Origin of the sequence: Psychrobacter sp. FME13, from assembly GCF_014861395.1 — a bacterium.
In the GTDB taxonomy this organism is placed as follows: Bacteria; Pseudomonadota; Gammaproteobacteria; order Pseudomonadales; family Moraxellaceae; genus Psychrobacter.
In genome coordinates this window covers 1-55,558 of record NZ_RRYV01000002.1, presented here as the reverse complement: position 1 = coordinate 55,558, position 55,558 = coordinate 1, and the positions used below count along the sequence as shown (strand labels likewise).

74 protein-coding genes and 1 pseudogene (1 of these 75 cut by a window edge) are annotated in these 55,558 nt (G+C 45.8%); 19 read left to right on the top strand and 56 right to left on the bottom strand.

Going from position 1 to position 55,558, the window contains the following annotated elements:
* From EI164_RS00860 to EI164_RS00585, 56 genes and pseudogenes are all read right to left on the bottom strand, one after another.
* Nucleotides 1–3,787, bottom strand: the 5' portion of a protein-coding gene (locus EI164_RS00860; RefSeq protein ID WP_192518111.1) for a hypothetical protein. The gene continues 479 nt to the left of window position 1, outside the view; only the first 3,787 of its 4,266 coding nucleotides appear in the window; it begins with the start codon at nt 3,785–3,787; its stop codon lies beyond the left edge, outside the window.
* 139 nt (nt 3,788–3,926) lie between these two features.
* The gene (locus EI164_RS00855; RefSeq protein ID WP_192518110.1) at nt 3,927–4,547 is read right to left on the bottom strand and encodes a hypothetical protein; all 621 of its coding nucleotides are present in this window, start codon (nt 4,545–4,547) and stop codon (nt 3,927–3,929) included.
* Nucleotides 4,537–6,165 (bottom strand): hypothetical protein, encoded by a 1,629-nt coding sequence (locus tag EI164_RS00850; RefSeq protein ID WP_192518109.1) that lies wholly within the window; start codon nt 6,163–6,165, stop codon nt 4,537–4,539. The genes EI164_RS00855 and EI164_RS00850 overlap by 11 nt, the downstream gene beginning before the upstream one ends.
* A gap of 35 nt (nt 6,166–6,200) precedes the next feature.
* Complete coding sequence (locus tag EI164_RS00845; protein WP_192518108.1) at nt 6,201–6,854, bottom strand: phage baseplate assembly protein; 654 nt, start codon at nt 6,852–6,854, stop codon at nt 6,201–6,203.
* The gene (locus EI164_RS00840; RefSeq protein WP_192518107.1) at nt 6,851–7,738 is read right to left on the bottom strand and encodes a hypothetical protein; all 888 of its coding nucleotides are present in this window, start codon (nt 7,736–7,738) and stop codon (nt 6,851–6,853) included. The genes EI164_RS00845 and EI164_RS00840 overlap by 4 nt, the downstream gene beginning before the upstream one ends.
* Entirely contained in the window at nt 7,738–8,142 is a 405-nt protein-coding gene (locus tag EI164_RS00835; protein ID WP_192518106.1) for a hypothetical protein, read from the bottom strand. Before EI164_RS00835 ends, EI164_RS00840 begins: the two co-directional genes overlap by 1 nt.
* Before the next feature lies 1 nt (nt 8,143).
* On the bottom strand, nt 8,144–9,475 hold the full coding sequence (locus EI164_RS00830; protein ID WP_192518105.1) for a hypothetical protein: 1,332 nt from the start codon (nt 9,473–9,475) through the stop codon (nt 8,144–8,146).
* Nucleotides 9,476–9,484: 9 nt separating this feature from the next.
* Nucleotides 9,485–9,754 (bottom strand): hypothetical protein, encoded by a 270-nt coding sequence (locus EI164_RS00825; RefSeq protein ID WP_192518104.1) that lies wholly within the window; start codon nt 9,752–9,754, stop codon nt 9,485–9,487.
* Nucleotides 9,739–10,245, bottom strand: coding sequence for a hypothetical protein (locus EI164_RS00820; protein ID WP_192518103.1), 507 nt, complete (start codon nt 10,243–10,245; stop codon nt 9,739–9,741). The genes EI164_RS00825 and EI164_RS00820 overlap by 16 nt, the downstream gene beginning before the upstream one ends.
* Before the next feature lie 35 nt (nt 10,246–10,280).
* Nucleotides 10,281–10,907 (bottom strand): hypothetical protein, encoded by a 627-nt coding sequence (locus tag EI164_RS00815; RefSeq protein ID WP_192518102.1) that lies wholly within the window; start codon nt 10,905–10,907, stop codon nt 10,281–10,283.
* 79 nt (nt 10,908–10,986) lie between these two features.
* A complete protein-coding gene (locus EI164_RS00810) occupies nt 10,987–11,616 on the bottom strand; it encodes a hypothetical protein (RefSeq protein WP_192518101.1) in 630 nt (209 codons plus the stop codon).
* A gap of 1 nt (nt 11,617) precedes the next feature.
* Nucleotides 11,618–13,081, bottom strand: coding sequence for a hypothetical protein (locus EI164_RS00805; protein ID WP_192518100.1), 1,464 nt, complete (start codon nt 13,079–13,081; stop codon nt 11,618–11,620).
* Complete coding sequence (locus EI164_RS00800; RefSeq protein WP_192518099.1) at nt 13,065–13,394, bottom strand: hypothetical protein; 330 nt, start codon at nt 13,392–13,394, stop codon at nt 13,065–13,067. The genes EI164_RS00805 and EI164_RS00800 overlap by 17 nt, the downstream gene beginning before the upstream one ends.
* Nucleotides 13,391–13,807, bottom strand: a complete 417-nt coding sequence (locus EI164_RS00795; protein WP_192518098.1) for a hypothetical protein — start codon at nt 13,805–13,807, stop codon at nt 13,391–13,393. The genes EI164_RS00800 and EI164_RS00795 overlap by 4 nt, the downstream gene beginning before the upstream one ends.
* 32 nt (nt 13,808–13,839) lie before the next feature.
* The gene (locus EI164_RS00790; protein ID WP_192518097.1) at nt 13,840–14,385 is read right to left on the bottom strand and encodes a hypothetical protein; all 546 of its coding nucleotides are present in this window, start codon (nt 14,383–14,385) and stop codon (nt 13,840–13,842) included.
* Nucleotides 14,386–14,525: 140 nt separating this feature from the next.
* On the bottom strand, nt 14,526–14,762 hold the full coding sequence (locus EI164_RS00785; protein WP_192518096.1) for a hypothetical protein: 237 nt from the start codon (nt 14,760–14,762) through the stop codon (nt 14,526–14,528).
* 9 nt (nt 14,763–14,771) lie between these two features.
* Nucleotides 14,772–15,686, bottom strand: a complete 915-nt coding sequence (locus EI164_RS00780; protein WP_192518095.1) for a hypothetical protein — start codon at nt 15,684–15,686, stop codon at nt 14,772–14,774.
* A gap of 85 nt (nt 15,687–15,771) precedes the next feature.
* Entirely contained in the window at nt 15,772–17,148 is a 1,377-nt protein-coding gene (locus EI164_RS00775; protein WP_192518094.1) for a hypothetical protein, read from the bottom strand.
* A 92-nt stretch (nt 17,149–17,240) separates the two neighbouring features.
* Nucleotides 17,241–17,942: a hypothetical protein gene (locus tag EI164_RS00770; protein WP_192518093.1), complete on the bottom strand. Its 702-nt coding sequence runs from the start codon at nt 17,940–17,942 to the stop codon at nt 17,241–17,243.
* 2 nt (nt 17,943–17,944) lie between these two features.
* On the bottom strand, nt 17,945–18,328 hold the full coding sequence (locus EI164_RS00765; RefSeq protein WP_192518092.1) for a hypothetical protein: 384 nt from the start codon (nt 18,326–18,328) through the stop codon (nt 17,945–17,947).
* Nucleotides 18,329–18,407: 79 nt separating this feature from the next.
* The gene (locus EI164_RS16870; protein ID WP_225739048.1) at nt 18,408–19,601 is read right to left on the bottom strand and encodes a hypothetical protein; all 1,194 of its coding nucleotides are present in this window, start codon (nt 19,599–19,601) and stop codon (nt 18,408–18,410) included.
* 73 nt (nt 19,602–19,674) lie between these two features.
* Nucleotides 19,675–20,517: a hypothetical protein gene (locus EI164_RS00755; RefSeq protein ID WP_192518091.1), complete on the bottom strand. Its 843-nt coding sequence runs from the start codon at nt 20,515–20,517 to the stop codon at nt 19,675–19,677.
* A gap of 114 nt (nt 20,518–20,631) precedes the next feature.
* Nucleotides 20,632–22,449: a hypothetical protein gene (locus tag EI164_RS00750; RefSeq protein ID WP_192518090.1), complete on the bottom strand. Its 1,818-nt coding sequence runs from the start codon at nt 22,447–22,449 to the stop codon at nt 20,632–20,634.
* Nucleotides 22,450–22,615: 166 nt separating this feature from the next.
* Nucleotides 22,616–22,936, bottom strand: coding sequence for a hypothetical protein (locus EI164_RS00745; RefSeq protein ID WP_192518089.1), 321 nt, complete (start codon nt 22,934–22,936; stop codon nt 22,616–22,618).
* 57 nt (nt 22,937–22,993) lie between these two features.
* The gene (locus EI164_RS00740; RefSeq protein ID WP_192518088.1) at nt 22,994–23,476 is read right to left on the bottom strand and encodes a hypothetical protein; all 483 of its coding nucleotides are present in this window, start codon (nt 23,474–23,476) and stop codon (nt 22,994–22,996) included.
* Nucleotides 23,403–23,729: a hypothetical protein gene (locus EI164_RS00735; protein WP_192518087.1), complete on the bottom strand. Its 327-nt coding sequence runs from the start codon at nt 23,727–23,729 to the stop codon at nt 23,403–23,405. The genes EI164_RS00740 and EI164_RS00735 overlap by 74 nt, the downstream gene beginning before the upstream one ends.
* A 21-nt stretch (nt 23,730–23,750) precedes the next feature.
* Nucleotides 23,751–24,110 carry a hypothetical protein gene (locus EI164_RS00730; protein ID WP_192518086.1) on the bottom strand — a complete coding sequence of 120 codons (360 nt, stop codon included), beginning with the start codon at nt 24,108–24,110 and terminating at the stop codon, nt 23,751–23,753.
* Between the two features lie 54 nt (nt 24,111–24,164).
* Nucleotides 24,165–24,731 carry a hypothetical protein gene (locus EI164_RS00725; protein ID WP_192518085.1) on the bottom strand — a complete coding sequence of 189 codons (567 nt, stop codon included), beginning with the start codon at nt 24,729–24,731 and terminating at the stop codon, nt 24,165–24,167.
* Nucleotides 24,728–25,918: a hypothetical protein gene (locus EI164_RS00720; RefSeq protein WP_192518084.1), complete on the bottom strand. Its 1,191-nt coding sequence runs from the start codon at nt 25,916–25,918 to the stop codon at nt 24,728–24,730. Before EI164_RS00720 ends, EI164_RS00725 begins: the two co-directional genes overlap by 4 nt.
* Nucleotides 25,911–26,216 (bottom strand): hypothetical protein, encoded by a 306-nt coding sequence (locus EI164_RS00715; protein WP_192518083.1) that lies wholly within the window; start codon nt 26,214–26,216, stop codon nt 25,911–25,913. The genes EI164_RS00720 and EI164_RS00715 overlap by 8 nt, the downstream gene beginning before the upstream one ends.
* Before the next feature lies 1 nt (nt 26,217).
* Complete coding sequence (locus EI164_RS00710; RefSeq protein WP_192518082.1) at nt 26,218–28,548, bottom strand: hypothetical protein; 2,331 nt, start codon at nt 28,546–28,548, stop codon at nt 26,218–26,220.
* Between the two features lie 280 nt (nt 28,549–28,828).
* A pseudogene (locus EI164_RS00705) lies at nt 28,829–28,900 on the bottom strand.
* Nucleotides 28,901–29,016: 116 nt separating this feature from the next.
* Nucleotides 29,017–30,567: a hypothetical protein gene (locus EI164_RS00700; protein ID WP_192518081.1), complete on the bottom strand. Its 1,551-nt coding sequence runs from the start codon at nt 30,565–30,567 to the stop codon at nt 29,017–29,019.
* 9 nt (nt 30,568–30,576) lie between these two features.
* Complete coding sequence (locus EI164_RS00695; RefSeq protein ID WP_225739047.1) at nt 30,577–31,122, bottom strand: hypothetical protein; 546 nt, start codon at nt 31,120–31,122, stop codon at nt 30,577–30,579.
* A gap of 2 nt (nt 31,123–31,124) precedes the next feature.
* Nucleotides 31,125–32,015: a hypothetical protein gene (locus tag EI164_RS00690; RefSeq protein ID WP_192518080.1), complete on the bottom strand. Its 891-nt coding sequence runs from the start codon at nt 32,013–32,015 to the stop codon at nt 31,125–31,127.
* Between the two features lie 8 nt (nt 32,016–32,023).
* A complete protein-coding gene (locus EI164_RS00685) occupies nt 32,024–32,950 on the bottom strand; it encodes a hypothetical protein (RefSeq protein ID WP_192518079.1) in 927 nt (308 codons plus the stop codon).
* Between the two features lie 147 nt (nt 32,951–33,097).
* Nucleotides 33,098–34,240 carry a restriction endonuclease gene (locus tag EI164_RS00680; RefSeq protein WP_192518078.1) on the bottom strand — a complete coding sequence of 381 codons (1,143 nt, stop codon included), beginning with the start codon at nt 34,238–34,240 and terminating at the stop codon, nt 33,098–33,100.
* Nucleotides 34,241–34,314: 74 nt separating this feature from the next.
* Nucleotides 34,315–34,620, bottom strand: a complete 306-nt coding sequence (locus EI164_RS00675) for a hypothetical protein (RefSeq protein ID WP_192518077.1) — start codon at nt 34,618–34,620, stop codon at nt 34,315–34,317.
* A gap of 1 nt (nt 34,621) precedes the next feature.
* On the bottom strand, nt 34,622–37,117 hold the full coding sequence (locus EI164_RS00670; protein WP_225739046.1) for a phage tail tip lysozyme: 2,496 nt from the start codon (nt 37,115–37,117) through the stop codon (nt 34,622–34,624).
* A gap of 72 nt (nt 37,118–37,189) precedes the next feature.
* The gene (locus EI164_RS00665) at nt 37,190–38,098 is read right to left on the bottom strand and encodes a hypothetical protein (protein ID WP_192518076.1); all 909 of its coding nucleotides are present in this window, start codon (nt 38,096–38,098) and stop codon (nt 37,190–37,192) included.
* Nucleotides 38,040–38,762 (bottom strand): helix-turn-helix transcriptional regulator, encoded by a 723-nt coding sequence (locus EI164_RS00660; protein ID WP_192518075.1) that lies wholly within the window; start codon nt 38,760–38,762, stop codon nt 38,040–38,042. The genes EI164_RS00665 and EI164_RS00660 overlap by 59 nt, the downstream gene beginning before the upstream one ends.
* A 127-nt stretch (nt 38,763–38,889) precedes the next feature.
* Entirely contained in the window at nt 38,890–39,120 is a 231-nt protein-coding gene (locus EI164_RS00655; protein WP_192518074.1) for a hypothetical protein, read from the bottom strand.
* The gene (locus tag EI164_RS00650; protein ID WP_192518073.1) at nt 39,117–40,466 is read right to left on the bottom strand and encodes a BRO family protein; all 1,350 of its coding nucleotides are present in this window, start codon (nt 40,464–40,466) and stop codon (nt 39,117–39,119) included. The genes EI164_RS00655 and EI164_RS00650 overlap by 4 nt, the downstream gene beginning before the upstream one ends.
* Nucleotides 40,463–40,939: a DUF1064 domain-containing protein gene (locus tag EI164_RS00645; RefSeq protein WP_192518072.1), complete on the bottom strand. Its 477-nt coding sequence runs from the start codon at nt 40,937–40,939 to the stop codon at nt 40,463–40,465. The genes EI164_RS00650 and EI164_RS00645 overlap by 4 nt, the downstream gene beginning before the upstream one ends.
* Before the next feature lie 14 nt (nt 40,940–40,953).
* The gene (locus tag EI164_RS00640) at nt 40,954–41,259 is read right to left on the bottom strand and encodes a hypothetical protein (protein WP_192518071.1); all 306 of its coding nucleotides are present in this window, start codon (nt 41,257–41,259) and stop codon (nt 40,954–40,956) included.
* Nucleotides 41,256–41,519, bottom strand: coding sequence for a hypothetical protein (locus EI164_RS00635; protein WP_192518070.1), 264 nt, complete (start codon nt 41,517–41,519; stop codon nt 41,256–41,258). The genes EI164_RS00640 and EI164_RS00635 overlap by 4 nt, the downstream gene beginning before the upstream one ends.
* Before the next feature lie 2 nt (nt 41,520–41,521).
* Nucleotides 41,522–41,908 (bottom strand): hypothetical protein, encoded by a 387-nt coding sequence (locus tag EI164_RS00630; protein WP_192518069.1) that lies wholly within the window; start codon nt 41,906–41,908, stop codon nt 41,522–41,524.
* Nucleotides 41,905–42,339, bottom strand: coding sequence for a class I SAM-dependent methyltransferase (locus EI164_RS00625; protein WP_192518124.1), 435 nt, complete (start codon nt 42,337–42,339; stop codon nt 41,905–41,907). Before EI164_RS00625 ends, EI164_RS00630 begins: the two co-directional genes overlap by 4 nt.
* 32 nt (nt 42,340–42,371) lie before the next feature.
* A complete protein-coding gene (locus tag EI164_RS00620) occupies nt 42,372–42,980 on the bottom strand; it encodes a replication protein P (RefSeq protein ID WP_192518068.1) in 609 nt (202 codons plus the stop codon).
* A complete protein-coding gene (locus tag EI164_RS00615; protein WP_192518067.1) occupies nt 42,934–43,857 on the bottom strand; it encodes a hypothetical protein in 924 nt (307 codons plus the stop codon). The genes EI164_RS00620 and EI164_RS00615 overlap by 47 nt, the downstream gene beginning before the upstream one ends.
* Nucleotides 43,854–44,348, bottom strand: a complete 495-nt coding sequence (locus EI164_RS00610) for an HNH endonuclease (RefSeq protein WP_192518066.1) — start codon at nt 44,346–44,348, stop codon at nt 43,854–43,856. The genes EI164_RS00615 and EI164_RS00610 overlap by 4 nt, the downstream gene beginning before the upstream one ends.
* Nucleotides 44,345–45,094 (bottom strand): Rha family transcriptional regulator, encoded by a 750-nt coding sequence (locus EI164_RS00605; RefSeq protein WP_192518065.1) that lies wholly within the window; start codon nt 45,092–45,094, stop codon nt 44,345–44,347. The genes EI164_RS00610 and EI164_RS00605 overlap by 4 nt, the downstream gene beginning before the upstream one ends.
* Nucleotides 45,095–45,239: 145 nt before the next feature.
* Nucleotides 45,240–45,734 (bottom strand): Rha family transcriptional regulator, encoded by a 495-nt coding sequence (locus EI164_RS00600; RefSeq protein WP_192518064.1) that lies wholly within the window; start codon nt 45,732–45,734, stop codon nt 45,240–45,242.
* A gap of 31 nt (nt 45,735–45,765) precedes the next feature.
* Entirely contained in the window at nt 45,766–45,948 is a 183-nt protein-coding gene (locus EI164_RS00595) for a hypothetical protein (protein ID WP_192518063.1), read from the bottom strand.
* A 29-nt stretch (nt 45,949–45,977) separates the two neighbouring features.
* A complete protein-coding gene (locus EI164_RS00590) occupies nt 45,978–46,178 on the bottom strand; it encodes a hypothetical protein (RefSeq protein ID WP_192518062.1) in 201 nt (66 codons plus the stop codon).
* A gap of 2 nt (nt 46,179–46,180) precedes the next feature.
* Nucleotides 46,181–46,381, bottom strand: a complete 201-nt coding sequence (locus tag EI164_RS00585; RefSeq protein WP_192518061.1) for a hypothetical protein — start codon at nt 46,379–46,381, stop codon at nt 46,181–46,183.
* A gap of 102 nt (nt 46,382–46,483) precedes the next feature.
* On the opposite strand from EI164_RS00585, the gene EI164_RS00580 reads away from it, so the two are divergent.
* From EI164_RS00580 to EI164_RS00490, 19 genes are all read left to right on the top strand, one after another.
* Nucleotides 46,484–47,164 carry a LexA family protein gene (locus tag EI164_RS00580; protein WP_192518060.1) on the top strand — a complete coding sequence of 227 codons (681 nt, stop codon included), beginning with the start codon at nt 46,484–46,486 and terminating at the stop codon, nt 47,162–47,164.
* A 233-nt stretch (nt 47,165–47,397) separates the two neighbouring features.
* On the top strand, nt 47,398–47,556 hold the full coding sequence (locus tag EI164_RS00575; RefSeq protein ID WP_192518059.1) for a hypothetical protein: 159 nt from the start codon (nt 47,398–47,400) through the stop codon (nt 47,554–47,556).
* Between the two features lie 302 nt (nt 47,557–47,858).
* Nucleotides 47,859–48,155, top strand: coding sequence for a hypothetical protein (locus EI164_RS00570; protein WP_192518058.1), 297 nt, complete (start codon nt 47,859–47,861; stop codon nt 48,153–48,155).
* Nucleotides 48,152–48,418: a hypothetical protein gene (locus EI164_RS00565; RefSeq protein WP_192518057.1), complete on the top strand. Its 267-nt coding sequence runs from the start codon at nt 48,152–48,154 to the stop codon at nt 48,416–48,418. Before EI164_RS00570 ends, EI164_RS00565 begins: the two co-directional genes overlap by 4 nt.
* The gene (locus tag EI164_RS00560) at nt 48,415–48,666 is read left to right on the top strand and encodes a hypothetical protein (protein WP_192518056.1); all 252 of its coding nucleotides are present in this window, start codon (nt 48,415–48,417) and stop codon (nt 48,664–48,666) included. Before EI164_RS00565 ends, EI164_RS00560 begins: the two co-directional genes overlap by 4 nt.
* The gene (locus EI164_RS00555) at nt 48,656–49,267 is read left to right on the top strand and encodes an HNH endonuclease signature motif containing protein (RefSeq protein ID WP_225739045.1); all 612 of its coding nucleotides are present in this window, start codon (nt 48,656–48,658) and stop codon (nt 49,265–49,267) included. The genes EI164_RS00560 and EI164_RS00555 overlap by 11 nt, the downstream gene beginning before the upstream one ends.
* The gene (locus EI164_RS00550; protein WP_192518055.1) at nt 49,264–49,434 is read left to right on the top strand and encodes a hypothetical protein; all 171 of its coding nucleotides are present in this window, start codon (nt 49,264–49,266) and stop codon (nt 49,432–49,434) included. The genes EI164_RS00555 and EI164_RS00550 overlap by 4 nt, the downstream gene beginning before the upstream one ends.
* On the top strand, nt 49,434–50,093 hold the full coding sequence (locus EI164_RS00545; protein ID WP_192518054.1) for an ATP-binding protein: 660 nt from the start codon (nt 49,434–49,436) through the stop codon (nt 50,091–50,093). Before EI164_RS00550 ends, EI164_RS00545 begins: the two co-directional genes overlap by 1 nt.
* A gap of 21 nt (nt 50,094–50,114) precedes the next feature.
* The gene (locus EI164_RS00540; protein WP_192518053.1) at nt 50,115–50,888 is read left to right on the top strand and encodes a hypothetical protein; all 774 of its coding nucleotides are present in this window, start codon (nt 50,115–50,117) and stop codon (nt 50,886–50,888) included.
* A gap of 9 nt (nt 50,889–50,897) precedes the next feature.
* Nucleotides 50,898–51,386, top strand: coding sequence for a hypothetical protein (locus EI164_RS00535; protein ID WP_192518052.1), 489 nt, complete (start codon nt 50,898–50,900; stop codon nt 51,384–51,386).
* A 303-nt stretch (nt 51,387–51,689) separates the two neighbouring features.
* Entirely contained in the window at nt 51,690–52,199 is a 510-nt protein-coding gene (locus tag EI164_RS00530) for a hypothetical protein (RefSeq protein ID WP_192518051.1), read from the top strand.
* Nucleotides 52,192–52,590, top strand: coding sequence for a hypothetical protein (locus tag EI164_RS00525; protein WP_192518050.1), 399 nt, complete (start codon nt 52,192–52,194; stop codon nt 52,588–52,590). The genes EI164_RS00530 and EI164_RS00525 overlap by 8 nt, the downstream gene beginning before the upstream one ends.
* 9 nt (nt 52,591–52,599) lie before the next feature.
* On the top strand, nt 52,600–53,013 hold the full coding sequence (locus EI164_RS00520) for a hypothetical protein (protein WP_192518049.1): 414 nt from the start codon (nt 52,600–52,602) through the stop codon (nt 53,011–53,013).
* Nucleotides 53,010–53,984: an exonuclease domain-containing protein gene (locus EI164_RS00515; protein ID WP_192518048.1), complete on the top strand. Its 975-nt coding sequence runs from the start codon at nt 53,010–53,012 to the stop codon at nt 53,982–53,984. Before EI164_RS00520 ends, EI164_RS00515 begins: the two co-directional genes overlap by 4 nt.
* Nucleotides 53,971–54,222 carry a hypothetical protein gene (locus tag EI164_RS00510; protein WP_192518047.1) on the top strand — a complete coding sequence of 84 codons (252 nt, stop codon included), beginning with the start codon at nt 53,971–53,973 and terminating at the stop codon, nt 54,220–54,222. The genes EI164_RS00515 and EI164_RS00510 overlap by 14 nt, the downstream gene beginning before the upstream one ends.
* Nucleotides 54,215–54,631, top strand: a complete 417-nt coding sequence (locus EI164_RS00505) for a hypothetical protein (protein WP_192518046.1) — start codon at nt 54,215–54,217, stop codon at nt 54,629–54,631. The genes EI164_RS00510 and EI164_RS00505 overlap by 8 nt, the downstream gene beginning before the upstream one ends.
* The gene (locus tag EI164_RS00500; protein WP_192518045.1) at nt 54,624–54,899 is read left to right on the top strand and encodes a hypothetical protein; all 276 of its coding nucleotides are present in this window, start codon (nt 54,624–54,626) and stop codon (nt 54,897–54,899) included. Before EI164_RS00505 ends, EI164_RS00500 begins: the two co-directional genes overlap by 8 nt.
* Nucleotides 54,892–55,035, top strand: coding sequence for a hypothetical protein (locus tag EI164_RS00495; protein WP_192518127.1), 144 nt, complete (start codon nt 54,892–54,894; stop codon nt 55,033–55,035). Before EI164_RS00500 ends, EI164_RS00495 begins: the two co-directional genes overlap by 8 nt.
* A gap of 11 nt (nt 55,036–55,046) precedes the next feature.
* Nucleotides 55,047–55,265, top strand: coding sequence for a hypothetical protein (locus EI164_RS00490; protein WP_192518044.1), 219 nt, complete (start codon nt 55,047–55,049; stop codon nt 55,263–55,265).
* Nucleotides 55,266–55,558: the final 293 nt, after the last annotated feature.

Genomic DNA, 55,558 nt, shown 5'->3' with positions numbered 1-55,558 from the left:
AACCAAGCGATTCTGCCATTTTGTTAAGCTGATCCAAACGGTTTTCTGTTAGCGGCTCTCTGGCCTCCCATTGGTCGGCGTTATTCATAGCATCTTCGTCATCATTAGCGTAAGCAGCATAAGGGTTGCTGGATGAGTAATTCTTGTCGCTTGTGGTAGCTTGGTTGTCAGTCACTACCGCTTCTTCTACTACCGTCTCATTAAACATATCAAGCGTCCCTATAGTGTCGGTATTATCATTAACTTGGTTGTTGGCGTGTGCGATAACATCAGCGAGTGATAGCGGCTCAGGCTCACCGAACATATCTAGTGTTTGACGGCTTACGCTGTCCTGCTCGATATAGCTTGCCATTGCATTGAAATAATCGGTCATCTTCTTAGCACTGCGAGCATTAGCGGCTAGGAATACCGCAAGTTCAGCGGTGGCATCGTCCACTTGCTCAAATAACCCTTGTTGCAGCACGTATTCTTTAATATCTTGATTGCTAAGCTTGGCGTTCATAATCATGTTGGTGGCATCAACAATGGCGTTTTTAACCTCGTCGCTTAGCGACTGCTCGACACTATCAACCACTTTTTCAGCCAAGTCCTGCGCGTCACTACGGTTGACCGCTTGTGCTGCTACAAACTTAGGCGCGGCCATTGTTAGGGCGTTTAGGGTGTTTTGTAGCTCAGGCTTTGTTTGATCTGCCATCATCTCAAGCAAGCGGTCATCGTCATAGGCTTTACTGAACAATGCGCCTTTAATGCGAGCGACTAGCGCTTGAGTTGGATTGCCGTTACTGTCGGTATATTGCGCCGCTTCTGTCGCGCCTAGGCTGGCTAGAAACGATTTTACGAATGGGCGGTTACTGGCGGCTAAGATGTCGCCTGACTCGCTAGGATCGAATAGCTCTAACATGCCAGCATTAACACGCTTAGCATCTGATTTGGCGCGTTCTGAGGCGGTAAAGCTTAGTTTGTCGTCTTGGTTCGCTTCTACTGCAAACTCACTACGGTTCACTTGCGTGGTACGCATACGCACAAGGATAGGCTGCTTATAGCTCTCTACTTGCTTAGCGGTCATACCGAACATATCAGCGTTCTCAGCAAGCCATTCTCTGTACTCGCTAGCATCGCCATTGGCGTAGGCCATCTTGATCGCAATAGTGCGACCGTTGCCGCTTTCTACCACTAGGTCATCACCCACGATAGGCGCGCCGGTATCAACACGGCCAGTACGACCTAAGCTCTCAGGATCAAGTTCTCTTGAGGTTTTTTGTACCCAAGCAATAGAGGATTCACGCGCACGGTCACGCGGCTGTAGCTCTTGTGGGTATTTAGGGTTTTTGCTGCCGTTCGCGGTATGCGAGGCGATCAAGAATTTAGCATCAACTAAAGCAAAGACGCTTTCAATTTTGGTGCCTTTAGGGGTTTTGGCCTTATTGGATTTGCCTTTGGTGATTTTTTTGTTGTTGGGGTTGGTTGGGGTGTGATCTGGATCGGTGTCGGTTTTCAAAACATCCGCGCCATTAGTTAGGGACAAAACTGACATATCCGCGCCTAAGCCTTCTAAGTAGTTAGAGATAAAGCCTTTAATCTCGGTTAAGCTGCCGGATAATTTGCTATCGTTATTTATTGATTTTATTGATGCCTCGTACTGGTTATCATCGGTTTTAGTAACTGATATATAGCTCAGCTCGCTAAACGAATCAGCAACATAGGTACTAGTATTTTCATTAGGATTAGTATCAGCTAATTCGTTATCAGTGTTGTGATTTGCGGTATCTTCGATAGATGTCTCGTTTAAAATAAACATATTCAGCACCCCATCGACTGTTGCAAGGTCTGCCTTATCGAACATAGTTTGATCTTGGTTGACATCCTCACTATTTGGTGCTTTAATATTAAGTGTGCTTGAAGCAACCCCTGAATAGTTATCAGGGATCGCTGTTTCAAGCACATTGTCAAACTGGTTGACATCACTGTCATCCGCTTGGTAAGATTCATCTAAGAAGTCTTGGTATTGGCTAGATCCGGTGAACCCATCAAATGTATTTTTGGTGATAGTATCCCCTAGAGCTGCTAAGGCTTCTTTTTTGTCTATACCTATGTCATATAAAACCTCGCCTTCGTTATTCTTCTCCAGTACGACTCTTGCTGCTTTTAGATTGCCACCTACTACCACTGCAACATTCAATACATAATACCCTTCGATATTAGAGCCTTTTTCTTTGTTCAAAGCAGTGTAATGCCCATATTTGCCCTGTTTAATCATTTCAGGAATAGCGGCCACCAGCTTTAGTTTTTCACGAAACGTATGATTTGCTTTAGCAATATGTTTACCACCGCGCCGTCTCAACAAAACATCACTGTCAATGGCAGGACAGAAAACAACCTTATCTTTTAAATTGTTGTCAAAATATGCCATCGCATTGTTTTTTGCTGTTTTAAAATCAACATCCTCACTTACGTCAATCTCTTTACCTGTGATAGTGATAGGTGCTGCGACATCGGTGTCATCTTGCGTAGTGCTGTCTTGGCCAGCTGGCTCTGCTACAGTTTCGTCAACTACCGACGTTTCTATAACAGGTTCGACGACCGGCTCAACCACAAGCTCAACTTTAGGCGCTTTCATAGCCGCATCAATCTGGCTATTTAGGCTGGCAATATCTTGATCCAACTGCTCGATAGTGGCAGTCTTATTTTCAATCGTCATTTTTGCTTCTGCTAGCTCATTATCTAGCTTTAAGCGCTTGGCTTGTGTACGCTTAAATGGCATAGAGTTTTTGGCAGCTACGCGCATGATTCGACTAGCCAGCGCAGGCAACTGGACGTTATCACCTTGTTTTGGTGATAATGCGGCGGTCACATCACGCTTGTTTAACATCCATTTCCAGCTAATCATGATATCGCTTGGCATTAACTTGGATGGCGTACTGTCTGGATTGTGGAACCAGATAGACAATTTTTGACCGTCTGATAGATCAAACACAAAGGCAATATTAGTCACGCCCTGGCGCTTAAATGGCTTGGTTTCAGTGACATTAGTAACTGATACCGTATCGTTACCGGCACGGCTCATCGCGTTATATAAGCGATCTTTCAATAGCCCTAAACGGTTTTTGGTGTCCATCAAGGCATCAAAGCTCTGCTCAGGTTCAGCGCCCAGCAAGTCGAGTACGTCTGCAAGCTCAAATTCGTTTACTAAGTCGCTGCGAGTATCGGCACGAGTCATGTCTAGCATGAGTGTGCTATCACGCCCGTCATGGCTTAATAGCTCTGCTCCTTCGCCCCACTCCACACTGTCAAAGGTAACGCGATCAGCTTCATAAGCAAGCTCTGAGGCGGTAATGATCGGTAGGTAGTTTTTATCCTGCGAAGGGTTGTCCATAAGCTTGTTGATGGCGTCAACTGAAAACGTGCCAGCGTTCGATTGATTGATACTGTCAAACTGAACCAATCCCTCACCAATCACTTTTAGGTTAGCTGCGCCTAGGCTGTCAAGCTGGGTGCGCGCTACCACGGTAGCGTGATCGGCATCCATAGCGCCGCCAACCGCAATACTATCGACATACAAGCCCTGTTTATCAAAGGCGTTTAATACGTGCCAGCTATCATCAGCACTACCGACTGCACTATCAAAACTATAGCCGTCACTGCCCGTACTATCCGCTAGAATGGCTGGCAAGTCTCGCTTGTTGCCAGTGATTAAACCTGTTTCGTAGCGGCTATACTGGCTAGTAGGCTGACCATTGATAGTTGTTTTATGGTGAGTATGCGCTTTATTGAGTGTGATATATGCCATTGCAGGACGCCTATGTTTGTTAGGGATAATAAGATAGGTTTATTGTGACAAGGTTTGGCGGCTATGCAGCGGGGGTGTTCCGCTGAATGTTAGGCAAAGAAAAACCCACTTCAAAGAGTGGGTTATTAGCTAAGAGATATCATCGCTCAAACATAAGTGGCCTGAGCTTCTGAAAGGTTACTGGCACTTTGACAATCTCACTACGCCCCGTACTACTAATCTCAGGACGGGCGCTTTTGGCACCAACGAGCCACGATCTATTGATAACTGGCTCGCTATTGGGTTTCTTATGATTGATAAGCCCAACGCTTAATTTAAAAGCGTACTTTTTCGACTCATTCATCGTGCCATCGTCATTAAACGCTAGTTTGTGACAGGCGCGGTATGAATTAGAGATATCAGCATTAAGGGTTTCAATAAAGGTCATGTCCATATCGTCCGATGACTTTTGCGTCAAATAGCTGGCTTGATATGCGCCTGCATAGAATGACTCACTCTCAGCACTGCCTAGCGACATATCCGCCTCAGTTGCTAGGTAGCATAATGTTTTATCTCTAAACCAAGGAATGTTAGGGCCATTGCCGAATATGTCTTCAATCTTGACCACATACATACACTGCAATAACGCTTCATGTACCCGTAATTTACCATAGAGTAACTGTAAAGACTGCATGTACTGCGAATTGGTTGCCGTACCTACTTTTACGCGCCCAACATCATTTTTGCTAGCGATTAGCCCTTGCACTAGATCAGTCCTCATAGTCATCCTCCATATCGTCTAGGCCATCTGGCAAGTCGTCGTCTTCAGGATTATTGCTCATATCGGCATTACTAGGAGGTTGCGGCATCCCTGCTGGCAAGCCCTCTTCGCCCATTGGTGGCGCGGTAATGGCAATAGCGACCTTCTCTGCAAAAGATAAGTCGTAGTCCAAGCGGTCTTCAAGCATGAGTTGTGTCGCCTCTTTGCCAAGTCCCAAGTCCTTTATCATCTGTACTGCCTGCATCTCGATAGTCAGTGTGTTGGCTTTGTTTTGCTTATTGCTTAGTGCTTGCGCGGTAGCGGCTCCAGCATCTGAGAAGAAGTCAAACTGCCACGGGTACTCTTTAGCATCAAAATATTCCCCGTACTTGATACCCCAATGAATGCTCATTAAGTGATTAAAGGCATCAATTAACGAGGTGCGAATAAGGTTAGATCGACGCATAATTTGTGCGGACGTTTGAAAAGACGCGCCATCACCCAGTCCGCCTGCCAGCATATCCGCCCAACCGACTAAGGATAAATCAATCCCCAGACCACCTGCCACGCGGCGAAGGTTGAGCATGAGCGTTTCAGGGTTTAGTGGCATATTGCGCTGTGATAAATCCCCTACTGATTGCAATATCTGCTTATCACCCCATTGCGGCAACACATGATATTTGGTGCCGTGTAATGCCTCACCGCCTTTAAACGCCTCTTGTATCTGATCGCGGTAGTTGGTCAGCATATCGGTGATGGATTTCTTATACTTTGTCTGTTGTCTGGGCGGCATCCCCTCCATGTTGACGGTTAAAAAGGCTTGCTTGACACTATCGGCTATTTGCTGATTGTTCAGTCCTGCAAGGCTAATAACAACATCCTTCCACGGCTTCTCTACTGGATAGAGGAATGAGCCACCGATTTCCGCTGGCAAGATGGGATTGTCACAGCGCTCATCATAGATCAGCGTTTTTCTGTCTTGCCATACCTGCATGGTCATCTGCGGTATCACCTCGATGCGCTGCATCTTGACGCGCAATAGCTGTCTAGGAGTAAGCTTGGCAATAGAGCGCTCGTAGTCCTCTTCCTCTAACCCATGAAAGCCGACTGTCTCGCCTGCCTGCTCAAACGGCATAATAAGCGATGGCGCGGTATGGCGATTGTTCATAAGTCCTACCACGCCCTTACGCTTGTCAGTATAGATACGTGCGTAACTGTCCCCATAGGCGATGGCTTGACGCGCTAAGGTGAAGGCGTAACGGTTAATAATGGGCGCAATATGCAATGCCTCACGCTCCACCCTATCGCGCAACTCTTTTGCTCGTCGACCTTTACCACGCACGCGCTCATGCGGGGTAATAAATATCATGTCACCCGTGGTTTCATGCCCGCCGAGTGCTGCCGTAACATGCAAGCTTAATGCCTCTGCTATTTGTGGGTCCTTTTGCATCAGCTCCCACGTTGAGTAGATATCTTGACGGGTTCGCGGCGCGTTTTCAGGGCTGTTAAAGGTGCCAAGCTCCATCTGATTAAGCGCTTCATACTGGCGATTGACATCGCCAATGCCCGCTGGCGTGGCAGACCGTTTCATCTCACGATTGCTAATCAGCATGTTTGCCATGGTATTAAGTAGTTTCATGTTTTACGCCTATTAATGCTGTGTTCTAGCAAATGTTATTGTGGGCCGCTGGTTGAGCCGCCGCCAGTATCAACGCCGCCATGTTTATGAGATTTAAGCGATATGCCGCCCGCCTTGATATCGCCTGTGGCAGACACACTGCCATTGATTGTCTGGTTGCCGTAAGAGGTGCTATTGCCGTTGACGGTATGGCTGCCAGTGATTGACTGATTGCCTTGCATTGAGTAGTTGCCCACTTGTCCGATGTTGCCTTTAACGCTCGTTTCTGCGGTGACGTTAAAGTTACTGGCATTAAGATTGACGGTGGTTGCATCAATAGTGATGGTTTTGGCTTTAATATGTACCAAGTCTTTAGCGTCCAAGGTTATTCTGGTGCGTGCTAGTAGCTCGATATTTTCTTGACGTATGCGGCGAACATCCACCACCGCTCGCCCTTGCCCGTGACGACGGTAAAAAGCAATCACTGGCATTGAGGTGTCGCCTTGCTCAAAGAACACCCACACATCAGCACCAGCTATCAGCTCGCGCTCTGTGTCCATGTCATCATCGCCTATCGGGTAGGCAATCATGGCGGTGATGCCTTCTTCTACGCCATCCGTAAGCCCTGCGATAGAAACTTTAGCCGTGCGATTGGTGTTGTCGTAGCTGATAAGTTTGGCGGGGTGTATGTATGGTGATACAAGACTCATGATCTATCCTCCACGCCAGCAAGCCACGCTTTTGTTGCCATAACAGCGGGACCGCCTAACGCTCCTGACTCGAATCGGTGCGCGGCGGTTAAGGCTACCAATGTTTTGTTGTCAACCGTTATAAGCTTGCCTGCGTCCAAGCGCTCGTCGAGCTGGCGAGTAATAGTGGCTTTGGTGATAAGTATGCGCCGCAAGTTCTGTAGCTCGCGGTTGTCTGCTCGTGGGTAGTATTCTATTGAGCGCTCAGTCCGTGCTGACCCTAATATATCTGAGCCATTGTCATCGATAGACAGATAATTGACGTTGCCGTGCCGGATAGCATTGGGATTGTTGATCCATTGCACGGCGCTTTTATCAAACAAGGTCGCCGCGCCTATCATTAGCTCGTTTAGGCGAATGACTGACAAACCGTTATTAGTATGACAAATAACCGCCGACTCTTTTTGCAGTGCTTTAGCAATGGCCACGGTTGGCATCTGACCTTTCAGGCAAATAAAGCTGGCAAGTTTGATGTCTTTTTTAATGCGGACTTTAGCGCCCAATGCGCGGTACACCTCGTTAAAGCTGGTATTATCTAGGCTGACTGCCTTTTTGGTGACGCCTAGCAGTGGCTCGCATCCTGATAAGACAGCAATGATATGCAGCGCGGCAATGCGCTTGCCAGCCTTGATAGATTGCTCATTGATAACTTGTGATTTAACGATGGTCAGCGACACGTCTTTAGGGGTGGTCAGCGTCTTATCAATTAATAATAGCTTATGCAATCGATCATCCGCTTTGACGACAAGCTCAATGGTGACAGGTACGGGCACAAGATCAGTGCGATAGATTGCGCTAATTAGATTGGTGCCGATTTGACTGCCATCTTCGAGCTGAATATTCATTAGATTGGCGCACCCACATCGTCAATGACAACGCTTATTAGCCCTATTGATTCAAAAAACTTAAACGGGTCAATATCAATCCCTATATAAATATTATCAGGCGTAACCGTTACGCCTTTTTGATACTTGACTACTTTATCCATCGCTTGCTGTGCCAATACTAAATCAGCACCTTTAGTTTTTAGAGGGGTGTCTGCAAGCGGTGCATCAGCAAGTGATAACACAATAGGTTTAATGACTGCTGAACATACAGCATAGAGATTGCCGTCTGCGTCTTGATAGTTTGCTTGTGTAAATGTATTAACATCAGCAAGGCTCTCCCCTGCTATGAGTGCAAGTTGATTAGCTTGTGGCATAAGTAGCTCGGGCACTACTAAAGTAATTCTGTGTGTGTATTGGCTCATACTAATACCCTCCTGTTACGGTAACTGTCCAACCACGACTACGCAATGTATCAATCGCCGCTTGCCCTGTAGCAGACGGGGCACTACCGCCGGACTGGTCAAATGCTCGTGTACCTGACGCAATACCTGACGCAACCAGTGATGCTAATATACCGTCAATGCTAGATTGAGACAGGTTTGTGTCAGTGAAGGTGTAAGTAAAATTACCACCCTTTATATTGTCAAACATATTTTCTGGGAAATCCACTAGGGAGGTGTTGTTATACCAAGCACCATAGAAATTAGTGCCACTACTTGTGTCAATCAAGGGAAATGATGTTAAGTTGTTGTTATACCAAGCAGTAGCGAAATTAGTACCACTACTTGTGTCAATCAAGGGAAATGATGTTAAGTTGTTTCCATGCCAAGCACGATAGAAATTAGTGCCACTACTTGTGTCAATCAAGGGAAATGATGTTAAGTTGTTGTTATACCAAGCAGTAGCGAAATTAGTACCACTACTTGTGTCAATCAAGGGAAATGATGTTAAGTTGTTTCCATGCCAAGCATAAGAGAAATTAGTACCACTACTTGTGTCAATCAAGGGAAATGATGTTAAGTTGTTGTTATACCAAGCAGTAGCGAAATTAGTACCACTACTTGTGTCAATCAAGGGAAATGATGTTAAGTTGTTTCCATGCCAAGCATAAGAGAAATTAGTACCACTACTTGTGTCAATCAAGGGAAATGATGTTAAGTTGTTGTTATACCAAGCAGTAGCGAAATCAGTAATCCCTACAAAGCTCTTAACAGCACCTTTACTCAATAAATAAGAATCTACCTTGCTCTCATCATCAGCAGACAACTCCCCTTCTCTTAATATTAGACCTACAATATTGTTTGATGAGAAATAACTACCGCCTAAAGTAAAGTTTCCAGCTGGTATATCGACACCATAAGTTGCTGTACCTGTTGTTGACGCTATCGTCATCGTACCCACCAAGCGGGTTGGTAGATTGATAACAATCGCATCGTCCACTTTATCCAGTGACAGTCTGGCAAGGTTGTCTTTGTAAACAGGTCTAGCAGCACTTACCGTCTGAGTAGCGTGATTGTTGTTGCCTGATTTATCTAACATCAATGCCACAGGGTCGCCATCTTTAGTGACTGGCACTGTACCTGCTACGCCTTGGAATAGCGTTGACTTGTCAGATGGGTCGTACCATGCGCCTTGCTGCCCGTCTGCAAATAGGTATAAAAGATTGTCATTTTTTAGCACTAGGCTACCAAAATGTTGCGACGATCTTAGAGATATGCCGCTTCTTAAATCCAAACTGCCAAAATGCTGAGCCATAACCAACCCCTATCTAATAACAACAACCGATTGATCGGCGTCAGCATTAAGCGCATTAAGGCGCAACCATACTGGCGCGTCTCTATGAAAATTAGCGTGCTCAGCAAGGGTGATACGCATGAAAACATCTGTGTCGCTAGCAGGTTCTGCGCCGCCCACCACCAAGTCAAAAAATGTCTTATTGTAGGCATCTCTATCGTTGACCGACTGCACCTCACACTGACTGGGCGCTAACTGCACCCATTCACGAGTTACTAAAACCTCTATAGTTTCTGCCATGTTGTACTCCAAAATTTATCTTTAAAAAACTCGTCTAAGGCGTTATTTTCGGGAACCTCAACACTAAACGGCTGACACTGGAATGCCTCACGCTTCATCAACTCAAGCGAATCTTTGTAATATTGCAGCGCCTCGCTTGATAACATGCCAGCGGGTTGTACGCCTAAATTCTGTGCTCCCTCCATGCGGCGGGCTTGCACAAGGTCGCAATGAGCGCGAACCACTGGCTCAATAATCAGCCAGTCATCCACACCTAAAACGGTACTTGCGTCAATCACCAGTAGCGGCTTAACACACGAGGCGTCGTCTTTTGGACAATGCTGCAACTCACCTGACCAGCCAGCATACTTCTTAGTATTCACGATCATGATCTTAACGACATCGGTAAGCATGACCGAAGAGCCAGTCGTTACTAGCTCTTCGTAAAGCTCCTCGGCGGCATCTTGCAGCGATCCGATAACATGATGGGCGTCTGTGCTAGTGGTGCTCATAACTTAGCCTTGGCTGTATTAATTAAGATTAGGGGTTAACCGAAGATAGTCACGCCGTCTAAACCACCCTGCGGTACTAAACTGCTAAGGCTGCCGAGCGCATTGGTCAAGGTGTCAGCGAATACATCCGCGCCGCTACCGGTTGCGCCAATCTTACCGCTTTGGCCAAAATAGTTATAACGGCATGACGCTTGCACTTGTAAGATTTGACTACGGCTGGCCGCATCGATTTCACCGCCGCCATCGGTAAAGGTGATTGCACAATCAATCAGTTCATACTCACGGCTGCCTTTGATGTTATCGCCGTCACCGACAAAACCGTCATAGATGCGAACGAGTGGCAAAATACCGCCATGTTTAACCGCGATGTCTTCTGCAAACTTTGAGATCGCGCCGGACTCTGTTTCAATTAGCGTCCACTGACCTTCAAAGTTGGTTTTAACCGTACCTGCTACGTGTGCTTGTAGACCGCGCGCATAGTCAACATCAGCGCTATCATTGTGACTGACGATAGGACGCTGAAAGTTTTGAGTAAGCAAGTATAGGTTGTTGTAGCCCTCTGGCACTAAAACGGCGTTACACGCCAGCATAGCCGCGCCTAGTGATTTTGCGGTTTCGTACTGTTTGCGGTACGCCTGAGCGCTAGGAGTTTTGGTTTTCATGATCGGCCCTATAAGATGATAAGTAATAGGGCTATTTTGACGTGCTTTGGGCGGGCGGGTTTAGGGGTGTTCCATAGGTTTAGTAAGGCGAAAAGTTAGCGACTTGAAATATCTCACCTGCCAGCGCAACCTGAACGCCCATGTCTTCAGTATCGATACTAACAGCCACCTCTGGCACAATCTGCCACGGCACCAAGCGAGATAGCGTGGGTGCAAGCTCTGATAGCTCAGTGATGTCAGTATCAGAGTCAATCTTGATGCGAATGCGGCTGGTCAAAAATTTTCGCACCCCTTGCGACTCACTTAAATACAAAGGATAGCTACCTGCCTGCGCTATCGAGTGCCAAAGCCTAACTATTTTATTCTGATTTGGGTACAGCATATCAAGCATGAATTGCAAAAAAGCCAGTCCGCGCTCGCTTGCCATCGACCCCCAGTTGGCATAAATAGTGCTCATAAGTTTATCGGACAAGCCCCCGTCATTGCGACGTAGCACTGCCAAGCCGTTAAGCTTGGTAAAACGCTCAACCACAGTGGCGCTACCAAGCCACGGCACACCATAACTATAGATATCATTGAGTTGGTTTACTTGATACTCTTGAACCACAGCAGTAAAAACACCTGCCATTGCCCGCTCAAGCTCGCCCGCCTTATGAGTAAAGGCAAGTGGCGCTAAAAAGTCACTAGCGCTAAGGGTTGTATTGTCCATATCACATCGTCCATATAGCATTACCGCTATCAGCAGTACGGGTTAAGTTGATGGTGATGCTATCGGTATCTAAAAATGCCCATTCATGCGGCTTTACGGGCTGGCTTGCCACATCCTCACCACTGACCGTAAAATCACTAATGCGATCTTGAAAGGCGCTTATCGTTGAGCGTATGCGCGTAGCAATCTCCTGCAAGTTAAAGCCATCTGCATTATGGTGAATAGCAGCCAATGAGCCTTTGCCATACTCCGCCAATAATAGCTCTTTGATCTGCGTGCGTACTGAGTCAATATCATGTACAGCGGCAAGCCTACCTGTAATGCTAATTTGATAAGGACGTTCCACCACCGCCTTCACCCTGACGCGACCATCAAGCAAGCTGTCAGCACGCGCCACTAATTGCTTGATGTCGGTGATAAGCTGCTCACGCTCACCCGCATTGCCAGACTTAGCAACGACCGTTAGGTTTAAGTGGTTAATGTTACTCACATTCACGCCATAGTAGCGCTCATGGATGGTTTCATTCCATATCGCCATATAGTCAAAACGGTTCATAAAATGCTGCATCACCAAAAAGGTAAAGTTACCCATAAAGACCGCGTTTCGGTCATACATAGATGGGAAGCTGGCAAGCAATCTTAGCTGATTAATAGTCAAAGGGTTAGCCCCTGCCCGCACCATGTCACCCGCTTTAAAATATAGGTTTAACTGGCTCTCGTCACTGACATTGATCTCACTAAGCGCGGCTTGTCTTAAACTGCTAGGATCAACCTCTCCGTAGCACTGAGTAATTGCAATTTGGTACACCTCGCCTGCCTGCACCGTCTTGCCAGCTCTATCGCTTGCACCAAATATCACATTAATATTGGTTAGGTTGTCACTTTGCAGCGTGTAGGCTGGCATGTTGATGCCTGCGTTCATAAAGTTTGGCGTGTGCTGATAAACCTCGCCTGTGGTGGTATTAACGACACTAATACCTGCAAAGTAAGCGTCATCTGTGGTAGATAAGGCGGCGGTATAGAATGGCTCGTTAAGCGGTACGGTCATATCAACACGATTAATAACGCTTTGCTCAGCCAATACCACCTTAGCCTCACCGCTTGCCACAGTAACCGCTGCTAGCAGTCGCCACTGCCTACCCGTACCATCTTCAATCAGTCGCCCTTGCGATAAGGTAAGTGTGACCGCTGAGCTATTCTCAACGGTGATTTTGTGCTGGCAAGGCGTGGCTACCGGCAGTATGCCTTTATTGATGGCGTCAGCGATGATGGTACGGTTTTTTGACTTGATAAACGGCTCGATAGCGTTAACATCATTGTCACGCTTTAAAAAGACGACCGCCTCAACGATTGAGGTTAGCATGGCGCGGACGGTAGGATCACCTGCTCGCCAGCGCTCGGCTATCTCTGGATAGTCGTTAATATGACTGTTAATACTGGCTAATATATTACTTCGCTCGGACATCGTAATAATCCTGATCTGAATTTTCGGTTTTGGCTTCACCTAAATCTATCGCAATGTTGCCAATAAATAGGTACACGTAGAGCTTGTCAAAGCCACGGGTCTCGGTACTAATACTAAGCTGGCTGTCATCAAGTTGATTGAGTAGCGGTATATCAAGACGTAGCTTTTTAAGGAGCTTGTCTGCATTGTCGCTAGACAGCTCACGTAGCAGCATATTGCGCAAATCAGCACCATAGCTTTGACCAAAATAGCCGTTTGGCGGCGTGTCCAGCCAATGATTGACCATCGCTTTGATTTTATCTGCATCAATCATGAGTAAGCGCCTCTTGCTTGGCTTGGCTGCGGCATTAGCTTGTCATCAGCGGCTACCTCAACAGAACCGATAAAGCGGCTATGTTTAACGCACACCAGTAGCACGTATAGCCATATCATAGGAGCGCCTATACCAAACATAATAACCAAAAGCCCGATACCGCCCGCGCCCCACGCTTCACTTGCCAGCATTAGCCCATAAAAGCGCCATAGCATAAAACTAAGAATGGCGACAAAGGGCGTGGCAATAATAATGGACGATTTTAATAACTTGGTTATCGCCATTAGGAATATCTCAGGCGTGACCAAAGCGTTAAGCTCGATGACCCGTGTCCGGCAAGCAAAGTATAGATAGATAAGCGACACCCAAACGGTGCCAGATAAAAACGCATCGACAATATAACTGTTTTGCATAACAATCCTTACAACCCTTGGCTTATGGCAGCTTACGGCTGGCTCGTCAAATTATTGAGTTGTTGCTCAAGCCCTTCTTTCTCCTTGGTCTTGGACTCAATGGTTTTATCAAGGTCAGCCGCGTCATTCACCAGCTCGTTAAGCTGTTGGGTTTTATTTTTAGGTGCGGCGCCAGTGCGCGGCTTACGGATTTTTTGTTTGGCACGTTTTTTATCGAAAGCGGCTTGACCTGTGCGTAGCATATTACCAAGCGCTTTGACCGAAGCGTCAAAAGCAGGTCGGTAGCTGTTATCGTAGTCGCCCGATAGCGGCTGCGCCTTGCCGTTGATATCAATACGGAAGATGTCAAAGCGCTCGATATCCTTGTTTTTGTCGTCTTTTGCGGTCACGACACGCAAAAACAGCTTAATGGTCTGACCGTTCTCAAGTACCATATTAACGGGACGCGCACTAGCACCCGATACGCGCGCGGTTTTACCTACCTCAACAATAGGGATGGCTTGCTTGGTGGATTTTTTAAGTTGATTAACGAAGTCTTTGACCAGTTGTGTTTTTTCGGTGATATCGGATAATTTCATTTTATAATAGCCTTAGATAAGTAGTTTCTAATCTATCCATTGTATCGCTGTCCGTGCTGGCTTGTTTGGTGTGTTCCATTGCGGTAAATGGCAAAAAACCCAGCCATTGCTGACTGGGTTTTGTGACTTAATGGCTTGGACTACTGTTTTGACCTACTGCCTATTGAGTAGCAACTAACAATCAGCATCACAACAATTCCCATCGAGACGCACTGCTTTAGCACGATACTAGAAACCGTATCCCCTAAGAAATCAGTGTTAATCAGAAGTAGTGCCATAATGATAAGCTGAGATATTAAAAAATTGAGCTTTAGTGAGCCAAGCTCGCTGCTAATATCAAAGCCATTTTTCTTTAAAGAAGCAATTAATTGGTTCATGGTCAATCCTTAGTTCTTACCAAAATTAGCCTTCGTGCTACGCGCATAACCTGCATTTTTAAGTGCCTTTAGGCGGTTTGGGTTGCCTTTATAAATATTGGCTCGCATACCCTTACCAAACGAGCGCATCTGCTTACGAATGGCTGAAGCCGTGCCAGCCTTACGACGTGCTTTTTTAAGTCCTGCGCGTTGTCCTGCGTTCAGTTTAACTTTACCGCTAATACGTTTATTGATCGTAACTTTTTCACCATTACGAATGGCTTTAACGGCTTTATAGATAAGCGTCTTGCCATTGACCTTTTTGACCGTTTTCTTGCCAGCACGCAATTTTTTCTTAGCGGCATCAAACTGGTATTCCTCATTCATGCTATCAAAGCTTTCTTCGTCTTCATCATCGCCTTCGTCGTCGCTATAAGCAAAGCCTGCGACAAATTCATCAAACGCTTCACCGTCATCTGGCATGTTCTCAAGCACCGTTTCAGCGGCAGCCAAGCAAGCGGCATCAGCCACTTCAATCTCGTCATCGAATAGATCAGCGATAACCGCATCTTCAACGCCTAGCGTTGATAACGCATCTGATACGTGAGCTGAGAAGGTGATACGGACGTTTTCGTCAATCTCGTCCATGTCGCTATCATCATCGTCATCATCGGTAAATGCTTCGATCATAAGGCCGTCTAGCACTTCACTAGGTAGCAGCTCTTCATCGTCATACTCACCATCCGTTAGTACAGCGGATAGCATAAAGGCGACATTTAAAGCAGCAAGGCGCATCTGGCTGGTCGCGGTAATCGCCATGCGTTCAGAGATAGGGTCAAGCTCCATCTTATCGGCGGCTTCTTGCGGGGTTAGTGCGTCAAATTGTGCTTGCGCTTGGTCGTGTTGACGGTTAAGGCGGCGCTGGGTAATAAAATCGCGTGACATAATTTAATCCTTTCAGTGTGGGGTTATAAATAAACAAGGTTGTGACTAGCGCCATGCGATGACGCTAATAAATAAGGCTTAATAACTACTTAGTAACAGTGCCTTCAAAGAATACTTGACGGGCGCATCCTTCAGGACGGCGGCTAAACTTAATATCTGCTTTACTAAACGGGTCATCAGCGCGTGGCGTGATTTGCAATAGATAATACAGACCGCCAAGCTCAGACGGCTGAACCAGTAATCCTGCTGCCACGCACGCATCAAGGGCACGGCTACATTCGTCCTGAGCATCACGCACAAAGCTGGTCATGCCTTTTAGTAAGTGTTTTTTGACGATAGATAGCACAAGATTGGTCGTATAAGTCTCAATCTCGGCGCTATTGGTTAAACGTAAGGCGCTATTTTTACTATCGTACTGAGTGAGCGCGTCACCATAGATCCAACGATCACCACCTTCAAAGCGTTCATTGATAACCACGTTCACGCCAGCGCTGGCAAGTGCGTTTTGCGCCTCTTCATCAAGCGATACGCCTGCCATTTTTTCCATGTCACGAAATGCCACAGGGAAGTCGTAACCAGCAACCGGTCTATTGATAGGCGGTATGCCTGAGCTGTTGGTGCGAGCATTACGTAGTAGCGTTTGGGCTAGTAGATCACCAACGCATGGACGCCATTTTTTACGCGCCAGCACGGTTGTCGCATTGCTTGGGCGTGACTTGTTAGGGTTCCAAAATACCCAAAAACGATGGTCATTAATGCTTAGTGTTTCAGTTAACGCTACGGCTGATTGCCAGTCGGTGATATTGCCGATATCGAGCAATACATGACAGTTGATTTTACCCATCACCTCGGCCAGCGCTTCAATATGAGGTAGGCTGGCCACGTCACAAGTGACTAGGTAGCGTGGACGATCGCGCATGTCTAACAACGAATTTTTAAGCTCTGTTGGTGTCAGGTCGGTTACGGTGCTGGCTGGTACGGCCAACTCAACTTGTTTGGTGCGATAAGCGCCAAGCTCGTTTAATGCGCCCATGGTTTCAAGCGCTGTTTTGATCGCTGCCGCCTTGCTTGCGCTATAACTGGTCGTGACGGACTCGAAAAAGTCGTACTGGCTATCCAATGCGCCGTAAAAGTCTAGCTTGCTTGTGATATAACCAAAATTATCGGCGTGCTGTTCTTCTAGTGCTTCAACGCCGCCGCCAGTGTATAAACGGCCTTTTAATTCCGTTATCGTACTGCCGTCGATCTTGTCATTAAAGCTGATCTTAAAAACAAGGTTGTCCAAGGGATCAGCGGCGGTAGTAAGGGTTTTTTGATCAACCGCCATGACTTTTGCCACAACGTTTGAATCAAAAGCGTATTCCGTGACAAACTCTACGCTTGCCAGCGCTGCGGGATCAGGTGATTCCGTCAGCGTCATAGAAGACGCTAGAATACTTAAATAAAGGGTCTGAGCGCTCATAATAAAATGCCTATACTGTGTTGGTATCACATCAGTATAGGCAGGATTTACTTTAGCGTTTTAGGGGTGTTCCATAGTTAATGGCGCGCTGATTACGTTAGGAACTTTTCTTTTCTTTCCAGTCGGTAGTTAGACTTGATAGTAATAACGTCCGCAACGGGATCATAGCTAGCGGGCGCGTAACCTTCTTTATCTCTATCATCAAGATGACCTACCAGCATGTCTTTCACCAAATCAAAAGCATCAATATTCCATGGCTGGCCCATAGAAGAGTTTATAATATCTTCTTCGGTGCATCGTTCGATAGTAAGCGTACTTGGTTCAGCGTAGATAGTGTATGTAACGTTACCTGCGTTTATATTTGCATCTAAAATATCCTGCAAACTATCCATAGATGATATATCAACTAACTCTTCCCACGCACTCCATCCTGATAATGGCCCCGCACCTATAAGGTCATTTTTCAAGGCTGTTTTTAATAAAAGATCATTAAAGCCAACATAGCCGATTTCTGATGGGTAGGCGTAACCACCTGATGTAAAAACCTGATCGTATCGACCTAGTAGATTTTTAGTGCTGGTTTCGCCATCTTCATCCATCCTAATAAACCCTTGGTTTGCTATGAAATCACCCCAAGGGTTTATTTCTGAGAAATAACCACTTAGAAGGGAAGCTACTACTGACTGATCCATGCTTATGTTCGATGGTATCCGTGGTTCAGCATCAAAAACAGTTTCTATCACGCTAGGGTTGTTATTCACCTTGACTTTTAAACATGCTTTTACTTCGTCCATTATTACAACTCCTCTATGATTGAGTATTCGCCCGCAAATACCGGATTGTCCACTTTAGTAATCTTGACGTAGCTTAAGTCAGCCACTGGCTCAACTGGCGCGGATGATCCACCGCCACTATTACCAGTACGCAAGATGCTAATTTGACTAACGCCACGTTTGAAAGCGTCTTCAACCGCCAAGTAGTTTGGGTTGGTTGGATCTCGGCCTAACAGCGCTTGATAGTTGCTAGACGTGACTTTAAAAGGCTTGTCCATGCGACCGCGCTTAAAGCTACCGATAATCACGCCATTGGCCAATGACGGCAAGCTGGTGCCCTCTGAGTTGTCAATCACGCCTTGATACTGGATACCAGCGGCGCTACCTAATGTTTTGCTCTCGATCATAACAAAATGCCTATACTGAGTGGTTTATGACTCAGTATAGGCTTGGTTTGGTTTGTGGTTTTAGCGGTGTTCCAGCTGGTTAAACGCCGTACCAACTTCCAACGGCGCACGAACTTACGCTCATGTTACCGCCAAACAGTAATTGCACAAGGTCATTTGCACCGCCGTCGGTTAGCTCAAAATCAACGGTTGTGCGCTTGATCTCTAAAACGCCATCTTGGCCATCTACATACGGCTCTTGGGCGGACGCGCCGTTGATATAGCCGCCACGGGTATTTACGTTAAACTGAAAAGGACTAATCCCGCCGCCGCCTTGGGGTTGCATAACGCCCGTATGGCTCAAAAACTCATTAACAAGGTAGTAGTTTGCTGGCGCGGTATAATCCACCCATTCGCCGCCATCAACGCGGTATCGGCCGTATAGGTCGCCTGTCGGCTCGTTTTGTCCGTTCATATATAAAATCTCTGCGCTGGTAGGCATACAGACATTAGGGTCGATATATTTTTCTATCACCGCGCAACTATGAACGGTTATCGTGGACGCGCCGCTATCACCGCCTATCATGCTAAAAAACACATCGTTTGCGGGGCTAACGCCGTCTGTCGGCTTAAAGGTTAGCCAGTTATGCTGCTTGGTTAGAACGTAAGGCGGTGTGATTTTTCTATGGGCGACAAGCAATTCTAAATCCATCAAGTTAATAGCGCCTTGGTCGGGCGTTAAAATCATACCCTCGCTATCAATGCCGCATATAGCTCCTTTGTTGGAATCATGCAACTGCTCCGCCCCGTACGGGTAATCAAAAAATATAACCTTATTACCATCTGAGCTAAAAAAGTTTTCTGCAAAAAAGTCTGCGCCCTCCATGGAGGGATTCAATTTATAAGTCTTAAATTCGCCGCCATTGCGACTCACTGTCACAAAATAATCGGGCACTACTTCGCGGTCGAACGACGGTAGCGACATTTCTGCAAAGTTTGCGACGCATTTAATAGCCGCATCACCTATGCCACCAGTACGCAAGATACTTACCTCGCTAATACCTCGCTTGAACGCGTCCTCAACGGCTAAATAACTGGGGTTTGATGGGTCATGGCCTAGCAGCGCTTTGTAATTGCTGGCGGTCACTTTAAATGGTTTGTCCATGCGTCCACGCTTAAACTTGCCAGCGATCACGCCATTAACGGTAGAAGGCAATGCTGTGCCCTCGCTTTTATCTATAACGCCTTGGTTTTGGATGCCAACCGCTGCGCCTAAAATATTACTCTCAATCATGATAAATCCTTAAAGTGAAATAGCTAATTATAGTGAGTGACCACAAGCCAGCAGCCACTCAATAAAATGGCGCTTAGTTGGTGACGGTCAATTTTTCGCCGCGTGTATGATTGTACTGAGCAATATTGCGCAATACCTGATCTTTAGTGGCATAGCCTTTGATGTAAATCTTAGTGATCTTGCCAGCCTTAACCAGCGTGCTAGTAGCAGGCTCTAGCATATTAAAGCCGCCATTATTTTTGACTGACACATATTCAAGCTCACTTACGGCCGTTTTGGTAGGCGCTTTTTCAGTGGGTACTGAGCTACTATCGGCTGCTTTATCGCCTGTTTTTGCTGGCTGGTTAGCTTCGTCTGCGCTAATGTCATTGCTGTTACCAGTATTCGACGGCGCATCACTGTCGGCAGTGTCAGCCACTTCATCAGACTTTTCGCTGTCGTCCGTGCTTGCGCTATCGGAGCCGGCATCGGTGTTTGCTTTACCATCGACCTGAGCGCTATGCTTATCGCTAGTATCGTCTTGAGCCGTCTGTGCATTTTCATTGCTATCGCCTTTGTTGATTGAGGTTACTGATTCATCAGCGTCGCCAGTATCGCTATCGCCACCGCTGTTACCGCTAGTAGCAGCGTCAACGCTAACATCGTCATCAGCGCTGCTATCAGTAGTCTGAGCGCCATTAACAGCTTCTTTAGTATCGTCTTTAGTTTCTGTGTCATTGTCACTCTCAAGCGTGCCTTGATGGTCAAGTAAGCGCCACACTAGGGCGGCTTTATTGTCTGCGCTCAAGAACTCAACGTCGGCCTCTATAAGCTGCATTTCAAGCTTGTCTACAGTGTTGTTGTCGTACACTTTTTTAAATTCAGGATTTTTTTCAAGCGCTTTAATATTATTGGGTAGTGCCTTTGCTTCTGACATGAGGTTGATCCTTGTAATGGGTAATAAATCTTAATGTATTTAGTTAAAAAACCTTGCTGCCAGCTATGACAACAAGGTTTTAGTGGCTATACCGTTTTACTGCTTACTAGCGGCTTAAAGCGCTGGCAAGTTAATCATCTCAATAAGCATGAACTGGTTGGCAAAACGAGGGATTGGGTTCGTTTCAGCAGCAGTACGGCTATAGATAGCCACGTCTTTCTCGTAAGCGTTACCATTAGAAGTCATAACCATTGGCGGTACAGCAACCATACCAACAAACGGTGCTTGTGCTGGACTGATAGCGCGTGGCACCAGTAAAGCATGAGCCGTGGTAGATGAACCCGTCTCGTTAAATACGCCCATAGACTTAGGCACATAATAGACGTTAGCACCGCTGGTTTTTAGTGTACCGATACGGTAGATGCTGGTTTGATCGCCTGCACTCTGACCTGTTGATGTGTAGTTCTCACCACTTAAGCCTGAGAAGAATGCTTGCCCGCGATCTGAGACATACAAGTCATAACCGCCGACCGCTAAGTTAATAGCCGTTGACAAGCGAGTGCGCGCCATACCAAGAGTGATGTTAATGTTGGCAAAAGCATCAGCGATATTAGTCGGTGATACGCCGCCTTTGGTGAAGTCAAACGTCACCACACGGCCAGTTTCAGGGTCTTGGTTAGACAGACACATATTGATAGCGGTACGAAGTAAGCGACCCGTCTGCTCAAAATACTGTTTCTGCATGGCGATAGTTTGTACTGCACCGAACCAAGATAAACCAAGCTCATTCATAAGCTGGGTGATCGCATCGATAGTAGCGACTGAGCGCGAACGGCTTGGGAAGGCGTAGATTGAACGATGACCAAATTCCATGTCGATTGATGGCTCACGTAAAATCTGATTGCCATTGTCGTCTTTACGCTCATAGTCAAAGAATAATTCAACCGTTACGTCGTCTTCAGCAGGCTCAGCACCAGCAGAGATATCGAACTGTACTTTAACTTCGTGAGTATCAAGATCAGCGGTTGCGCTGGTTAAGATATAAGTATCGGAGCCAATAGTAATCTCATCAATCGGCTGAAGGGTGCTGATACCAGAAGTTGTTGGATGACGACGGCTTTCGTCGCTACCAATCTTAATACCTTTTACAAATACCGAAACACGGCCACCCAAGAATGGCGCTTTGGTAGATGAGGTATCAACTTTAAACTGGGTAGTCTTATCCGCTTTAACGCTGGCAGTGTAGGCCACATGCGAGGTTAAGCTAAACGCACCAGTAGCACCTTTGTCCATCGTTAAGATATGACGGTTTTCAGTGTAAGGCATACCCGCCTTGTCACCGTCCATCGCGTCGCCTTTACGCATAACGCCCATGTTCATGCCAGCTACCGCCGTACCGAATACGATAGGTAGCTCGTTTGATCCCATAGGGTTAGGTAGCATAGACACTAGCGGCAAGCTGTTAGCGATACCATAAGTGATAACCACTTGTGTTGCGGCTGGCACGACTGATAACGCTTCGTGATGACCTAGTGACAAGCTATCAAAAGTAGGTTCTACGGTTGAATCGTACTGGTCAGCACCACCAAAAGGCATAGCAGCAGTTGCTAATGCGGCGGCCACAACATAAGCTGACGGCTCTTCACCACCGTTACGGCGCTTATATTCAATAATACCTTCACTGATACCATCAAAAATCGCTTCAGGATGATCTTTGATAACAGCATGGCTAAGCATACGCTGCATAGAAGAAGGTAGCTTGCTAAAACCTACGCTGCGATCAGAATGTTCGTTCTGAGCTAGCATAGAGTCAAACGCGGCGACTTCTTGACCCGCATTCGCTTTATTGGTGAAGATGTGCATGATACCGCGCGTGGCTTGCACCTCTTTATGGGCGGCATCGTTTAACTCTCGTGCTTGTTTCTCTTGCATGGGGATAATCCTATACGGTTGGGTTGGTCAGGTGATTACTAATATAAATACCAATACTGATATGCTTATAGTAATGCCTAGCCAAACGGCTCGTTTAGGGGTGTTCCATACAGCTTTTAAACGCAAAAAAGCCAGCGGTTAGGCTGGCTTGATGGTTGGTTATTGTTTATATCATAGGTAGATTAAGTAGCTCTATAGGTCGAATTGGCGGCATTGGCATTGGATTACAAAAGAGGTTGAAGCTACCTTCTTCTTTTGGCGCTGGCAAAAAGTTATCACGATACATAGCTATATCATCGGCAAGGCTATCATCAATCATAACCACATTATCACCAAGTAACAGCGTGTCGGTTATCTCGTGATAAATAACATCAAGCCTTTTAGCGTCTTTGATTTTTGCGTAATTGTTAGAATTAACCTTAACAAGCCCAAAGCTTTTAGGTATCTCGTTATTGAAATTCCAAATTTCATGAATGTCAGTTTTCATAGATTACTCGCTAATAAAGTCCGGTGACTCAATAAACATACTTTTGACAGAAGCTCATTAGGCGTCTCTTTCTATAGCACGTCTAAATAAATCAGCATCTTCTTGAGTGAATTTCTCCGCTCTATCCATGTTTTGAATAGCCATTTCCATAGCACGCTGGCTAGTATCATTACGCTCAGCTACAAAGTTTTTATAAACCATGCCTATCTGATGTAGCGTAACATCGCTAAACGGTAGTTGATCTTTAGTGTCTAGGCGCATGTTAAACGCGCCCTTAGTAATCTCTAAGTAGTCTTGATTGGTATCTTTTACATCAAAGCCATGAGCATTAAGCGACTGGCTAAATTCACGAATAGCCAGTTCTTTTATATTTTCAGGTATCTCAAAATTCTCAGTACCAATAAGCGGCTCAAGCTCTTTTAGCCTACCATCTTCGGTAAGTGTGGCTACTATTTGCGGCGCATAGCTATGCTGAAACATGAATTGTTCTTGACGCAGATACACATTGACTGGCATTAACTCGTAGGGCGGCATTTTCATTATTCACTGTCCTTGTCATTGCAAAAGGATACTTATCTACTATTTCCCTATCCCAAATAAACTCGTTTTCAAGTGTAGCAGACTGTACGCCGCTATTAAAACTATTACCCTCTGCATCAACAAAATACCCCACGTCTAAATCGTTCCCACCAACGCACTTAGCGCGAACATGGTAACGCGTCTTGTCGCTGGCAGGCAGTCCGAACTCGCGAACATAAACAATATAAGTCGCACCCTCTACATACTGCTTCATAGATTACTCACTTATTAATTATTATTTTTCGTTGCGGAATTGCGTCAGGTCATAACTTGGCGGTGACGCGCTTATATACCCTGCGCGGTCAAAGTGCTTAACCCATTCGTGATAACAATAACCCAGTAAAAAATTATTAACGATCACGTCCAGTACCACAAGACTTGGCGGGATTATAGAAAAGCTGTCTAAGCCGTCAAAATGCAAGGCGCGATCATAAGCGCTGCGCCAGTCGTTTTTGCTAAAACCTGCCAAGTCTTCTCTATTGGCATAATTGCGCTGCACTTCATCCCACAACGTATCAAACACACCCCAACACTTGTGCTTTGTGATCTTTTTATTAGCGGGAACCAACTTGCCAACCTCGATATAGTTAATCATAGTCAACCATCCTTAATCTTAATTTTTCATTTCTATTATTATAACCAGTTATTGCTACTTATAAGGCACTGCCACATCAACAACACTTTCTTCATCAAACGCATCAAGATAATTCAAGTCAAAACGCTGAGCTAAGGCGTACTTTTTACCCTGACTTGCCAGCATCGACTGTCCCATTATACCAGTAACCTCATGATATTCCTTGTGGTTGTTAAGCATAAAGCAGAATAAATCGCCCTTCTCAGGCGTCCAGTTTGGCTTAAGTTTAATGCGATCATCACCTTCTAGCGATATGTCGTAAGGCTCAACGAGTGCCATTGAAGACAACTCCTCACTGGTGACAAACATACCGCCATCGTGAAACGCACCGCCTAAGCTATCAAGTATCAATACCATGGCATGGCCTAGTGGCTCATAATCAATGGCGTGCTCATCGCTGTCGCTCACTGTACCAAGTCCTGACCAGGTGACAAAATCACGGCTATCATCACCAGTGTTGACTGGCAATACCACACGCCTGAAGGCAAAAACAGGTATCACCGACTGACTACGCAAGGTAATGATGCGATTGGTGAGCGCTTGCCCGCTTGCGACCAGCTCGTTTTCTATTCTTAAACTCACGTATTACCCCACTTACCTTGATAGGTATTAATCTCGGTTTGATATATCTCTTTAAAGTTGTCTGGCACGCCTTTTTTGCCTATCTGCCCTTTCGCGTACTGGTAGCTGGCTCGTTCTGCTTGTGTCGGCTGATTGGGTGACTTAGCTTGCGCGCGTTTTTGCTCAGCCTTGATCTGTTTCTCAGCCTTAATTGCTGCTTGCTTAATCTTTTTAGACCAGTGAAGGCGACCATTCCAGTTGTTAAGCGCCTCGGTCTGCCTTGCTGCTTCACGCTCTAATTGCTTAGACGTTTGACGGTGAGGCTTGATCTTGTTGCTGGCCTTGGCAATATCGTCCGTGGCGTACCCTTTCACCTTGGCAATCATGTGCGGACTGGTCAAGTGCTTCATGACTCGCAAGACATGCTTGCAAGCCACGCCCGTTAATTTAGGGTTGCGAGTTGAGGGGTAGCGGTTCTCGTCTATGCCAAAGTTATATTTGCCCACAGTGGCAAGGTAGCGATACCAGTAGCGGTGACGGCCACAATCGCAATCAAAGTTAATCTTACCATCAATGACCGCTTTTTTGACATCGACCACACTAGGCGCACGGGTACGGCCTAGTAGTAGCTCAGGATAATCTAGTAATTGCACTGAGACATAATGATGCGTGTCTGGGCTACCAATACCGGCATTAGTAACAAACTTAATTATGTTACCCTGGCGCTTAAAAACGCTGGCTAGAAATATCTGAGTATTGGCGCGGTTGATATCTTCACGCCTTGATTGATTGATAACATCGGTTGGGGTTATGCCGCCTAAAAATTTGCTTGATGCGGCTTTGACATTGGCAAGGTAGGCATCAAGCACCGCCGCGTTCATGGTTTTCTTAAGCTCGTTATTACGCTTGGTATCGCCTAATGTGAACTCAAGTAGCTCGCTGGCACTGATACCAGCACGGCTTTTTGCGGACTTGATAAGCGAGGCAAGTTGGCGATTATTTAGCCGCTTGCCAGCCTCGATATCCTGCATCGTTTCTTTGAGGTACTTGTTATGAGTGCTGGCATGTTTACGCTGATCGCCCACGCTTTTACCAGTACGCAATCGCCACTGTCTAAGCTCGTCAAGCGTCATGGCATTGGTTTTGCGATCCTGCCAGCTTGTCGAGTCCTCACGCTCTTCACTGAGATAATCGGTAGGTTCAGCCATTAATTACCCCGTCTATCAGTCCGCTATTGGTGTAAGTACGCTTGATTTGCGCTAGGCTGGCGGGTAATGGCAAGTAGATGCGGCGATTGGGTAACGCCTCACCTACTCTATTCGTGCCAGCGCATAGCATGACGACATCTGCATTATCACGGTTGCCATAGGCGCGGTAGGCGATTAGCGTTGGGTCGTGTATCTCGTCACGCCCCACGTCCCAGATAATGAGCTTGTCGGTACGCCCACGCCTGACCAGAAGGTCAACGTGAGATCGGACGGCGTTTAGGTAGATATTGGTTAGCATGTTAGCGCCCTTTGGTTGTGCCGCCTGATAGGTTATTGATGGTCACGCTACCTTCTTTTATGTAACCTGCTAGGCCGCCGCTGGCTGGTGAAGACTCCTTATAGTTACTATCGGTTGTCTCGGGCTTCGGGAAAAGTCGGAAAGTTGGCGGCTGCATAATTGTATCTTGCACGATCAAAGATTCAATTATGCCATTTTCACCATTTTCACCAATATCACCACCTTTACCACCCCGCGATTTAGATAGGTTAGGCCTAACGCTGGCTTTATAAAAATGGAACGGCCAATACGAGCCTACGCTGTACCCACCCACACCACCTGACGTAACGCCACCGTTAAGTGCTCTTTTGCAAAGCCCTGATAAATTGTAGCGCTCATACACTGAATCAGACCAAATGTATTGAAAAAATACCCTGTCTTGTGTATCTGAATCAATATCCGATTTATATAAATCATAAACCTCCCCGTTAGGGATGGCTGATACAGCCTTGGGGAGTGTTGTTGGTACTTTGAGTGCTGGGCGAAAATTGAAGTTTTCTAGGGTGACTACGGATTGACTGGTGCTCTCTAAAATTACGGAAGGCACTTCAGCACTGGGTGTTATTTTGATGGTAGCGTTATTAGGCATAGCCTCAAGCGCTGATTTAATTAGGTTTAAATCAGGGTTTCTATTATCAGCTAAAAACCATTCTGCTGAACCCGCGTTAAGAGTCGCTAAGCCATAAGGCGCACCGCCACCTGACGCTGTACCGTTTTGCTGACCCACTATAGCGGAACCTTCTCCTTCAACCTCATTGTAACTCCAAGCACCACCACCGCCACCGCCGCCACCGCCGCCAGCAATAACGCCATAATTATCGACCTCGATACTACCCTTAATGGCTGTGCCGCCGTTTTTGCCCGCTGTAGCCACATCCGATACTGAGAAACTATTGCGATTATAGCTATCAATAAGGGTGACTGCCCCCATACCACCATCACCGCCACGCCCTAAAATACGACCTCTATTTTCCACGACAATCTCAGCACCGCTAGTCCAGTTACTACCTTCTATCATGGCTGGCGTGCTCGTATTGGGCGCGATAATGTCCACGCCAGCATCAACAATAAAACGTATCTTATCGGTTGCTGTTGGGTATGAGCCGTTTTGCTGTTTGTAATACTCAGCCAGATCAATACCATTAGTGGTACTTTGCGTTATGTGTAGGGCTGTCTCATTATGTCCAGCATCATTGACCGGCACGTTTATTGATAGGTTCGCTGGTGCGCCCACCGTTAGTCGGACATGCTTTTGCGGTTCTGCCACGTTATCGTCGGGCGTAGTAGTAAAGTCGATGACCGCTTGCCCGTTTCTGAGTATGACCGTGCCGCTATCGGTTTTATCTGGACTTGTTATATCGTTATTACTGCCGTTTAAAGCACCCTCTTTTACCGACCAGTTAAGTATTTGACCGTCTGGTAGATTGTTAGCCGTTACCGTAAATCGCACTGCACCGCCTTCATTAATCGAGGTCTTACTGGCTTTTACATTCCATACTGTCGCAATAACATCGTCTGGATTGTAGCGCTCAAACGTATGTGTTGTTTGCAATGGGTAGACGTGAGGGCGTGCGCCGCTGGCTAGTACCTCTGTCATGCCTTTTTGACCTAAAACAAGGCCGTAAGTATTAATAAATGGATCACTAGGATCTGACGACACAAAGATCTTGCCCGTAACTCGACGCCAAGCGGTATCTAAGCCAAGAATGTCATCAAAGATAGGCTTAGGATTGACTGGCTCATGTGAATGGTACTGATAACCCATCGGGTAAAGCGCACGCATCGCAAGTTGGAAACGGTTTTTATTCAAGTATTGCGGGTGAGGATCTGGCGCGGCTAAATGATTCTCCATCATTACAATGGATAGCGCCCCATTGGTATCGGTGGTGACTGTTATATTACTGGCATCAATATCATCTAGCGACAAGCCAAGGGCAATAACAAAAGTGACATCAGGGTGCAAGCTAAACAAAGGCGCAGCATTCGAGCCTGCAATCGCAAACAATACGTTGTCATCGGTCATCAAGCCAATCTCGTAAATATCGGTTATAACATTCGCCGTCATCGAGCTGGTAAAGCGCAAGGTATTGCTTTGAGCCTCAACATCCCCTGACACAATACTACCGCGCTTAAACTCAGTCGTGAGTGCGGTCTCATTGCCTGTCACGGCGCGCTTTTTGGTGCCGACTGCTACTTGTGTTAGATTGATTTTGAGTTGTGCTGAATCTGCATTAGCAGCGAAGGCGGCTTGCTTGCCAGCCTCGGTGATCGTAAAAATAATAGGGTCTGCCATTGTTTTAATCCAATAATCAGTATAGTAATGAGTATTAGTTTAACGTGTGCCGGCAAGTACGGTGGGTGGTGTTCCAGTGTGCGATAGACCTATTGATATAGGTCGTAAGACGTTGCTTTATGGGTGTATAAACGTCTTTTAATCAGCGAGAAAACACAAAATGATGTGAGATAACTTTAGACATCGAGGTGTAGCTTGCGGTGTAATTTAGACATTCACGTCTAACTTTAGACCAACTTTAGACATTAAAAAACCCACCTAAATTAATAGATGGGCTTTGCGATTGTGGTTGGACTCGAACCAACGCCACATTATACGATGGTAATTGCTCTACCGACTGAGCTACACAACCTAGTTTACGCCTTACGCGAACCTTTGTTAGTCAGCTAGTTTCATGCTGTGCACATCAAATAGGAACCCCTGCTCGATACAATCTGCTAGCACAATAATTATAACAGACATTCATAGCTAAAGCATAGCTGCCAGCTCGTTTAAATCCTCCCACTGCTCTTTATCCTTCACGCTACCGACAAACTCCGCCTTGTTGACTGGTGAATAACTAATCCGCTCCATAAAGCCAAAAGCAAAAGTATCTGCTAAATCGGGTGAGGTGATGCCGTCTTTTGCCATGTCTTTTTTACTGACAATGCCCCAGCGTGAACGCTCATCAAAGAAGTACGGTAAGCGGCTCATTTGTGTTTCCATATCCTTAATCATCTGGTACTGAGCACGCACCTTATCACTCACACTAAAGATGCCGCGCTCAACGCTTTTCGCCATGCTGACATAGGCGTGAGCACGCTTATTAAAGTACAGCGCTTTCAAGTTATTGTTAAAACAAGGCACGCCCCAGTTGACCGTTTCAAAGTACAAGCCTTCAGACTTGAGTAGCTGACACAATCCCATGCCAGCACCCATTGGATCAATAACTAGCGTTGCCCCTGCATACTCAGCCATGACGCTATAAATATTGGCTTTTAGCTCATTGATATTAGCGCGATTGCTAAACAGCGGTATATCAGCCACATGGACATGACGCTCAATACGCCCGTTATAGTCTTTATCAACAACTTTCATCACCGTGATAACGCTATGATCTCGTCCAACGTCACCGCCCACATCGACTGTCACAATATAACCGTACTCGTCATCCTCAGTCACAGCAGGCTTACGTGCCAGCATGTTAGTGATCTCAGTACGAGTGAGTAAGTATTTGCCTTTGAGTTCGGGGAATAGACCACGTATGCGGATTAAGTAGCCTGGGTGATCGCGGCTGCCATATTGATATAATGCCTCGATCAGCTTTGTTTTGCTGACTAGCGGCGACTCTTCACCATTGAATATAAGATTTACCCATATACCGCCATTGGTGAGGCTCAGACTGTGGTGCGTGTCATAGAAAAACCCCGTACTGGTGGCGGGCTGGCTAGTCAGTACAGCGCGGTTATTCTCATGCGTCAATGCCCCAATAACGACTTCCATCACCTCGTCATCAATACCAGCCGCTTCATCACCCCATACCATGTAGTAATCGCCATGCTGACCAGCGATATTGGTTGGCGAGTGTTTAGGCGCGGTTTTAGCGAACACAAACCACGTATCTTTAAAGTTTTTAATGTAGATTTTTTCAGCGAGCACCACCACAAAATCAGCAAGCCAGCCAACTGCGGGATTATTCTTGAGTCGCTGCAAACAGATATTAATCTCTTTCCATACGACTGTGCGTAGCTGTCCAATTTGCGGTGCTGTGAATAGCATGACTGATTCAGGATAAAACAGCAGATGCCATAAAGCGACGATGCCAGCCGACCTAGATTTACCTGTACCATGACCAGACGCCACAGTGGTTCGACTGCCAGGCACGACAATCGACTTAAAAAGCGTTTCTTGCTGCGGGGTTACGCCCTGACCATTGGCATAAGTCATTCCTAACGCTTCGACGGCAAAGCGTGTTATGTCATAGCGATACCGCTTACATACCTCACGCCACTCTGGTAGCTCATATAGATTCTCAATCACTAAAAAGCCTTAGATGCTAAACGGCATCATTTCAAACTCACTGTCATCATCATCCTCTAGCGGTTCACCATCGTCACTAGGCTGGCGTGTAATAACATAACCCCCATGTGCCTGTCTTGCTGCCCAAATAGCAAGAAGTACCGCGATATGCCCGTTATTCATCCCCATGCTGTCAAAGTCAAGGGCACGCCCGCGCTCGTCAAACTTGCGCGTCTGGATAACATTTTTTGGATCATAACGTGCCAGCGAGTCATCAATGCTTAAAAGACCTGCTGCATTAGCCGCCTTGTAAGCACTCATAACCGTACTCATCTGCTCCTTCTCATTAAACGCCATGCCCCAATGTCCAAAAAGATTAGGCGTATCAGTAACGACAATCGTATTCTCTTTGGCTTTTGGCTGATCCTTCCAGTGATCTTGCTTGGCGACTAATATTTTGCCACTGTCAGCCGATGTCACTGCAAGTATGCGCACCGGATCACCGTCATAGCTTGCGGCTCGTGCGTCAATAGTAACTAGGTTGGGATTGGTGGGCTTGGCTGGCGTGTTGGTCATAATCAGTCTTTAACCTCACTCTGAGTAATAACCCCAGTGTCAGGATCAGCATTAACCCGCGTATGCCTGCCAGCGGCTTTGTCAATCACATCAGCCTCAATAACCACGCCATTTAGCGACTCTGGTGGGTCACGATGGCCTTGCACTGGTGGCAAGCCTGGTGGAATACTTCCGTCTGGCTCTCCCGTGTCCGTTATATCGTCGTCAAGATGACCTAAGCCAACCACCGTAGGCTCAAGTCCTACGACCACACAATCAACCGTAGCACCATGAATGTTTTTAATGCCGACATCGATTTTGTCAGGATAAAGCGTGTTTTCAACGACCTTAAAGTTCCATTTGTCTTTGACAATAGACGTGCCAGCAAAACCAAGCTCATAAGCCACGTCAAAACTACGCTTGCCCTCATGTGTCCAAAAGTTTACAAACTGCTTGGCAATAGATGAGGCGGCGTGAGGATCAGCGGCAAAAAAGGCAATTTGACAGCGATAAGCAATAGCAGCGGTACGAAGTTGCACCACACGCTGCAATGGGTCCGCTGGCACGATGACATTTAGCCAGTTGGCGTTAGGCTGCACAATGTCACGCTCAGGTGGTGACTCAATAGCACTAATGGCTGTGACCATGATAGGCAGATAGACAGATGGCCCACTGTTAGTAGTATCACCCATTGCCTTGGCATTCTCGTTTTGCTGTATCGCTTTTAACATAGCCTCAGCATCATCGACCATTTCAGACTTTGAGACAATAATAGCGCCCTCGATGCGGCGCGTTTTCCAGTCGCGGATAGACTTTTGACCAGACGGTGAGCACCACTGTCTAAAGTCACGTAGCACCAAACCCCACGCCACTTGCATAGACTCAAGGGGTGATAGTAGTCTGTTGTTGCTCATACCCACCCCTATCGATTACCAAATAAGAAAACACGCTCAGTCTTACGCTCGCTATCCAAGTGCGTTTTTTTAGCGCTCTCAGTCGTGCGTAAATCTTTGTCGCTAGTACCTTGATCGTTAAAGCTATCCCATTGCGCGGCAATCTCACTAAATGGCACTGACGGGCAGACAAGGTTGTCAAATAGCACTTCTTTGCGGCTGGCACGTTTGGCTTGGATGTTCTTTTGACGCAACTCACGATTAATCGCCTCTTCTTGAGCGGCGACCACTTCATTCTGGTAGTGATTAATCATAGCGTCCGACTGAATAGCCGTTAAGATACTGTCGTACTGGTGGACAATGGCTGTCTCTAATGCTGACTTGATAGCGGATTGCTGCGAGGTCATGCCAGCGACACTATCAAATGCAAATTCACCATCCTCTTGCTCGATGAATAGCGCGTCAAAAAGTCCGTCACCGCGATTGGTGTTGTAGTTTGGCTGGCGCACAAAGTCATAGCCGTAAAAGCCTGTGACATCATACAACCCGCCAGCGCCACGTTTGCGCATGACAGCACTAGAAAAGCCGCCTACTTTGTTGGCATATAGGCGCTCTGAGTATTTACCGCTATCAGTGTCTAAAAACTCATGCTGCGTTGAGACATTGCCACTATTATCAGCCGATAACTTGATAGTGCGGATAGCTGGTTCAATGCGGATTGTTTCATTAGTATTAGGGTTTACCCAAACGTCTGGCGGATTCATACCGAAACGTCCACGCAACTCATGGCCATAATAGCCGTACATATCACCGCTATTGACCAGCTCTTGTGTGCGGCTTGAGTTGATGTTATCAACCATCGACTGAACGCTTACGTCTGATCTATCTGTACCGATATCTTTTGAGCGACCACGATCACTCAAGTTATAAGTAATCAGTTTTGTTTTCTTAGCCATGAAAAAAGCCCCTTAAGTAAGCATAGTTAATATACTTAGTTTAAGGGGCTTTGCTGGGGTGCTGGCTGGGGTGTTCCTAGCGCTGTATTCTTGCCAGCGCATAACTAACAACCGTTAGTTAGAGATATAGGAAAGCGCTATTACATATTAATGCTTTCGTAATTTTTTAAAGAACGACTTATTCATAACTAACGTTTCTGTCTGTACTTTCTCTAAACCTATTTCATGCTCTAGCATCAAATCCAATAAAGCCATCTGATTAATTAAAATTAAACTATGGCTATTTAGGTTTTGAGCATAATCCAGTGCTGGCTTGGTAAAATCACTTGTAGTAATAAATATACCATGATGATACTTAGTATCAGGTGTAAAACCACCAACGAAATTGCGCAGTTCTCTGTTTGATATATTATTACCTTCGCTGTACTGCTTAGCTTGGATATAATAAGTATGAATATCATCAGCGCCACAGTCTTGCGTGATAATACCGTCTATACCACCGTCATTACTCTGTCCTGTATGCTTTGCGCTGAAAATGGCATTTGGATCCTCTCGCTTTAACGAGGCCTCAACCACACTCAAACAAAGATGCTCAAACTGTAATGGGGTTAAATGAAAAACCTCATCCAGTATCATTTTTGGCGTCACTTTTACATGGTCGTTCGCTGCAATTACATTGGCATAGTTATTCATAAATACAGAAGTACGGCGCATCGTTTCGCTAATTAAATGATTAATTAAAGGGTCGCCTTTTTCCCCATAAGCAGCTTTATTAACCTCGCGCAAGACTCGGAAGCTCTTAGAATCGAATCTACCTAGGTTCGACTGGTATGTATTAGAAGAAACATCAGAGTGTCGGTAATTTGCAAAATTATCGCCTGCCAGCCAAAAATAAATCTTACCAAAGGGATCTATCTGTATTAAATTTTCAGGCGTAATCCTGCTATTGAAGGGGATAAGGTGAATAGAAGACTGCCCTAGATTCGCTTCAATATTGAAAACCTCACTTTTTATCGCGCCTATTGCCACTAGGCAAGATAGCATTATCTCGGTTAAATACGCATAACAAGAATCAACCATGTCCTCATCTTCATCGTCTGCATGTATAGGAAACTCAGGATTCACAAAAGATATTTTTAAATGCTCGCCTGTAATTCCCGTAATTTCTTCTACCTTCTTATCAAAAGCTTTAGGAGTAATACCGTTGGTTCGATTGCATAATTGCTTAACTGCCTGAATACCCGCGTTGAGGATGTCACCAAAAGGTGGCATATCTGAAGAACCTTTCATTGGACTCTCTTAATTTTAGTTAAAAAAATAGGGCTGCGCCTTAAACGCAAGCCCTTCTTCATAAACTTATATTTTTACGGTCTTACAAATAGTGGAAACTGATCGGCAAACACACTACATATCTCTTTTTTATTACTGGCATTTTCATACTCTGCCTGAAAATCAGCCAACCCTTCTTTTAAAGTTTCTTTCAATCGATCTGACTCCCCATGATCTTCTGCGAGTGCCATACATTGACTGGCTTTACTAATTACAGCCTCACTGTAATCTTCATATCCACAATATAGCTGCGCTGAAGTAGCCAACCCATGCTCATACATTAACTGCGTACAGTTGTAGTCATCACTTGCCAGCGCTGGCGTGAATAAGCTCAATGACAAACTAACCCCACATCCTATCTTGACCAAAGCCGCCTGTAACCGCATGTGCTAACCCTCTATCCGACAAATTTTGATTAATTGTATCATTACTTGATTGCAATATAACAGGTTTATTGCTGCCACCACTGTCTAGTCGTTCTTTAATCTTAGGCATGGCGGGTATTTTTAGCACGGGTGTGGCTGGCAAGTTAGCAGGTTTGTAGCTACCGGTTGATGCAAGACTGCTTGCACTGGTCATACCACCAAGGCTAAAGCCTGTGGCGCTACTACTAGGCTTCGCCTTATTAGCAATACTGGTATTTACTGAGTGGCTATTGGCAATGCCAGCAGCAATCGCGGCACGTTCTCTTTTTTCACTCTCTACATTTTTTGGGCGCTCATAATACTGCGATACCACCGAACCCGCTTGAGCCGCATTAGTGGCCTTACGTAATCGCTTGCCAGCAGCCTGCTCTGTGCCCTTAGTCAACTCATAGTCAACAAAATCTAGTTGTTCGGCATAGGTTGCTTGTTTGATATTCTTACCGTACTTCTTCTTAAAATTAGCTTGTCTATCTGGATGCCACTGAGCCACGCCATAAGCTTTACCACTATCACCACTTGCCTTATGATCGAACTGACTTTCTTTTTGTAAGTTAGCAACGAGTCCAGCGGCTTGCTCTTTCGTCCACCCTTTGCTCATAAAGAAGTCCATCGCTTGGTTACTCTTAGCGATAGTAGACGAGCTTCTGGGTGCTGCTACAGCCTCGCTATTAATCATACGGCTAATAGTTGGCTTGATGCGTCCTGACTGGATATCCTCGTAGTAATCGGAGTTAGGCGCTGCGGTATTGCCGTACTTCTCGCCTTGCTTGTAATCCGAAACCCAACCGTCTTTAGTGTAGATCGCGGCGTGACCGTAGTTATGCTTAGACTTCTTGCTTGATGGCATACTCATAACATCACCAACTTGCGGTTGGTAGTTTTCATCATAGGCCACGTCCTCAAACTTACCTTCATTGCCCTTGCGTAGATTTGTTGCTACATCAACGCCGTGGCCGCTAGCTTTTAATCCTTGCGCTTGAAAAGCGTTATTAACATACTCAGCGCATTTGCCAAGTGATTCATTAGCCGCATTTTTTATAGCGTAGTCTGCCGCCCTTAACGCCTCTCCTGCTGGAGCGCCATTGCCGCCACCATCAAACCCAAAGAAGTCTTTAATACCTGCCGGCAAGTCCTTAACCCACGATCCAAAGTCACCAGCCGTCTTTAATATCTTAGAAAAAAACGGCTTAACCCCATTATTCCACGTATCACTCATTTTCTTAGGCAAGTTATAAGCAGTAATAGAGTTCGTCCAATCCTCAATATAAGGGGATGCCGCTGCGCCTAATGCTTCACCTGCACCGCTACCAAGCCAGTAACCAACACCACCGCCAATAATGCCACCAATAGCCGTGCCAATAACTGGCACAACCGAACCTATGGTCGCGCCTGCTGCTGCCCCTGCCAATGCGCCGCCAGCACCACCAGCAACACCGCCCACACCTGCGCTCTTCTCCTTGTGATTGAGGCCGTCCCAATCCATAGCAAGCGAACCTGCCCCAATCGCTGCCCCAATATAAGGTAGCTTTCTACCCAATCCTCTTACTAAGCCGCCACCTAACCCGCCTAGTCTACCAAGAAGCCCGCGACGACCACGACCACCGCGTCTGTTGCGACCACCGCCACCCAGTAAGCCACCCAGTAAGCCGCCACCAGAACCACCACTGCCTTGCTTTTTAATCGCCTTCCATATTTTATCTAATAACTTCTCATTCTCACGATTGTGGCGCGTCTCATCGTTAGGCAATGGCTCTCGGCGCTTCATTGACTTAAACTTTGACCAACTGAACTTAGCACCGCGTCCGGCAAGCTTGCCAGCGCGTCCGATAGGAGATAGCAGTTCTTTAGCCTCTCTAATACTATCAAGCATCGGATCCATGCCGCTAACATCATTACTAAGGCCGCCCATACCACCAGGCAAGCCAAAACCTCTTTTGCTATTACTACCATCCGATATAAAGCGCCCATTGGCATCACGCTCACGTCGAGCATTATCGGGTGAGTTGTTGCTTGAGCTTGTACTGCGATTACTTGAGCCGGATGAATTGCTACCACGATCAGCTGCGCTTGAGCTGGCACGGCTAATCGTTGAGCGACTAGCTGAACCGCTAGATGATCTATTGCTATTACGGTTATTGGTGCCATCGGTACTAGCTGAAGAGGGTATACGCGGGCGTCTATCGAGCGAGCTTGAGCGCGTGCGACTTATGCTTGCGCTGGCTTGTGATTCGCTACGATAGTTTGCGGATTTAACAGCGCGGGTAAGCTCTCGCATTCGTGTGTTGCCAATTTGGTTTTGGCTCTTGAGTATCTGAATGATCTCTTGCGTATCATCATGGACGTTATCAATCCCGTCCTTCATGCGATTAATGCCAACGATAAAGCCGTTAGCATCGTAATTTAGGGTAGTCATAATTGAGTGCCTGTATGTGTGTTAAGTCACTCAATTATCGCACTTGCCAGCGTTTAAGCGCCTTGGTGTTCCTTAGTCGTCAACTTGCGTATAGTCTATCTCTTCTATGTCGTCGTCATCGTCTGGCTCAGGCGTGCGCCCAAAGTCGCCGCTACTGGCTGTCTCCTTAATCCACTCAAGCCTATCATCAAGCTCAGCCTTCAATCTATCCCTTGCTTCTCGTTCTTGCCCGTCAATATCACCCAATGCCTCAAGCGCTCCTAAGCGACGTTCTTGATCGGACTGGCTAAAGTCCTCTGGGGTGATTCCGCATAAAGGCAATTCTACCTCGCTTATTGTCTTTGAAGCACGAGTGGTCACATCGAGCGCGTTGGCCAAAATATTTATCACTGCTATCTTTTTTTGTATGGTCTCAGGATCAGCGTCTATGTCCTCTAAATCATCAAGCAAACTGAGCGAAAGTGAAACCACATTGTCTTGAATATCGCCTTGTTTTTCCCATCTTTTACGGTGTTTAATAATCATGGTGGCGCGTTGCTTTGCGCTCATGACAATATTGTCGGTTATTTTCTTAATAACTTCGTTTTTTGGTGCGTTGGTGCGTGGTTTTTGGTCATTTTGTGCTTTATTAGTTTTAGAGCGCACCAACTTTGTTTTTTGTGCTTTTTGGTGCGTAGTATTCTGCTTGTTTTGCTCGCTTGGTGCGTGTTTTTTATTGCCTTTGATGCTCTTTTTTTTAGGTGATACGAGGTTGTTTTTAACCCACTCTTCTTTGCGTCGCCTCCTACCAACCGAAGTATGAGACTTAGGCGCATCCTCACCAAAATGAGTGGTAAGCTGGTCAGCAAGCTCTCTGTCAGTAATGATTGGTGTGTTTTCCCATATTAATTGTGCCGACTCCCAAACATCATCAGTAATATAATCAGCCACAATCCACCCCCACAAACACATCGTCAGGGTTAGCGGTAAAGCTATCGTCATTCAAGGTCTTAGGCTTGGCTAGCGGTATGCTGTACTGATAATGCTTATCACGATCTGCAAGCAATCTATGTCGATCCTCTTTATCGACACGCGCGGCTATCTGTGCCATCTGCATATCAACGGCTTGCACCTGTCTTGCCTGCTTAACCTCGATATCTCTAATAACCTGCATAACATCGCCTATCGCCTGATAAGTAGGGCTACCCACTACCGTGTTAGCGCTATCAGTCTTAGCAGTCTGGCAAAGCCTTTTTGCGCTGGCCAGCAATGCTTCGTGGTCGTTTTTACAGATAGATTTAACATGAGTCACCATGACGCTGGCAAGCTCAGTCGTTAGCATCTGAATAAGACTTTGAGACTGATTAACCACATGATTGACCGTACCTGCCAGCATATCAAGCTCAGGCTCACATGATAAGCCTAGGATATAATCCATTGATTGCCCATATAAATCTTGAAAAATAAGAAGGTCTGCCAGCGATAGATTGTGCTTGCCGTTTTCAATCTCGCTGATGCGATTGCGATTGTTTGACACACCCCATACCGCTTGCATGACCTCTGTTTGACTCATGCCAGCGTTACGCCTTGCCGCTGCCAAGTTTAGACCGACAGTCACATTAATACTTTTTAAATCACGCTTAGTAAAACCTAGTCGCTTAGCCATAGTGCATCCCTGAGATAATGAACATTGCAGCCACTTTGCAATGCAGATATAATCAACTCGCTATCGTTGTTCAGATCAAAAACTTATGTAATATCCAAACGTCCTTGCCTGCCAGCTTGGACGTTTTTTATTTATGTGCTACCGCAAAAACCCTGTGCTGCCAATCCCTACGGTCAAACCCTTGTCCAAAACACTGCTCACGCTTACTCATATCAACGCAATAATGGCGAGCTTTGTTGCACTCCAAATCTGCCTTGCTAGCCTCGTGACCCCATAACTTGCCGTTACTATCTACAGTTAAGCATTTAACCCAGCGGGGCATTGACGCTATCAAGCTTTTGGTGATTAATTTATTCATGCGCTCACCTCGCTACAAGACGCCTCACCTGCCAGCGCCATGTAAGCGGCACCGTCAAGATAATTATCTTCTTTGTGCTCGCCCTGCTCTGACCTTGCCAGCTTGAGACACGCCATAAACTTATAACCTTGTGCTGGTGTCATCTTGATACTCGTCAACGCCTCAAACATAGCTACAATCTTATCCATGCTACGTTCAGCACCATTGCCATTTTTATCGTATGACTTGCCACGTTCAACCATTGTTGCCACTGCCTCATTGAGTATCTGCGCGGCTTTGGGCGCATCACACTCCACGCTCAACTGGTGCTCGTTCATGCGCTCGCTTGCAGCGTCATACGCCTTATTGAAAAACGCCGCACCTCTATCACTACCCACAGCAGCATCAAACCTAACATTGAGCGATTGACCAAACGTCTGCGCTGGCGTGTCATCGTTGAATGTGTCGTCTTTCAATTTTTCTTTAGCCAATAGCATTACCTGAATCTCCTCCTTGCCTTTACCAAAACAACACCTTAAACAAGCACCGTTATTCGTAATAAACCCGCTATCCGTCGAGCCAGCCTGACACCGACTTTCACATAGCGGGCAAGACGTTGCTGTGCAGTCTTTTTTTGGTATAGTTGTCTTTACTTCGCTATCATTAGCCAGCGACTCAGGTATAGCGGGCGTCATCTTAGGCACAACAGTCATAGCGATAAACTGTCGCAAGTCATCACAAAGCTGGCCACCCCTATCTATCAAAATGCGGCGTAGCCCGTTATTGCTTACAAAAGACGCTCTAGTAGTTACATTGACCTTGTTAGGTATATTTAATAAACAAGCACTTTTCTTAGTGGCATGCTCTCTAACATACTTATCAAAAGCGGGTTGGTGTATCTTAATAATCTCTGCCACATCGCCTTTCCTAAAATAAATATCGTTATCTATAAAGACAGCCGTTAATCTTTTTTTATTAAGATTAAAATAATAGATGTTTAAATCAGCATCTTTATCGACATCAATAGGATCAATATTTAACCGATCAGCTTTAAGCGCTGGCACAATGCTATCCCTAATAGCCAATCTCAAGCTGTCTGTCTTACCATCACGCCGCCCTTGCAATATGCTGAAACACCCTTTTTCAGATATGAATCTATGGCGGTTTAAGCCGCTATGCTCGTTCTCCATCAAAAAGTAAGTCAGATCACTGTCAGTCACATGGTTGGTTAATGATTTACGCAAATTACCCACCCCTAACGCTTCACCAAGCTGGTAGAACGCTAACCACAACTTGCCATCTGCCACAACCGTAGTTATTGGCGAATTATTTACGTTAAAGCTAAAACCCCTCTTAACATCACTCATAAAATAAATTCCTTATTGTTTTTAACCGTGGTTTCGTAAATGATGATCCCGTACTTATGGGCCATCTGTTTTGATTTATCGATATAAGTTCTAGTGCGCCTGCCCTTAAAGTCCTCTACCACCTCGCAATCTTTTTCGATATTAAAATAAACAAAGTCAGCGATATAATTCATAGCCCTGTGCGTTATCTTGCCAGCCTCATCACGCATCGTAGGGGTCAGCTCAAACGGTACTTGCAAACGTATGTCTCTGATCCGTCCCTGCCTCTCAAATCGCTTTAAGTGACAGTAGCGGTCCCCTTCACCCGTGCTATCAAATCTTATGCCGTCGATGACGACTGGAATATTATTATGCTTAGATTTTTTAGCGCCTTTTGCGGGCCATAATCGCGCTATTTTTGCAGCGTTTGCCTGACCAACCTTACTTTCAGTGATATTCGACCATCTAATTGCTGCTTTACGTGCCAATTTCACACCCTCCTTCGTCTTTAAATCGTTCTGACTGATGTATGTACCGAACCCGTCACCAAGTCGCTTAAATCACTATCTAATGCGATACCGTCTTTACCCCACCGACACGGATCATTAAATCTCACCCCGTCAATCTCAATCGCGCTACATGAGTAACGCTGTAAATCGATGTTGTATGTCAAACCAATCACGAAATCTCCTGCCTTGGTCACTGCGACGTTTTTAAAGTACGTCATGGCGTTCGGCTTGCCAGCTTTGAGCGCTTGCTGGCGAGCTAGGTACTTCTGCTCGCCTGGCGTGTAGTCGGCTGGGTCCTTCTTCACGCACTCACCTCCCAATCCTTGCTACCCTTAATAAAACTTAAAAAATCCGTGTGGCTGATCTCATGCAAATTATTCAGCACGACGCCAACCGCTGCTGGACACGCCTGCTTAACGGCACTCACAATATCGTCATAGGCTGGCATGTCCGGCTGCTCAAATAAGACAATATCGTTAGAAACTGGCTGCCATGCTTTCGGGCTGCTGCACCAAGGCATGTCGATATGCACGAAGGCAATGAAGTGTCTGTCTGGTTTACTCATACCTAACCCCACTTCTTAAAATCAATAACCCAGACCCAATCATTGTTCTTATAAGCACCTAGACCGTACTTTTCGTCCCACACATCATCAAAATAACGAACATCATCCACAAGGCTTAACTGAGACTGGTCGCTTTTTCTGCCCTTGCGCTTAGGGTATCCACAAGCTCTAGCGTCCTGCTCGTTTATGTCCTGTATGCGCTCAATCCTAATGCCAGTTACTTTGATATTTAAACCAGTACCAATACCTACCCTGCTATCAATCCCCAATGATGGGTGGTGCAATCCGCTACTAGGGTATTTATCAGGCGGTATCGGCATTCTTGCCTGAGTTACTCTGCCAGTAATGACGCCTATTTTTTCAGCATCATTTAGTATTATCGCCTTCACACTGCCTCCTTCAAAAAACATATCCAATGAGTGTTTGAGCGCTTTCCGCTACGATGCCCGACTACTGGCTTTTGGTCTGTCAGTGCCAAAATGTCTTTTACTGGAATCTGATCTTCATTCCACTTGAATATCAATGTGCCGTTGGGCTTAAGCACTCTGAAACATTCCGCAAAACCATCTCTGATCATAATTGGCCAAGTTTCATCGAGTTTGCCGTACTTGAGTGCCATCCATGAATCCTTGCCAGCTTTACGCAAGTGAGGCGGGTCAAAAACGACCATGTGAAACTGCTCATCATCAAACTGCAGGTCGGTAAAATCCATTACCATATCTGGCTCGATAATCAATTCGCGGCCATCGCATAGCGTGTGCTGCTCACTGCGTTTGTCTGTAAACACCGCTCGTTCATCCTTTTTATCAAACCAAAACATTCTGCTGCCGCAACAAGGGTCTAGTATTAGCTTCACACCGCCACCCTCCGCAACTCTGCCAACTGCTCACTGATCTTCTTATCCACCTCACTACCTGCCTGCACTGGATGATGACTGTGTGCAATCTGACGCTCTACTGGCACTAAAGACAACGTGCCAGCCTCATGCTCGCTGCAAACCTGCTCATAAACCTTGCTGAAATAGCTCAGAAACTTGTTGTCTGCGGTTTTGAGCCTACCCATGCCAACTCTGTGCGCTGTTAGCTGTACGACATCGTGGAGCCACTGACGCTTGACGTACTTGTCTTCGATCAAGCCGCTTTGACTGCAAGCGTTATCAAAAGCTTCTGTGGCTGAGGGGTACGTATCAATCTCACCTTGCTTGCATAGCTTGATAAACTTGTAAGCTCGCTCTACTGGATAATCCTGCTGCTTCATTGCTTGCCAGCGTCCACGTTGGTACTGTTCGCCGTTGATACCTGACTCTAGTAGCTCAACTGCCCATTCGCGTGCCTTGGCTGGCGTGTAACGATGTTCTTTGTTGTCAAACAATGCGCCGTACTCTTCTTTGAGTTCTGCAAAAAGATTTAAAACTTTAGCTGTAGCAGTCTGTATGGCTGTCGGGCTGTACTTCGATTCCAAACTCTTCGTTAAACTCTCGCTGCATCCGCTGTTTGTATTCTTCTGTAGTTTCTCTGCGAGGTTTGTTGTTAGCTGATTGGTTGTTTGCATATCCGTTCCCCTGAAAGTTGTTTGTTGGCTGTGGGTGTTCTATCTCATCAAGCCACGCCTTAGCGTTCAACCAAGTGCTAGGATGTTTTCTATAACGTGGTTCTGAAGCAAGAATGATGGGTGTCTGTGCTTTTACAGCAATCATGATCGTTTCAAAAAGCTCAACTGGATTGCTTGGTTTCTTGTGGCTGCCTTTACCTGTGAATACGTTATTCCAAGTCTTCTCTGCTTGTCCCTTGCCCTTCTTGTTTGGGTAAAGTTCATAGAACTCTTCAAAACTTTCATCAATCCAATCACCTGAATTATCACTGTCACTGGTATTCTTATTACTGGTAACCTTATTAATATTGGTATCCTTATCTGTCGGATTTACATCCGTGTTTTTACCTGTATTCTCGGATTTATTTCCGACCTTACTCGGATTTATATCCGTGTTTTTGTCCGTTTCACCGTTACTCGGATTTAAATCCGAGTTGATTTTTGCGTTCCATGTCTTACCTTTTTCAGTCAACATAACAAGGTCTTTTACGCCTTCTTTGATGTACACAATTAAGCACTTTTCTTCTAAAACTTTTAAATTACGATAAACAGTGTCGGCTTTTTTATAGACGACTGGCAGTTCATCCAGTACCTTGTTTCGTGAAACCCAGTAGTAAACATCTTCGCCTACGATATGCGTTTTAGCCCATGAGCTAGATTCGTTAAGCAAGTCAAACAAAGCGCCTTGAGCGACGTTTAAACCCCACTCGTGGCATTTAACATAGTTAATACGACCGTGGTATCTCATTTCGAGGCCTCCCATTCCTGCATAGTCTTGGTGCCTTTTTGTCGGTTGCACGACCGACAAAGTGTTTGCAGGTTTTCTATATCGTTACTACCGCCTTTTGCTACCGGCATAATATGATCGATACATAGGTTCTTACTTGCACCACAAGCAATGCAGCGATAGTCGCTAGCTTCAAGCACAGACCTCTTAACAGAATCCTTTAGCTTCTCTCTATGATTGCCACGCCCAAATAAATCATTTCTATCCCATGTGGCTAACGAAAAAGAGCTTCTGCCAAAGTCTGATGCAGAAATATTGCTAATTAAGTCTGCACAGCGCAAACAAACAAAAACATCCTGATCTATGTAGTCGCTATTCGCATCTTGGTCGCATAACTGGCACTTAATAACACCATTGCAGATAGTTGCTGGTGTAATCTCACCAATAGGCTGCCTTGTATCAACGTGAATGGATTTTTCTTGTTGTTCGGCTTGGTAGTCTCTGAATCTCATACCGCCTCCAATTCTTTGTTGCGCTCTTTCTCAAGCATCTCTGCAATCTTAGCCACGCCTGCTGCAGTAAATTTAACCTGCACTGTCACAAGGTTTTTACCGTTCTTGCCTGCATAGCTTGTGATTTTTTGAGTCATAAAGCCTTGCTTGATACGGTGCGAGTAAGCCCTTAACTTGCCTTTGTCATCGCGGTACATAAACCTTGATGACACTGGCTTGTTTTCATCGGTACAACGCGCTATAAACTTGCGCTCTGGTATGCCAACCGTGTTTGCTGTCTCACGTATGCCAAGAGAGCCTTTAGCGTGACTGAGCGTGTCTAATGCCGCTGCTTTAGGCTTTAACTCTGTGACCTGAGCTTGTGCCGCTTCTTTAGCTTTATATTCTTCTGCCCATGCAATCGCTGCATCTGCTGGATTAGTAAAGTTAGGTAGTGCTGGCATGACCGGTTGGCTAGCTTGCGCCTCCAGTTCTTGCCAGCGCTTAATCACCGTATATCTAAAACGTGAGTTATAGCCAGCGACTAAAGTGAGCGTTAAGTCTTTGTTTAAACTAATCTCTGACGTATAGCCGCGACTATCAAAAACCTCTTTAAAATCAGCATCATCCATAGATGGATCATCTATCTGTGATAGCATTGACCGAATATCGCGTATGACATGCGAGTGATCTTTCTTGGTGAGCGCTGCGATTTCACGACTGCTCATTGTTTTGCTAATGTCAGTTACTTGCATAATGTTGTTCATAGATATATACTCCAATTTCTAGGTTTAGTTTTGTTGAAACGCTCTCAGTTTGCCCTGATGAGCGTTTTTTATTGCCTTTTGCGCTGCTCCTGCATCTTCTCAGCGTGTTTGATTTCACGCTCCCACGCCTGAATGTCTTGCTCAGTCATTTCATACCCTCCAGTCTTGGTTGCATCTTGATTTTGATTTCTTCGATCTTGCCGTTGTTTAACTTCTTGGTTTCTTTGCGCTTGGCTAGACCGTGGCCGTGGAAGGAGCCTTCTGCAAAATCGACCATTTCTTTTCTCTGCCAATATTCAAGCTGCTTGGTTAATGATAGGTTTTGCTTTTCGAGATAAATCCAGCGGTCAACAATGTCGGCCGTAAATTCAGGGGATAATTGAGCAACTACTACAAGACTGTCGCGCTTGGCTTTTTCGCCTTGGAAAACATACACTTGAGTCACCACGCCATTTGCTGATTTAATCCCATCCACCATTGGGGGTTGGGATATAATCGCGTTGCGATGCTTGTTATTGGTTGATAGCCGCTTAATACTCTGTTTAACCTTGTCGTGACGACTGCCTACCAACTCGGCAATATCAAGACTGGTCATCTTGGCTTCGTTGCTGCTAAATAAATCGCTTAGTATTAGTTCCATTTTTGTCACCTTTTCGGTTACCGAAAATCATCTACTCGATGATCCTTATTGATTTAGGGTTCTCGATACGCTTACGCATATCTTCTTTTGACTTCTTAACAAGTTGATTGGCTGCGTGAGCAGTAAACTCATCTACCGTCATGCCAAGTTGGTTTGCCGCCCATTTGATGTCGTCTATCTCGTCTTCCTTAAAATGTGTTGGTATATCAGGCATAAGCCCTCCTTTCGGTTACCTAAAAACGCCTAAACTGCGTCTTCCATGCCTGATAGATTTCGTTCAAACTCTGCTTTAAGTTCTTCGACCAGACGTAGCGTGGCTTTACGGACTAAAGTGCTTTTTTGTAATCCGGTTAGGTTCGCTACGCTGTTTATCGCTTCAATTTCATCATCATTAAAGCGAGCATTGACCCTGTGGTCTTTGATGTGTCGTGGGTTGTCGTACATGGTTAGGCCTCCTCTAGCTTTATAAGTTTTGGAATATCGGCCTTTAAATCGCCGTTGGTTTGAAGTTCGATAATTGCTTGCCGTCCTTCAGGGATTCCGTTTTGTTTGTAATAGGTCAGTTGCCCGATAGGGACGCCAAGTTGCTTACTTATGTCTCTATAGCTCTGACCGTCGAAGTAATCTAATAAATCATCGAAAGTCATGTTCGTATTCCCGTTCGCTTAATGTTCGTATATTAGAACACATTGTTCGAGAATATGTCAAGCATTTATGTTTTGATATGCGAACAAACAGGAGGAATACTTATGAATAGCGCAGCAGATAGAATCAATCAAAGAATGTCGGAGCTAAAAGTAAGCCAAGCTGACATAAAGAGGGCGACTGGCGCAGGTAAGGCGACTATTAGCAGTTGGGTTAATGGCAGCACCAAACCATCAGGCGAGTATGCGAGCAAATTAGCGGCATATTTGCGCTGCAATACTGATTGGCTGCTAACAGGTGTGGGTAGCATGAATAACGCGCCTAGCGAGCGATTAACCCCACTAGGCACTGAGCGTGTCGATGTTGACCATGCTATGAATGGCGAGGTGCCAGTTATCAGTTGGGTAGCCGCGGGAAACTGGGCGGAGGTTATGCCGACCACGTTAGATGATGTTATAGACTGGATTCCAAAGCCCGCGCATTTATCTGATATGGCGTTTGGATTAGTGGTTCGAGGTCGTAGTATGTGGCCTGAATTTAAGCCTGACGAAATTGTTTACGTTGAGCCAAACATAACACCTTGGGATTTAAAAGACGGCGATCTGGTCATTGTGCAATGTAACGACGATACGGAAGCCACGTTTAAGCAGCTTGTTATGGGCAATGGTTATGATGATATGTACTTAAAACCACTTAACCCTGATTGGCCTGACCAAAAAATGCAGCCCATGACCGAGTGCAACTTGGTTGGCGTTGTAGATAGTAAATATACTCGTTATAGATAAGCTAAAATAATTTAACACTCAAAGCCCCGTATATCGGGGTTTTTTATTGCCTATGTGAAAATAGTTCGCTTTTTAGAACAAAAGTGTTTGACAGTTTGGTTCGTATATGCGAACATAGCGTTACTGGTTAAGAACAACCACATCGCAAGGCAAAACGCAGACGACGCAGCGATCACTAGCTGTCAATGCTGAATTAACCAACGGTCTATGACCACTACTACGGAGATAAAAGCATGGAATTTGAATTTACGGTATTTCTTGATAGCGGCGAAGAAATTACCACAACTGAATGGGTTCATGATGTTGATGAGCGCATGGAGGATTTGCGCGAACAATACGGCGAAGATTGCCACGCTGTTAGAGCAAAGCCTTTGAATCAGGAGAACGCATGAGCGAAGTAGATATAAGGGTGCTTAACGCGTATAGAGCAACATCAATCTACACAGTCAACGCGGTAAAAGCAGCAATAGAGGATATGGGGCAGAGTTTAGCGACCAGTTAGCCGCATCAGCAATGCAAGGACTTATTCAAGCCCACGCTGGCAAGCAAGTGAGTAGCGTTCAGATAGCGCTGTCAGCAGTGCAACACGCCGACGCTTTAATCGCTGCGCTTAACGTCAAAATTCAGGCATAAAAAAGCCCCAATCAGCATGAACTGATCGGGGCATAACACTCTACTACGGAGTAATTAGATTATGACAGGTTTATTAGAACGAATCAACACTGGCAGACACGCCAGCCCAATCGAACTATCAGGTTCAGAATTAGCAAAAGACGCCTTACGTGGCCGCAACCATGATGACAGTTTGATTTTATGCGCTGTGTCAGATGTTAGTGATGCAGATGCAATTGATGAAATGTTTGTCACGTACATTCATTGCTTTCACGGTACGCAGTTTATATCCGACCTTGGTGTGCCGCACCTATACGCAGTGCCAGTCAGCGAGACAGGCAACCCATTAACCAGTAGTGAATTAAGGAGAGCAATGTGAGCAAGTTACTAGCCAGCCTATTACTGGCAGCCGTTGGAACATGGTCAGTCATTGCTTTTGCAGTCGCGCCAAACGCTGTAGACAGCGAATTTGCAAATCAAGATGCACAAGTCGAGCGTCACAAGTTGATGCTGGCGGGTTACTACGAGGACAGTGATTTTGATGCTGATTTGAATGATGTTGAATACGAGATGTCAGACAAAGCCAAAACAGCGGCACATGCAAACAAGGTTATCGCGGAAGCGTATGGGAGAAAGTCATGAGTAAGGACAGAAGTACCAATGCCTTAAATGGCCACTTGCACGACCAGTTGGAACGCCTTTTAAATCCAGATATGGAAGAGAAAGACTTGGATTTAGAGGTTAAGAAAAGCAAGGCGGTTGCTTTGATTGCAGCGCAAATTATTGATGGTGAGCGAGTGGTTAATCAACGCGCCAAGTTGATAGCAGACCATGCTCCCGCAAAACTCGAAGAGTATTTGATGCCGCAAGGAGTTACCTATGAGCCATGATAGTCGCAAACGCGCCCCTATTGCTTATTCTGATATTGAGCTGGCATGGATAGAAGTTAATCAGGCAGGTATCAGCAGAAAAGAGCTGTCTCAAAAGTTTAATGCAAAATTTAATCGCAATGTTGCTCAGCAAAACATCACTGGTCTTTGCAAAAGAAATAAATGGGCAAATGGCCGCGATACTCGCATGAAGAAAGGTCAGAAGTCATGGAATAAAGGCGTTACTGGTTACATGGGTGCTAACAAAACTTCATTCAAAAAAGGAAGCGTGCCTCACAACCATAAGCCTGTGGGCTACGAACGAATAAGAGATGACGGCTATGTCACAGTGAAAGTCGCAGAGCCTAACAAATTCCGCCTCAAGCAGTTAGTGGTTTGGGAAGCGCATCACGGAAAGCTAAAGAAGGGTTATAACTTGCGGTTTCTGGATAACGATAGAACTAATTGCAATATCGACAACTTGATGCTTATACCGCGTGCGGTTAATTCAATAGTCAATAATCGCAATCCAGCCAATACACAAAATAGCGACCTCAATAAGTCGATATTACTCACAGAAAGCATTGCATGGCATGCGAATAAGATGGAGTGCCAATTATGAGTGAGTATCAACAAGATCAAGCCTCATGGGAATGGATGGATCAGGAAGAGCAGCACTGGTTCGCGAACAATATCAGCGAGCAAGCCAGTGAAGATGAAAAACAAATGATGGGCCAGATGCTAGCGCAGTTTGATAGCGTGTTTGGTCTTAGTGAGGAGAGTAACTAATGGCTATCGTGACTTTAATTCTAGGTAATAGCGGTTCGGGCAAGTCTTTTAGTATGCAAAATCTCGACCCGTCGCTATGTGGCGTTATCAACGTCATGGGTAAGCCGCTACCCTTTCGAGCCGGCAAGCAATTTAGAAAGCTGAACACGGATAATGCTTACGAGATTAATGATCGTTTGCCAACCTTTCAAGCGCCTATCGTGATTATCGATGACTTCCAGTACATCATGGCCAATGAGTTTATGCGCGGTGTGACCGATGAAGGTGGTGGCAACTCAGTATTCCAGCGCTTTAATCGGATTGGTCAGAACGCTTGGAACATTCTGAACACGGCTATCAATAATACGCACCCTGACCAACGCATCTACATTTTATCGCATATCGAAGAGGTGGAAGGCAAGACGAAGATTAAAACGATGGGCAAGATGCTCGATGAAAAGATTGTACTTGAAGGCATGGTGACTATCGTACTGCAAACCACCATTCGTAATGGCGAACATTACTTTATGACCAAGAATGACGGCACCACCACTGTTAAAACGCCGCATGAAATGTTTAACAGTGAGTTGATACCGAATGATTTAAACGCTGTAGATGACGCAATCTGCGACTTCTATGGCATTGCAAAAAACCCTAATCAACAGGCGCAAACAGCCTAACTTTAATTTAAGGATTTACTTATGAACTTCCCTACTATCCAGCTAAACGAAACAGCAGCCCTTAAAGCCAACACCGGTGGCGGTATGTTTTTTGATGGCAATACTGAGCAGCTAGTCAAAATTGGCCGCGCTGAGTTTGTTGTATCAAACAACACTGGCACAACCGGCATGGCTTTTGATGTGTTCAACAAAGATGGTCAGAAAGGTTACTTCACTCTTTGGTTTATGAAGCAAGACGGCAGTTATATCGAAGGCTTTTACAACCAGCTACAAAGCATTATGGCGGTCACTGGCGTTACGACACTCACCCCAACGCAAGCTAATATCGACAAGTACGATGCTGCGGCTGGCAAGGTGGTCCCAACTCAGATGACGGTGGCCAATGAATTAATGGGCAAGCACTTCACTGGTCTGTTTATTGATGAGTTTGAAATTTACAACGGTGAGAAGCGCAAGAAGACGCAGCTGTTCGCCGCCTTCAATCAGAAGCGCCAGACTTTGCAAGAACAAAAGGACCAGGCACCGCCACAGCAGATTGAGGTGCAGATGGAGCGCCTGATTGGTTACTCGCAGAAGTCAGAAAAGGAAGTTGATGCACAGATGGGCGGCAATCGAGGCGGCTATAACAATCAACGTACTAGCCAGCCACAAGGCGGTCAGCAGAATAACGGCGTCACCTATCAGCGTGGCGGATCTACTCAGAACCAGCAGGGGCATCAAAACCAGAACAACGCGCCAGCCAACAACCCTGCCATGAATGGCGGTGGTCCAGTAGATGAACAAATCCCATTCTAGGAGGCTGTAATGATTAATTGTAGATACTGCAAAACCGACAAGCCGACCGATGAATTTTACCAATCGGCTATTCGTAAAAATGGCACTGGCGATTGTAAAGAGTGCATACGCAGCAGGGTTAAAGCCAATCGAGCTAAAAACGCCGATTACTATAAGCAGTTTGACCGTGACAGAGCTAACCTACCGCATCGTGTGCAAGCTCGCAAAGAGTACGCTCAAACCGAGCAAGGCAAAGATAGGCAACAAGCAAGTGTTAAGGAGTGGAGAAAGCGAAACTCTAGTAGCTATAAAGCTCACGACCTAGTAAACAACGCTGTCCGTGATGGTCGATTGCATAAGCCCAGTCAATGCGAGTTATGCAGCAATGAGTCAGCCCTACACGGCCATCATTGCGACTACAACAAGCCGCTGGATGTTATGTGGTTATGCGATCCGTGTCATAAGGCTTGGCACAAAGATAACACGCCTATTTACTGTGACGAGCGCAAGCTGGCTTGACGGTCAGTTTTAACTTATTGGAATAACCAGTTCGGCAGCAGCACAGGCGCAAGCCTAGAATGCTTTGGAGATATGAGGACTGCTAACTATCTCTCGGCATACCGTAATAGTAAGAGGCAGACAAGCCGAAAGCGAATCTCGTATGCGAGTAAATTCTAAATCCGACTCACCGCCGTAAGCGGTCCCTACTTAGCTTGCTACGGAAAAAATACTATGAACACAAAAACGGCAACAATTATCGACATCAAGGCGACCGACACAACCAGGTACGCCCAAGCGACGCAGGTGGCATCGTCGCAGATCATGTTCACTGATACAAATCAGGGCGTTATTGAAGTAAACCCCAAGAAGCCTTGGGAAGAAAGCCATCATCTCTGTTATGTAAGGCGCTCAATCACAAGCGAGCAAAAAGGCTTGTACGGCATTCATCACAGAGAGCTGGACGGTGCTGACTACTACAAAAATGTCTTAAGTGACGTTATGGCCAAGGTTGAGACAGACTATATCGTCTGTCACGACGCAAAGCAGATCATGCAGCTATTGTCTAACGCTGGCGTGCCGGTCGATGCTTTTGATTTTATTTGCATGTCATCGGTCACCAAAAAGCTTTATCCAAAACTTGGTAGCTACACGATACCGACGCTGATTTATGAGTTTTGCGAAAACACCGCTATCGCTTGTATGCCGCACAACTGGCATGGCCGTCACGACATTGGGTTTATGCGTCACGTATTTAAGCAAGTCAGCATCTTAAATGGCCTGCACACGATGCAGGATTGGTATGAGTTAAGTTTGGAGGTGGTGCATGGATAGCGATAAGTTGTTGGAATGCTCGAAGTTTAGTCACTTGGTTTTATTTAAAAAACCACCTTGTGATATCGGTAGTGTCTTGCTGCACCTGCCGACCAGTAGTTATAAGTACGATCTTTACTTTCATCTGTGCGACGAAGATAAGGTAAGGGTGTCGTTATGGCGGTACTTTTCAAACTCTTGGCACAGCGAGATGCAAGATAGCGTGACGGTAACAGTTGATGATTATATCGAAAATATGCACGTTGTCGATGAAGCTTTGTCGAAAGTACAGGTCAATGTCTTGACCAACTGCGCGTGGATCGATCAGCGCGACGCACAATCTATTTACAAGCACTACAAAAGCTTAGCGTCGAGTGCAAAAACAAAAAAGCAAATGGATATGTTTGCATAGGAGCAACCAATGGCTAAAGCTAAAAACCGTGATAAGCGCAAGAAGGTAGCACAGCGCAAGGCTAATCAAGCCAGCGCTGGCAAGGCTGAATACTACGACGGGTATCTACGCATACCGCTCGACAACATGCTAGACGGTGACGAGGTACGCAACCGCTCAGTGTTTGTTGGCGAGTGGCACGCTAAACGCGCTGAGATACTAAGCGAGCCGCGACTCTTTAAAGTCACAGCGCATATCTTTAATAGCAAAGGCGATAAGGCAGTTGCGACTATCGACTATCAAAGCGCTGGCACGAATGAGAGCATCGCAGAAGCCGCTACTATGGCTTTTGACGCTGCTAGAAATGGCACGGCTGATATGAATATGCGCGAGTCCTATATTGTGGTTCGCGCTCAACGGAATAATAAGGAATTAAAGGTATGAACACGCCAGCAATGATTATAGATTTTGAGGCGACCGATGTTAGCAAAGAGGCTGAAGCGACACAGCTTGGGTATCGAAATGTTTATTTTGACCACACTGATAACTGTTTATCAGCGGAGGTTATTTACGATACAGGCAGTATCGCCAGCCACACAGTCAACTGCAAACCTGACCGAGCAATCAGTTATGGCGCAATGGCAGTCAGTCACATTACGCCAGACGACGTAAAAGATTATCGCAATCATAAGATGGTGGTACCGCAATATCTGCCAGTTGGCGAGGCTTATATCATCGGCCATAACGTCGATTTCGATATCCAAGTCGCTGCTAATGCTGGCGTCGATGTTAGCCAGTACAAACGCATTTGCACGCAAGCGCTGGCGCGTCGATTGCTGCCGAACTTGGATAGTCACTCACTAGGTGCACTCACCTACGCGATTAATCCTGATCTGGCACGTCAGTATTGCCGCAATGCTCATAACGCTGGTTACGATGTGACGTTTACGCTATGGCTGCTGGAGGAGATATGCGAGATTGGGTTCTTCACCAGCATGGAACAGTTATATCTTGCCAGCGAATCAGCTAGAACACCTATCGTTTTTGATTTTGGCAAGCATAATGGCAAGGCGATTAAAGAAGTGGCTTGCCACCCTAAAGACCGTGAATACTTTGACTGGGTTTTCGACAATATCAAAGACAAGCCGTACTTGATCAAAGCGTGTCGGCAGGCAGTAGATAATATTAAGTTGCTTAATTGGCGGCATGAGCGAGGCGGTTTGCCTGCTATTGCTGAGGTTGATAACGGCGATAGCTATCATATATGTTCAAGACCTGACGCGCCAGCACCGTACATCGCTATCAAGAAAGCTGGCGGGCAAGTGGTTGATGATGCTTATTTTGACAACACTAACGATGCAAAGGCTTGGTGCAATAAGCATTTCAACATGGGAGCTTTTTATGAAGAAGAATAGTGAAAAAGTGGTTGTCCGGACCGTTTCGGTTGATGGTCGTGAACTAACGCACATTGGCACTCAAAGCGGCATTGAGCTTTACCAAGATGATAAAGCTGCTGAAAACATTTTATATGGCGTGAAAGACTATAAGGTTCTTTTTACGATAATGGCTGAGTCTCTAACCGAGGTTGGACATACCGTCGAATTTACGATGCTTACAATTGATGATGAAAGCGATGGAGTCGGCTGTGAATAATAAAAAAGAAGTGAATGGTAGGTTTTTTGATGCTGAAGTAAGGTGCGAGAGGTTTATCCCTATCTATATGTGCTTGGCTGAACGACCAAGCCAAGACTTGATGGACGCTGTGCTTGAAGAAGATGGTATTTACGATCTGCTAGACCTACCCCACGATATTGAACCATCGGACGTTTATGAGGTGTTGTATCACACGGGCAAGTTTGGTTTTCTGGCTGAGTTTGCCACACCCATACCTATACATTTTGGAGAAGGTGGTAGATCGTGGACTAGCGGCTGGGGTTATTATCGAAAGAAATGGTTTTACGCCGATGATATCGAAAGCCTTGAAGATGCAGCGGTTGAGTGGGCGCAAGATCACTTTGAAGAGTGTAAGGCTGAGTCGATGAAGGAGAAGCAAGGTGGATAAAGAACGCATAGACAAGATGGCGCTTTCCAGCGGTCTTGAACATAAAAAACTTGATGATGGCTCGATGGGTTTTCGTCCATACATCTACAAGTTTGTTGAGCGCATCGAAAGCCATCTTTCTCATAAGTATGACGAGGCACGCAAAAAGGATCAGCAAGACTTAACGACACTGCGGCAGCGAGTCCAAAGTTTGGCTGGCGAGAATATCAAATTGCGTGCTGCCATTGGCAATGCGCGTGAATGTTTAGATGAGGTGTCTAATGGGTGATGCTAATTGTCCTGAATGTGGCGGCGGTTATACCTGCCAAGATCAGGTTACGGATGGAGAAGTGGTAACAGCGACTTGCCGCGACTGCAAAACCGAGTTTGAGGTTGAGGCAAGTGTTTCTTTTAATATGGCTTGATGGAGAATGACATGACAGGCGTTTACTATACGACAAACGACATTAAAGATATTTTTGGCTGGAAGTCTGACAATACTGTTTATCGAAAACTGAACTCAGGGTTTCTTCCTAAGCCCGATTTACCGGGCAATCCAAACAAGTGGTTAAAATCCAAAATTAATGCTATTGTGAGTCCTGATTGCGATACGAGTGTTAATCCTGACTTTGGGACCAAACCTAGCGTTAGTTAGTCACCACTTTTAGTAATAAGGGTATCTATAAGGGTATTAACCACTGATAAATATAATAAATATATATTTATCAGTGACTTATATTATAACTTCGAGTCTTGGTGGGCGCACCAATCATTGTATTTAGACATAACCTCGCATTACCTCAAACCCTCCAAACCCCTTATACATATACATAGTTGTCTTTATTGACCCCACTCTCAACTTCGAAAGTGATTGAAAAAAGAAGAGCACCTCACTAATCTATTGTTTTCGACCAAGAATACAATGGAGTTGTGAGATGCCCATAGACG

Coding starts and splice junctions, on each gene's coding strand:
- EI164_RS00855 (WP_192518110.1), bottom strand. CDS start 4,547: ATGAGGACTGATCTAGTGCAAGGGCTAATCGCTAGCAAAAATGATGTT.
- EI164_RS00850 (WP_192518109.1), bottom strand. CDS start 6,165: ATGAAACTACTTAATACCATGGCAAACATGCTGATTAGCAATCGTGAG.
- EI164_RS00845 (WP_192518108.1), bottom strand. CDS start 6,854: ATGAGTCTTGTATCACCATACATACACCCCGCCAAACTTATCAGCTAC.
- EI164_RS00840 (WP_192518107.1), bottom strand. CDS start 7,738: ATGAATATTCAGCTCGAAGATGGCAGTCAAATCGGCACCAATCTAATT.
- EI164_RS00835 (WP_192518106.1), bottom strand. CDS start 8,142: ATGAGCCAATACACACACAGAATTACTTTAGTAGTGCCCGAGCTACTT.
- EI164_RS00830 (WP_192518105.1), bottom strand. CDS start 9,475: ATGGCTCAGCATTTTGGCAGTTTGGATTTAAGAAGCGGCATATCTCTA.
- EI164_RS00825 (WP_192518104.1), bottom strand. CDS start 9,754: ATGGCAGAAACTATAGAGGTTTTAGTAACTCGTGAATGGGTGCAGTTA.
- EI164_RS00820 (WP_192518103.1), bottom strand. CDS start 10,245: ATGAGCACCACTAGCACAGACGCCCATCATGTTATCGGATCGCTGCAA.
- EI164_RS00815 (WP_192518102.1), bottom strand. CDS start 10,907: ATGAAAACCAAAACTCCTAGCGCTCAGGCGTACCGCAAACAGTACGAA.
- EI164_RS00810 (WP_192518101.1), bottom strand. CDS start 11,616: ATGGACAATACAACCCTTAGCGCTAGTGACTTTTTAGCGCCACTTGCC.
- EI164_RS00805 (WP_192518100.1), bottom strand. CDS start 13,081: ATGTCCGAGCGAAGTAATATATTAGCCAGTATTAACAGTCATATTAAC.
- EI164_RS00800 (WP_192518099.1), bottom strand. CDS start 13,394: ATGATTGATGCAGATAAAATCAAAGCGATGGTCAATCATTGGCTGGAC.
- EI164_RS00795 (WP_192518098.1), bottom strand. CDS start 13,807: ATGCAAAACAGTTATATTGTCGATGCGTTTTTATCTGGCACCGTTTGG.
- EI164_RS00790 (WP_192518097.1), bottom strand. CDS start 14,385: ATGAAATTATCCGATATCACCGAAAAAACACAACTGGTCAAAGACTTC.
- EI164_RS00785 (WP_192518096.1), bottom strand. CDS start 14,762: ATGAACCAATTAATTGCTTCTTTAAAGAAAAATGGCTTTGATATTAGC.
- EI164_RS00780 (WP_192518095.1), bottom strand. CDS start 15,686: ATGTCACGCGATTTTATTACCCAGCGCCGCCTTAACCGTCAACACGAC.
- EI164_RS00775 (WP_192518094.1), bottom strand. CDS start 17,148: ATGAGCGCTCAGACCCTTTATTTAAGTATTCTAGCGTCTTCTATGACG.
- EI164_RS00770 (WP_192518093.1), bottom strand. CDS start 17,942: ATGGACGAAGTAAAAGCATGTTTAAAAGTCAAGGTGAATAACAACCCT.
- EI164_RS00765 (WP_192518092.1), bottom strand. CDS start 18,328: ATGATCGAGAGCAAAACATTAGGTAGCGCCGCTGGTATCCAGTATCAA.
- EI164_RS16870 (WP_225739048.1), bottom strand. CDS start 19,601: ATGATTGAGAGTAATATTTTAGGCGCAGCGGTTGGCATCCAAAACCAA.
- EI164_RS00755 (WP_192518091.1), bottom strand. CDS start 20,517: ATGTCAGAAGCAAAGGCACTACCCAATAATATTAAAGCGCTTGAAAAA.
- EI164_RS00750 (WP_192518090.1), bottom strand. CDS start 22,449: ATGCAAGAGAAACAAGCACGAGAGTTAAACGATGCCGCCCATAAAGAG.
- EI164_RS00745 (WP_192518089.1), bottom strand. CDS start 22,936: ATGAAAACTGACATTCATGAAATTTGGAATTTCAATAACGAGATACCT.
- EI164_RS00740 (WP_192518088.1), bottom strand. CDS start 23,476: ATGAAAATGCCGCCCTACGAGTTAATGCCAGTCAATGTGTATCTGCGT.
- EI164_RS00735 (WP_192518087.1), bottom strand. CDS start 23,729: ATGAAGCAGTATGTAGAGGGTGCGACTTATATTGTTTATGTTCGCGAG.
- EI164_RS00730 (WP_192518086.1), bottom strand. CDS start 24,110: ATGATTAACTATATCGAGGTTGGCAAGTTGGTTCCCGCTAATAAAAAG.
- EI164_RS00720 (WP_192518084.1), bottom strand. CDS start 25,918: ATGGCTGAACCTACCGATTATCTCAGTGAAGAGCGTGAGGACTCGACA.
- EI164_RS00715 (WP_192518083.1), bottom strand. CDS start 26,216: ATGCTAACCAATATCTACCTAAACGCCGTCCGATCTCACGTTGACCTT.
- EI164_RS00710 (WP_192518082.1), bottom strand. CDS start 28,548: ATGGCAGACCCTATTATTTTTACGATCACCGAGGCTGGCAAGCAAGCC.
- EI164_RS00695 (WP_225739047.1), bottom strand. CDS start 31,122: ATGACCAACACGCCAGCCAAGCCCACCAATCCCAACCTAGTTACTATT.
- EI164_RS00690 (WP_192518080.1), bottom strand. CDS start 32,015: ATGAGCAACAACAGACTACTATCACCCCTTGAGTCTATGCAAGTGGCG.
- EI164_RS00685 (WP_192518079.1), bottom strand. CDS start 32,950: ATGGCTAAGAAAACAAAACTGATTACTTATAACTTGAGTGATCGTGGT.
- EI164_RS00680 (WP_192518078.1), bottom strand. CDS start 34,240: ATGAAAGGTTCTTCAGATATGCCACCTTTTGGTGACATCCTCAACGCG.
- EI164_RS00670 (WP_225739046.1), bottom strand. CDS start 37,117: ATGACTACCCTAAATTACGATGCTAACGGCTTTATCGTTGGCATTAAT.
- EI164_RS00665 (WP_192518076.1), bottom strand. CDS start 38,098: ATGACGATAGCTTTACCGCTAACCCTGACGATGTGTTTGTGGGGGTGG.
- EI164_RS00660 (WP_192518075.1), bottom strand. CDS start 38,762: ATGGCTAAGCGACTAGGTTTTACTAAGCGTGATTTAAAAAGTATTAAT.
- EI164_RS00655 (WP_192518074.1), bottom strand. CDS start 39,120: ATGAATAAATTAATCACCAAAAGCTTGATAGCGTCAATGCCCCGCTGG.
- EI164_RS00650 (WP_192518073.1), bottom strand. CDS start 40,466: ATGAGTGATGTTAAGAGGGGTTTTAGCTTTAACGTAAATAATTCGCCA.
- EI164_RS00635 (WP_192518070.1), bottom strand. CDS start 41,519: ATGAGTAAACCAGACAGACACTTCATTGCCTTCGTGCATATCGACATG.
- EI164_RS00625 (WP_192518124.1), bottom strand. CDS start 42,339: ATGTTTTGGTTTGATAAAAAGGATGAACGAGCGGTGTTTACAGACAAA.
- EI164_RS00615 (WP_192518067.1), bottom strand. CDS start 43,857: ATGAGATACCACGGTCGTATTAACTATGTTAAATGCCACGAGTGGGGT.
- EI164_RS00610 (WP_192518066.1), bottom strand. CDS start 44,348: ATGAGATTCAGAGACTACCAAGCCGAACAACAAGAAAAATCCATTCAC.
- EI164_RS00605 (WP_192518065.1), bottom strand. CDS start 45,094: ATGAACAACATTATGCAAGTAACTGACATTAGCAAAACAATGAGCAGT.
- EI164_RS00600 (WP_192518064.1), bottom strand. CDS start 45,734: ATGGAACTAATACTAAGCGATTTATTTAGCAGCAACGAAGCCAAGATG.
- EI164_RS00595 (WP_192518063.1), bottom strand. CDS start 45,948: ATGCCTGATATACCAACACATTTTAAGGAAGACGAGATAGACGACATC.
- EI164_RS00590 (WP_192518062.1), bottom strand. CDS start 46,178: ATGTACGACAACCCACGACACATCAAAGACCACAGGGTCAATGCTCGC.
- EI164_RS00585 (WP_192518061.1), bottom strand. CDS start 46,381: ATGACTTTCGATGATTTATTAGATTACTTCGACGGTCAGAGCTATAGA.
- EI164_RS00580 (WP_192518060.1), top strand. CDS start 46,484: ATGAATAGCGCAGCAGATAGAATCAATCAAAGAATGTCGGAGCTAAAA.
- EI164_RS00575 (WP_192518059.1), top strand. CDS start 47,398: ATGGAATTTGAATTTACGGTATTTCTTGATAGCGGCGAAGAAATTACC.
- EI164_RS00570 (WP_192518058.1), top strand. CDS start 47,859: ATGACAGGTTTATTAGAACGAATCAACACTGGCAGACACGCCAGCCCA.
- EI164_RS00560 (WP_192518056.1), top strand. CDS start 48,415: ATGAGTAAGGACAGAAGTACCAATGCCTTAAATGGCCACTTGCACGAC.
- EI164_RS00555 (WP_225739045.1), top strand. CDS start 48,656: ATGAGCCATGATAGTCGCAAACGCGCCCCTATTGCTTATTCTGATATT.
- EI164_RS00550 (WP_192518055.1), top strand. CDS start 49,264: ATGAGTGAGTATCAACAAGATCAAGCCTCATGGGAATGGATGGATCAG.
- EI164_RS00545 (WP_192518054.1), top strand. CDS start 49,434: ATGGCTATCGTGACTTTAATTCTAGGTAATAGCGGTTCGGGCAAGTCT.
- EI164_RS00540 (WP_192518053.1), top strand. CDS start 50,115: ATGAACTTCCCTACTATCCAGCTAAACGAAACAGCAGCCCTTAAAGCC.
- EI164_RS00535 (WP_192518052.1), top strand. CDS start 50,898: ATGATTAATTGTAGATACTGCAAAACCGACAAGCCGACCGATGAATTT.
- EI164_RS00530 (WP_192518051.1), top strand. CDS start 51,690: ATGTTCACTGATACAAATCAGGGCGTTATTGAAGTAAACCCCAAGAAG.
- EI164_RS00525 (WP_192518050.1), top strand. CDS start 52,192: ATGGATAGCGATAAGTTGTTGGAATGCTCGAAGTTTAGTCACTTGGTT.
- EI164_RS00520 (WP_192518049.1), top strand. CDS start 52,600: ATGGCTAAAGCTAAAAACCGTGATAAGCGCAAGAAGGTAGCACAGCGC.
- EI164_RS00515 (WP_192518048.1), top strand. CDS start 53,010: ATGAACACGCCAGCAATGATTATAGATTTTGAGGCGACCGATGTTAGC.
- EI164_RS00510 (WP_192518047.1), top strand. CDS start 53,971: ATGAAGAAGAATAGTGAAAAAGTGGTTGTCCGGACCGTTTCGGTTGAT.
- EI164_RS00495 (WP_192518127.1), top strand. CDS start 54,892: ATGGGTGATGCTAATTGTCCTGAATGTGGCGGCGGTTATACCTGCCAA.
- EI164_RS00490 (WP_192518044.1), top strand. CDS start 55,047: ATGACAGGCGTTTACTATACGACAAACGACATTAAAGATATTTTTGGC.